The following is a 57671-nucleotide window of genomic DNA, read 5'->3' as shown; positions in this document are numbered from 1 at the left end:
CCAGCGCGCCCTGGTCGTGGTGCAGGTCGACGCCCTGGAGCTTGGCGTGGACGCCGTTGACCGTCAGGCCCAGTTCCGGGTCGACGCTGACGTAGCGGATGCCGAAGGTGGTGGGCAGGCTGTCCAGGGTCCTCCCGTCGACCTGCACCTCGGCCTCCAGACGGTAGAGGTGCGGCGACTCCAGGGACCACAGCAGGGGGTGGGCGACGGTCATCTCCAGCGTCGCGGTGCCCTGCCCGGCCGCGGCGAGGTCGAGTGGCGCGCTCCCCTGGGCCACCTGGCGGCCCTCGGGGTCGCGGACGGTGGCGACGACGGTGGCGTTGCGTGCCTGCGCCGTCTCGTTGACCGCGGTGATCTCCGCGCGGACGGTGGCGCGGCCGGCTCCGACGGTGTCCGCGAGGCCGGGGGTGGTCACGAAGGTGCCCCACCGGGCCAGGTGGACCGGGTCGGTGATGACCAGCCGGGCGTTGCGGTAGATCCCGCTGCCCGAGTACCAGCGGCTGCTGGGCAGCTGGTTGCGCACCTGGACGGCGATCACGTTCGGGGTGCGGCCGTCGGTGTGCAGCAGGTCGGTGAGGTCGAAGGCGAAACCGGTGTAGCCGTAGGGGTGGTTGCCGACCAGCGTGCCGTTGCAGTAGAGGTAGCTGTCCATGTAGACGCCGTCGAACTCCACCGACACCCGGCGTCCCGCGGCCGCCTGCGGCAGCGTGAAGGACGTGCGGTACCAGCCCAGGCCGCCGGGCAGGAAGCCGGTGCCGCCCGAGGTGCCCGAGTCGGTGGTGGGGGTCTGCTCGATGCTCCAGTCGTGCGGGACCGAGACCTCCCGCCAGCGGGAGTCGTCGTAGCCGGGCTCCGCGGCGTCGGCGTAGGCGCCGGTCGGGTCGGTGATGCCGGCCGGGTTGACCAGCGCGAAGCGCCATCCGTCGCTGAGGTCGACGGTCCTGGCGGGTGTACGACTGTGTGCGGCGTCGGGGCCGCCGCCCTGGGCGGTGGCGGCGGCGGCAGTGGGGACGAGCCCCGGCAGGGCGGGGACTGCGGCTCCCACGGCTCCGGTGACCAGGAACGATCTGCGATTGACCGGCACTGCGACCACTCCTCGGTGAGGCTGTACGCGACAGAGGCGTTGGTGATGTTCACGCTCACAATCGATCAGCAACAAACGGAATCCACCAACGCCAGACGGATTCTTGCAGTGCGGGACCCGCGGGGGTCAAGAGTCGTGCCGCATCTTCGTTGAGCGATACACCATCTCGGGTCGGCGCGCGGGGCCGGACCAGCCGTGCTGTCATGGAGCTGAAGACCGTTCCCCGCTCCCCCCGGGAGGTCCGGATGGCCACCTACCGTGCTGCACAAGTCCCCACCGCCGGCGGCGGGTTCGAGATCGTCGAACGCGAGCTGCGCGAACCCGGGCCAGGGCACGCCAGGATCGCCGTGGAGGCGTGCGGGATCTGCCACAGCGACGCGGGATTCGTCGAGGGCGCCTTCCCCGGCCTCAGCTTCCCGCTGGTCCCCGGGCACGAGATCGCCGGCCGCCTCGACGCGCTGGGCGACGGCGTGGCCGAGCGCGGCTGGCAGGTCGGCGACCGGGTGGTGGTGGGCTGGTTCGGCGGCAGCTGCGGCCACTGCAAGCAGTGCCGGCAGGGCGACTTCATCGTGTGCCAGAACCTCAAGGTCCCCGGCTGGGCCTACGACGGGGGCTTCGCCGAGTCCGTCGTCGCCCCCGCCGACGCGCTCGCCCGCATCCCCGACGACCTGTCGCCCGCCGACGCGGGACCGCTCGGCTGCGCGGGCGTGACCACGTACAACGGCCTGCGGCGCAGCTCCGCCCAGCCGGGCGACCTGGTGGCCGTCCTGGGCATCGGCGGCCTGGGCCACCTCGGCGTGCGGTACGCGGCCGCGATGGGCTACGAGACGGTGGCCATCGCCCGCGGCGCCGACAAGGCCGAGCTGGCCAAGGAGCTCGGCGCCCACCACTACGTCGACAGCACCGCGGGCACCCCGGTCGCCGAAGCCCTCCAGGCGCTGGGCGGCGCCGACGTCGTCCTCGCCACGGTCGGCAACTCCGAGGCCATCGGCGCGGTCGTCGACGGGCTCGCCCGGCGCGGCGAACTCGTCGTCATCGGCGCCACCGGCGACCCGATGGGCATCGCCCCGCTGCAGCTGATCCTGCAGGGCCGGGTCGTCCGCGGCCACCCCTCGGGCACCTCGCAGGACGTCGAGGACACGATGCGCTTCAGCGCGCTGCACGGCATCCGGCCGACCGTCGAGACGGCCCCGCTGGACGACGCGGAGGCCGCCTATCAGCGGATGATGTCCGGGGCCGCGCGGTTCCGCATGGTGCTCACCATGTGAGGACCCGCGCACGGCCAAGTGGATAGGCCGGGCTGCGACTTCGCCGTAGAGTCGGACATGTGTGCTGCCGGTCGCCGGCGCGCGGTTCCGGGACTGCATGTCCCCCGGGGGAGGGCAGAAGCCGCATGACCCGACGCTCCACGAGCGGTCCGATAGCCGTCTGGGCCGAGATGCAGCGCCAGCAGCAGCGGCAGCAGGACGCCCAGCAGCGGGCGCGGGCACAGCAGCAGCGGGAGCAGGAGCGGCGGCAGCGGGCGTACGAACGGGACATGGCCCGGCAGAACCGCGAACGCCAGGCCGCCTACCGGCAGCACCAGGAGGCCGAGGCACTGCGGCGCACCGAGGAACTCGACGCCCGCGTCGCGGCGCTGGGCGGGCTGCTCGCCACCGGGAGCCGCGCCCCCGCCTTCCGCGCGGCCGCGCTGCGCCGCCCCGAGCGGCTCCAGCCGTTCGCCCCGGGAGCACTCGCCCGCCCGCTGCCGATGCCCGACCCGCAGCGCTACCAGGCCCAGGCCGGCGGTTGGGGCCGGGCCAACCGCCGCGCGCAGGAGGAGGCGCAGGCCCGCTACGCCCGCGACCTGGCCGCCGCGCAGGCCGCCGAAGCCCAGCGGCAGCACCAACTGGCCGACTACCGGCGGCAGTACGACCGGTGGGCCGCCGACCAGCTCGCCGAGATCCGCCGGCACAACGCCGGGGTCGAGCAGTTGGCCGAGGGCCTGCGCGGCGGCGACCCCGACGCGGTCGCGCAGTACTTCTCCGCGGCCCTGTACGCCTCCACCGCCTGGCCTGAGGACCTGCCGCGCCAGGTGGACGCCGCGTACGACGCGGGCGCGCGGCAGCTCGTGCTGACCTGGGAGCTGCCCGGGTACGACGTCGTACCCGAGACGAAGGCGGTGCGGTACATGCCGAGCGCCGACCGCCTCAAGGACACCGCCCGCCCGGTGGCGCAGCGCCGCGCCCTGTACCGCGACCTGCTCGCCCAGTGCGTGCTGCTGGCGCTGCGCGACCTCTTCGCGGCCGACGGGTCCGGCGCGCTGGACTCCGTCGAGCTGAACGGCTTCGTGGACGACCACGACCCGGCGACCGGCCGCGAGGCGCGGATCTTCCTGGCCGCCGTGACGGCCGGCCGCGCCGCCTTCGACGCGCTCGACCTGGTGCGGCTGAGCGCGGTCGACTGCCTGGTCGACGTCTTCCACGGGCGGCTCTCGGCCCGCCCCGACCAGCGCACCGCCGTCCGCCCCGGGCGGCTCCCCGACGAGGTGGGCGCCCCCGCCGCCCCCGCGCCCGTCGCGCCGCCCGCCCCCGTGGACGACGACGGGGAGCCCGACCTGTTCGCGATGGACCCGCTGGTCTTCGAGGAACTGGTCGCCGCGCTCTTCCGCGCCATGGGCATGGAGGCGGTGACCACCCAGCGCTCGGGCGACGGCGGTGTCGACGTGGACGCCGTCGACCCGACCCCGATCCGCGGCGGCACGATCGTCGTCCAGGTCAAGCGCTACCGGCACACCGTGCAGCCCACCGCGGTCCGCGACCTCTACGGCACGGTGCAGCACACCGGCGCGAACAAGGGCGTGCTGGTCACCACGTCGCGCTTCGGCAACGGCTCGCACACCTTCGTCCGCGGCAAACCGCTGGAGCTGGTCTCCGGCGAGCAGCTGGTCGAGCTGCTCCACCAGCACGGCCTGCGCGGCCGCCTCGGCCCCGGCGACCGCCCGCCCGTGCCCGCGGCCCCGCCGACGCCCGACCACAACGTCCTGGGCGTGTCCTGGGCGGGCCGGGTCGCCCTCGACGTGTGCGCGCTGGTCTGCCGCGGCGGCACCGTGCTCGGCGACGACCACTTCGTCTTCTACAACAACCCGCGCACCCCCGACGGCACCGTCGCCGCGATCCCGGCGACCGCCCCCGACAAGGCGGCCCTGCGGGTGGCCTTCGACGCGCTGCCCGCCGCCGCCGACCGCCTCGTCCTGGCCACCGCGATCGACCCGACCGTCAACCCCGACGCCGACCTGTCCGGCTTCACCGACGCCGGCATCCGGCTGCTCGACGCGTCGGGCGCCGAGCAGGGCCGCCTCGACGTCTCCGACGGCCGCCCCGGCGAGACCGCCCTGGTCCTCGGCTCGTTCCGCCGCCGGGCGGGCGGCGACTGGGACTTCGTGATGGGCGGCAAGGGCTACACCGGCGGCCTGGAGGCGCTGATCCGCGACCACGGCATCGAGGTCTCCTAGCCGTCCCGCCGTCCCGGCCGGCCGTCGGGGCCGGCCGGGGCGGTCAGGCGGTCAGCCGAGGTCGACGTCCGCGGAGGAGGTCAGGCCGCCGGTGGCGACCGTCACCGTGACGCGGCCGGGGCGGACGGCGGTCAGGGTGGCGGTGCTCAGGTCGAGGACGGCCAGGGTGGAGGGGTGGCGGCGGGCGGCGGAGGCTGCGGCCGCGGTGGCCGCCACCGTCAGGCCGCGGCTGCCCGACCAGGTCACGCTGGCCGGGAAGCGCAGCGGGAAGCGCAGGCCGAACTCGCTGGTGACGCCGGTCGCCTCGACCGTGCCCGACGCGCCCACCGCGAGGCTGCCGGGTGCCGTCAGGTCGATGCGGTCGATCAGCGGGCGGCTCTCGGCCTGCAGCCACTCCCGGGTCTCCGGGCTCGGCCGGCCCGCCCTGATCCGCGCCGGGCGCGGGTCGACGGAGACGTGCATCCAGCCGAAGAAGCCGCCCTGGTCGGGGGAGCTGTAGGGGGTCTTGCCCACCGCGGGCGTGGTGACGTCGAGCACGCCGTCGGTGCGGGTGACCGACGCGGTGTGCGCGTGGCCGGTGAACAGCGCGACCGGCTTGCCCGACTGCTCGCGGAAGTCGGCCAGCCACCGCTGCAGCAGCCCGGCCTCCAACTGGTCGGACAGCTGGGAGGCCGCGGCCCCCGACGGGTCGTGCAGCGGGTGGTGGAAGGAGACCACCACCCCGGTCACCGACCTGTCCCCGGCGGCCTTCGCCAACTCGGCCTGGAGCAGCGGCACCTGGTCCCAGTCGGAGGTGCGCATGTCGCCGGTGTGCGAGTCCAGCAGGATGAAGCGGGTGCCCTTGTGGTCGAGAACCTGCTTGTTGGGCCGGCCCGTCACCGCCAGGAAGGTGTCCAGGCCGCCGGTCGCGGACAGTCCCGCCTCGTGGTTGCCCGGCGTCCAGTACACCGGCAGGCCGGCCGGTACGTGGTCGCGCAGCAGCCCGTCGGCGAGGTCGAAGTCGGCGGGGTTGTTGTTGTCGACGAAGTCGCCGTTGATGAGGATGAAGTCCGGCCGGGCCGCAACCACTTGGCCCAGTGCGGCGACCGCCTGCCGCCCGGAGAAGGAGTCGAGGCCGGCCGCGGCGCTGATGTGCAGGTCGGACAGGACGGCGAAGGTCCAGCGCCGGTCGGGCAGTTCGCCCTGCTCGACGACGTACGGGTCGGGCATCGGCGGCTCGGCCTGGTCCGGCTGCTGCCCCACCTGGGCGGCGAGCCCGTCGAAGTCCAGCTGTCCCGCGTTCTTGTTGGTCTGCGAGGTCTCCGCGATGTAGAGGCGCGACAGCGTGACGGGGTCGGAGAAGCCGGCCGGGATGTCGCCCACGACCCGCCGCCAGCCCGTCCAGTCCACGACGGTGGCGAAGGTGAACGGCACGTTGGTGGTGCCCTGCGAGGACAGCATCGCGCGCAGCCAGTGGCCCTTCCCGTCGCCGTTGACCCACAGCGCGAGCTTCCTGGTGCCCACCGGCAGCGTGATCGGGGCGGGCGAGGCGACGACGTAGGCCGCCGAGGTGCTGGGCTGCCCGGTGAAGTCGTACGTCAGCCGCAGCGCGTGGTTGCCCGCGGCCGCGCCCGGGCGGTCGGGCGCGTCGACCACCGCGACCGACGCCGTCCCGCGGGCGGCCAGCGCCGTCCAGGTCTCGCCGGGCTCGAACTCGCCCAGCGACACGTCGACCAGGCCCACCGACACCGGCAGCCTGACCGTCACGCCTTGCACCGTCGCGGTGAGCGCCGCCGACCGGCCGCCCGCGTCCGCCGCGCCGGTGATCGTCAGGGCGCCACCGGTGGCAGCCACGGTGATCACGGACCTGTCGTAGTCGAGGGTCACGTCGCGCGGCGCGACGGGCGCGTCGAAGCCGTCCGCGTCGTAGCCGACGAGGCCGACGCTCAGCGCCGCGCCCGGGTCGAGGGTGACCGCCCGCTGGGTGAACGCCAGCCGGTGCAGCTCGCCGAGCACCCGCAGCCCGTACTCGCCGTCGGCCCCGCCCGCGTGCGCCCGCAGCACCCCGGCGCCGGACCGCCTGGCCCGGAAGACGCCGTCGCTGACCTTGCCGAGCGAGCCCGGCTCCGCCGCCCACCCGACCTGGTGCCCCGCGGTCGCCGCAGGACCCCACGCCTCGTCGTAACCGGCGACCGAGACGTCCACCGTGAGCCCGGGGACCACCCGGTCGGCCTGCGGGCGCACGTCGAGCCCGCGCAACTGCCCCGAGCCGCGGCGGCCGAAGAGGCCGACGCCGTTGGGGACCGGGCGCTCGGCGCCGTCCGAGGGGGTGTTGACGACGCCGACGCCGGTGTCGCCGGGGCGCCGCGCGACGATCTCGGTCGAGCCGCCGCCGTCCAGCATGAAGGCCTCGTCCGCGCCGAGTCGGGCCATCAGCCTGGCCATGTCGTCGAAGCTGAGCCCGGTGGAGAAGTTCCCGCCGCCGTCGACCGCGACGAGCAGCAGCCGGTGCCCGCCGGCCGGCCAGCCCACCGCCGTACGCGGCTTGGGCGCGTCGTTGCCGGTGCTGGGCGGGAAGTCCACCGGGGTGCCGCCCCTGACCAGCACAGAACCGCTGCCGAGCGCCATCCGCAGCGCGCCGGGCGCGTCGCTCTGCGGCGCGAAGTCCACGCTGACGGCGTCGCCCACGCGGGTGCCGGCGAGCCGGCCCGCGGCGGCGCCGCGGCCCAGCACGACCAGGCCGTCCGCCGGCACGGGCGTGGCGGTGATCGCGCTGTTCACGACGGTCACCAGGCCGCCGGAGACGACCAGTTCGGTGTACGGCCCCGGGTCCAGCAAGAGCGTGCGGTCCGCGTTCCCCCACAGCGGGGTGAAGACGGCGACCCCGTCGGCGGGCGTGGACGCCGAGTTGAGCGCGGCCAGCGGCATGGCGGTGCCGGCCACCGCGACCGTCCCGGCGATCACCAGGTCGGCGAGCCGCGCCACCCGGTCGGCGCCGAACGCCACCACCGTCGAGGCCCGGTCGGTCCCCTTGCGCAGCTGCCCGCCCTGGATCTCGGGGCCTTCCGCGGCGAAGGTCTCGGTGATGTCGAAGTAGTCCCCGTTGACCGCGGCCACCGCGTGCTGCCCGTCCGTCGCGCCCTTGAGCGGCCGCGGGTCGCTGACCTTGTCCGCGACGAGGTCGACCGACACCGAGGAGTCCCCGAGGTCGGCGTTGAGCACGTGCGCCCGCAGCCACCCGGTGCGCCCGAAGACGTCGAAGGACGTCAGCGCGATACCCGGCGCCACCGGGTGGTCCACCCGGCTGCTCACCACCGACTCACCGTCGACGGCCAGCCGGTACACCGGCGGCCTGAACGCCCCCTGCGCGCCGCCGACCGGGCCGCCGTCCCCGCCCCCGCCCTTGACCGCACCCTGCTCGCCCTCCGCCGCCGCCGCGGTCCCCCCGGCCGCGGCGACCCCGGCGGCGGCGACGGCGCCCACGATGAGTCCCCGGCGCGTGATCTCGGCTCTGCCGCTGTGCTTCATGTCCATGGCGCCCGACGCTAGGCCTTCCGCACGCCACGAGGGTGGACGTCCGGGTGAACAGGTGTTGACCAGCGCCTCTTTCACCCGGCTCTGCGGTGATGTGCGGGGCCCGGCGCACGCAGCGGATGCGCGCGCGCTGGGGTGGCGAGAGGCTGGAAGGAGCAGTCCCGCGGCCTCCGGTCGCCGCGCGGCCCGTCAGGGGGTACCGCCGCATCGGCCGCCCGGGCACGGGGGAGGGGCCGGGCTGCACACGGCCGCGCCCCCGCGAGGAGATCGCCATGGACGCAACGACGCTGCAGGGGATACGGACCGCGCTACGGGGTCCGGTGATCACCGCCGAGGACCCGGGGTACGACGAGGCCCGCAAGGCCTACAACGCGATGATCGACCGGCGGCCGGCGGCCGTCGTCCGCTGCAAGGACGCCGGTGACGTCCGCGAGGCGGTCACCGCGGTCCGCGACCAGGGCCTGGAGATCGCGGTCCGCGGCGGCGCGCACAGCGGCCCCGGGCTGTGCCTGGTGGACGGCGCCGTCACCGTCGACCTGTCACCGATGAGCGGCGTGCGCGTCGACCCGGTGGCGCGGACCGCCCAGGTCGCCGCGGGCAGCCTGCTGGGCGACCTCGACCACGCCGCGGACGCCTTCGGCCTGGGCGTACCGGCCGGGATCGTGTCGACGACCGGCGTGTCAGGGCTGACGCTGGGCGGCGGGCACGGCCACCTCACCCGCAAGTACGGCCTGACCGTGGACAGCCTGACGTCCGCGGACGTCGTGCTCGCCGACGGGGAGTTCGTCACCGCGAGCGAGCGGGACCACCCGGACCTGTTCTGGGCGCTGCGCGGCGGCGGCGGCAACTTCGGCGTCGTCACCTCGTTCACCTTCGACCTGCACCCCGTGGGCACCGTCCTGCTCGGCATCACCCTGTGGTCCCTGGACCGCATCCGCGACGTGCTGCGCTGGTACCGCGAGTTCCTGCCGCAGGCGCCGACCGACCTGAACGGCTTCTTCCTGGAGCTGACCGTGCCGCCGGCCCCGCCCTTCCCCGAGGAGATCCACGGCCGGAAGATGTGCGGCGTCGTGTGGTGCTGGACGGGCGAGCCGGACGACGGCGAGAAGGCGCTCGCGGTCGTCGACGAGGCCGCGCCGCCGGACTTCCACTTCACGTCTCCGATGCCGTACCCGGTGGTGCAGTCGATGTTCGACGGCCTGCTGCCCTCGGGGCTGCAGTGGTACTGGCGGGGCGACTTCTTCGACGGCATCCCCGACGACGCCGTCGAGGTGCACGCGACGTACGCGGAGCGGCTCCCGACCGGCCTGTCGACCATGCACATGTACCCGATCGACGGCGCCGTGCACGACGTCGCCCCTGACGACACCGCGTGGGCCTACCGGGACGCCCTGTGGTCCGGCATCATCGCCGGCATCGACCCCGACCCGGCCAACGCCGACGCGATCAGGCAGTGGTGCGTGGACTACTGGGAGGCGCTGCACCCGCACTCGATGGGCGGCGGGTACGTCAACTTCATGGGCAGCGGCGAGAGCCAGGGCCGCGTCCGCGCCACCTACCGCGACCACTACGACCGCCTCGCGGACATCAAGCGGACCTACGACCCGGACAACTTCTTCCACGCGAACCAGAACATCGCACCGTCCGCACCCGCCGCCCGCTGAGCGGCGGGCCTGACCCCGTTCCCGTGATCACCGCGGCGCGACCGCATTTTCACCCCCGGCCGGAAGCGGAGTAATCCGTTCGGCAATGGCACGGCTGATTTCGTTGTCAGGACGAGGGAAAGCGGCACACCACCGCACGGGGCCGGTCAATGGCGAAAATTCTCGGTCGGGTCGGCTCCCTTCACGACTCGTGACGGCTGACACGCAGCCGGTGATCGGCGTCGAAAGGGAAGAGGGGGAGAGGGAATTCACAGGTTCGGCGTACAGGGTTACAAAAGCGTGATGTAGTGGCATTTCCGGGACTTCTCGCGCCAGAGAAAAGCCGCGGAGGGCCGGAAGCGTGGTGTAGCGTCTGCCCCCAGACGGAGCGTCCCCGAGGAATCGGCGGGTGCGGCAATCCGTTGTCGGGGGCGTTTGTGCCATTCTCCCGGGAATGGCGATTCAGGTGGCCCGGCGGAGGCCGAACGAGGTCGAATTCGGGCTTTCCGCCGCGCCCTCCAGGACGCGTCTCAGCAGGGAGCGGACAGGATGCCACACATGGCGGTGGTGCGGACCGGCCGGCGGCGTGCCGCACCGGGGCTGGCAACGGTCGTCGCGCTCGTGTTCGCCGCCGCACTGTGCTCGTTGCTGCTGGCCCCGCACGCGGTCGCGGACGCGCCGCCGATACCCGGGTCGCCGCTCGACGCGTACGACAAGCAGGTGCCCTACGACGTCGGGGCGCACAAGCTGGCCCGGCTGGCAGCGCTGATCGCGTACGTGCTGATGGTCGCCACCGTCGTGCTCGGGGTGGTCCTGCGGCTGCGGTTCATGCAGCGGGCGGTCAACCGGGCGACCTTCTACGGCGCCCACACGACGCTGGCGCTGTCCGCGATGATCTTCGGCGGCATCCACGGGCTGACCTTCGTCTACCAGCCGGTCTGGCAGATCGGCTGGACGCGGCTCGCGGTGCCGTTCACCGGCGGGGTGCAGCGGGTTCCGGTGGGCCTGGGCATCCTCGGCGTCGAACTGGCCGTCGCGGTGGCCTGCTCGGTCTGGCTGCAGCGCCGGCTCGGCTACCACCGCTGGCTGCGCGTGCACCAGTTGGCGTACGTCTCCTTCGGGCTGATCTGGCTGCACATCTTCCTGGTCCACCCCGAACCGCGGCACCTCAACCTGGTGTCGGTGGGCATCGCCGCGGGGGCGGGGACGATCCTGCTGGCCTTCCTGATCCGCGCTCTGCCGTCGCGCTCCCGGCTGCGAAGACGGGCCTTCCCCGGCGGCACGGGAGTGGTCGAATGACGTACCCGCCGGGCAACGTACCGGCCGTCGCCTACCCGGAGCAGGCCGTCGCCCACCCGCAGCAGCGGCCGTACCCGCCGCTGCCGCAGCAGCCGTACGTACCCGCCCACCCCCAACCGCAGGTGTACGCGCACCCGCAGCCGCCGCACACGGTCGAACTCCAGTCCACCGCACCGGCGATCCCGGCCGACTCCTTCGACCTGCCGCGGCCCGCGCTGGTGCCCGAGGACGAGCCGGTACGGATCAGCGTGGACAACAACCGCTGCCACATCTACGGCATCTGCCAGCAGGAGGCGCCCGAGGTCTTCCGGATCTCCGAGGGCGGCTCCCTGCACTACACCCGTGCGGTGCCCGCCGAGTTCGCCGCCAAGGCGCGGCAGGCGGTGCGCTGCTGCCCGATGCAGGCCGTCACGATCCGCGGCGGGGCGCCGGGTGCCGCGGCCCCGGGGGCCGGCGACCGGCAGCCGGTGCGGCCGCTGCGCAGCGGGACCGCGACCCGGGCCGGGCGGCGGCGGATCGTCGTGGCGGGCGCGGGACTTGCGGGGCTGAGCGCGGCGACCCGGCTGCGCGAGCGCGGCTTCGACGGGGAGCTGGTGCTGGTCGGCGAGGAGCCGCAACGCCCCTACAGCCGCCCGCCGTTGTCCAAGCAGTACCTGTCGGGTGCGCTGGGCGAGGAGCAGTTGGCCTTCAGGGCCGACGAGGCGCTCGACGCGCACTGGCTGCTCGACACCCGTATCACCGGGCTCGACGTCCACGGCTCCTCGCTCGAACTGCGCGGCGGGGAGCGGCTGCCCTTCGACGGCCTGGTCGTGGCGACCGGCGTGGACGCCAGACGGCTGCCCGAGGCACCGCTGTTCAGCGACCGGATACGCACGGTACGCACCCTGCGGGACGCGGCCGCAGTACAGCGGGCGATGCACGCGGCCAAGGCCCACCACGTGGTGATACTCGGCGGCGGTTTCATCGGCTGCGAACTGGCCTGCACCGCGCGGGAACACGGCATGGACGTCACCCTCGTGGTGCACAGCGCGCCGCTGCTGCGCCGGGTACTGGGCGAGAAGGTCGGCTCGGTCGTCGGCGGCATCCAGCGCAGGGCCGGCGTCGACGTCCGGCTCGGCACGCAGATCAGCGACTGGCAGGACCACGGCGACCTGCTGCGGCTCCGGCTGGCCGACGGCACGCTGCTGGACTGCGACTTCGTCGTCCTGGGGCTGGGCAGCGAACCGCGCACCGAGTGGCTGCGCGGCAGCGGGCTCGACGTCTCCGACGGGGTGCTGTGCGCGCCGACCTGCCACGCGGTCGACGAGTGGGGCCGCACGGTGCCGCACATCGTGGCCGCGGGCGACGTGGCGCGCTGGCCCAACCCGCGTTTCGACGCGCAGCCGCGCCGGGTCGAACACCTCATCCACGCGGTGGAGATGGGCCAGCACGCGGCCGACGCGCTGCTGCGCGGACCCGCCCGCGCGACCCGCTTCGCGCCGGTGCCGCGCTTCTGGTCCGAGCAGCACGGAACGCGTATCCAGGCGGCCGGGATTCCGGCGCTGGGTACGGAGGTCGAGGTCGTCGAGGGGTCGTTGCGCTCCGAGCGCTTCGTCGCCCGCTACTCCCGGCAGACGCCCTACGGCCCGCAGATCGTGGCCGCCGTCGCCTTCGACATGCCGCTCGAACTCCTCGACTACCGCGACCAGATCGGCCGCTCGCGGCCGCGCACCCGCGGCACGGGTTCGGGCGGCACGGGCGGTTCGGGAAGCAAGAGGAGGAGACGATGAGCCGAGGCGCAGGACGCCGCAGCCGCCGGGCCGGCCGTCCGCCCTCGGGCGGCCTGCTGCCGTGGGCGCTCGCCCTTCCGGCGCGCATGCACCTGCGCTGGCTGGTGATCCTGGTCGTGACGGCCGCGGCGATGGGCGCGTACGGGCACGTCCTGCTCACCGCCGCGCCCATGCCGCCGAGCCAGGCCCCGACGGCCGGCACCGCGCCCCCCGCGGGTACGCCGACGGCCACCCGCGCGGGTACGCACGCCGGCACTCCCGCGCGGACGCCCACCGCCTCCCGCGCGCCCGAGGTCGGCTGAGCCCGCGCTGCCTACGGCCGCGTGTCCGCCGTCCTCATGGACGCCACCGCGTCGGAGACGGTGCTGCGGTAGAGGCCCAGCTTCGGGCCGCGCACGAGCGCGCCCTTGCCCAGCGGGAAGTTCAGCGTCTGGGCGGTGGGCATGTGGTCGCCGTCGGGGAGGACGTTCAGCTCGTCGACGCCCGCGGCGGTGCCGGTCGACGCGCCGCTCGGGTCCAGGTCGACCACCGCGTACGCGGTCTGCCCGGCGTGCACCACGTAGGCGGGCGCGCCGCCGAGGCCGCCGGGCACCAGCGGCTTGACGGCCGTCGCGCCGTCCCCCGAGGCCGCGCCGTCCAGGTCGACCAGCGGGTAGTAGCTCAGGCCGCAGGCGTGCGCCCCGGTGTTGCGTACGGCGATCACCCGCTGCGTCGGGGCTCCGGCGCGGACGGTCACGTGGACCGAGAGGGCGCCGATGGCGCAGGGGTGCTTGAAGGCGTAGGTGTCGGAGTCGGTGCTCGCGGGAGCGGTGGCGCTCTTGCGGGTCGGTGCCGTGGTGAGCGGCGGCCGGGTCGACGCGGGGGCGGAGGTCGCGGCGGAGGCCGGCTGGGTGGTCGGCGACGCGGACGGCGTCCGGGACCCGGCCTGGGCCGAGGACGGGGAGGACGTGGTGGAGGACGACGGCCCGGCTGCCGTGCCGTCGGAGTCCGACTGGCACGCGGTCAGGGCGAGGGCGCCGACCAGGAGGACGGCGGCGGACGAGAGAGCGGATTTCACGGACACGGTGGCTTTGCCTTCGCTGGAGTCGGTGCTGATGCCGCCACCGTCCGCCCCCGGCGGGCCGAATGCCACAGTCTCGCGACAAAGGGGGACGCTGGAACGATTCCACCGCCCTGACCTGCGAAGATGGGGTGACCTGGAACGCCGGTCCGGGACGACGGGGGAAGCGGAATGGCCACGGGGATCGAGGACTTCGCAGCGCAGTTGCGCGAGCTGAAGGAGCGCTCGGGTCACAGCTACGGCATGCTCGCGACCCGGCTGCACGTCAGCACCTCCACGCTGCACCGCTACTGCAACGGCGCCGCCGTCCCCGGCGACTACGCCCCCGCCGAGCGCTTCGCGCGGCTGTGCGGCGCGACCGCGGAAGAGCTGGTGGCCCTGCACCGCCGGTGGCTGCTGGCCGACGCCGCCAAGCGCGTCCCGTCACTGCCCGCGCCGGTGGCGCCTGCTCCGATACCGGTCCCGGCCGCCGAGCCGGACGTGCCCGCGACGCCGCGCGTACGGCGCAGGCGCCGCGGGGCCGTGGCCGTGGCCGTGGCGGCTGCCGCCGCCGCGCTCGCCGTCGTCGCCGCGCCGGCGCTGCACTCCCGCCTCGCCGCCGACGCGCCCGCCGCCACCCTCCCGCATCCGACGCCGACACCCACGGCGAAGGCCGCTGCCGCGCCCCAGGCTCCGGCGCCCGTCAGCGTCTCCGTGCTGTCGGACAACTGGGACACGCAGTGCGACCAGTGGTTCCTGCTGGCACAGCAACCCGGAAAGGTGCCGCCGCCACCGTCGTTGGAGGAGACGAACGGCTGGGCCGCCGCGCTCGGGGGCACACCCGCGGGGAACCTGCGCCTTGAGGTGACCGCGCAGGGATCGCCGGGCCGCCCTGTGGTGCTGCACGGGCTGTACGTCAAGGAGCTGAGCAGCCGCCCGGCGCCCGCCGGCATCGGCTACACGACCGGTTCCGGCTGCGGGGGTGTGCTCACGCCCGCGTACTTCGACGTCGACCTCGACGCCGCCGCGCCGCGCGCGACCTCCGTGGACGGCTTCGCGGGGAACGACCAGCCGCCCGTCGTCGCCGACTTCCCCTTCCAGGTCTCCGGCTCCGAGTCGCAGGTGCTCGACGTGGCAGGGCACACCGTGGACCGGGACGTCAGCTGGTACCTGGAGATCCTCTGGAGCTGCGGCGACCGCCACGGCACCCTGCGCGTCGACGACCACGGCCGGCCGTTCCGCACGGTCGGGCTCAAGGGCGACCCCGGCTACTTCTACAACGGCCGGGCGTGGGAGCCGACGGACGTCCCCTAGCGAGCTACGGCGCCCGGAAGAGGCCGGGGAAGCCGGGGGCGAGCCACGGCTTGCGGCCCCAGGTGAGGATCTTGCCGCGGGACAGCGCGGAGACCGGGCCGCGCCGGCCCAGCGCGATCAGCAGGAAGGTGACCGGCTCCGCGACGATCGTGCAGTCCGCCCGCCGCGGCCGCCCTTCCTCGACCACGGCGGTGCCGCCGGTGAACGTCACGGTGAAGCCGCCGCCGCCGCGCAGCCGCAGGTCGTAGCAGGCGGTGTGCCCGGCGGCGGACGTCGCGTCGACCACCCGGGGCATCGCCAGCTTCACGAACGGCAGGGTCAGGGCCACGTTCGCCGCGCTCAGCATGTGGGGGCGGCGCAGGGCCACGGCGATGTCGTAGCCGTGCCCGAGCATGTGCGTGAGCAGGTACGCGCCCAGCGTGCCGAGGTCCATCGGCCCCATGGGGGTGACGACCGGTTCGCCGTCCGGGCGGGACGCGGCCGCCGCGGTGAAGGCCGTGGCGTGCTCCACGATGCCGTCCGCCAGGGCGGCGGCGCCGCGCTCGGTGAAGCCGGCCAGGCCCGCGGCGTTGGCCGCCGCCAGGCTCCCGGGGGTGCCGTCGCCGTAGGTCCGCGCCTGCCCCTTGGCGAGGTCGGCCATCAGCTGGTTGGCCAGCACGAGGTGGGCGGCGGCCTCACCGACCGTCCACTCGGCCCCGGGTATCCGGACCCCCATGTCCGCACCCGCGCGCACCAGCCCGGCGATCCGCTCCGCGACCAGGCCGGTCTCCCGTTCGAGCATGTCATCCATGCCGGCCCACCCTGTCCCCTCCACCCCTTCCTGTCCAGCCACCCCCTGCGGGGTGCTCGCCCCCTGCGCGGAGGATGACCGTTTTTCAGGGGCGCGGGGAACCGCGCGCGCAACCACAACGCACCGAAAGGTGCTGCCCCACCGCAAGGGGCAGGACCTGAAAGGGGCGCTGGGGGTACCCCAGGCGAAGCTCTGGGGGCGGAACCGCGCTCCCAGCCCCCGCCGGGCCGCGGGCGGCAGCCCCTCGCAAGGGCCACGACCTCAGGTCGTGAGGACGAGCTTCCCGAGGTGGTCGGCCCGGTCGAGGACGGTGTGCGCGGCAACCACCGCGTCCAGCGGATACGTGTCCGCGATGATCGCGCGGAACGCGCCGCCGCGCAGGCCCGCGGTGATGAAGGCCGCGGCCCGCCGCAACCGGTCGGGATCGGTGGTGGTCTCGAAGACCAGGTACGTCCGCATGGACACCGCGGGCATCCCGAGCTCGATGCCGGGGTACGGCGTCGGCTCGCCGCTGAGCGCACCGTAGATCAGCAGCGTGCCGCCGGGGGCGACGAGACCGGCGAGTTCGCGTACCCCGGGACCGGCGACGGCGTCGAGGACGATGTCGGCTCCGCGGCCGCCCGTCGCGGCCCGCACCGCCGCGGCGACGTCCTCCGTGTCGGTGGCGACCACCACCGCGGCGCCCTCCTTCAGCAGGGCGTCCCGCTTCGCGCCGGTGCGGGTCAGCGCGATCGGGGTGGCGCCGAGCCGCTCTGCGACGTGGATGGCGGCCAGGCCCACGCTGCTGGAGGCCGCGTTGATCAGCACGGTGTCGCCCGGCCGCAGCCCGCTCGTCTCGACCAGGGCGCCGTACGCCGTCAGGTACGGCATCCACACCGCGGCGCCCTCGACCGCGCCGAGGCCGGCCGGGCGGTGCAGGACCGCGGCCGCGGGCACGACGGCCTGCTCGGCGTAGACCCCGTAGTCGTTCTGCGAGAACGCCGGCACCGTGCTGACCGGGTCGCCCGCGGTGAAGCCGGTGACGCCGGGGCCGACCGCCTCGACCACCCCGGCGGCCTCGGCGCCGAGCCGGGCGGGGAAGCTCCTGACGGCCTCGATGTAGTTGCCGCTGCGGAAGAGCGCCTCGGCCCGGTTGACGCCGATCGCCTCGACCCTGATCCGCAGTTCGCCCGCGCCGGGCTCGGCGGCCGGCGTGTCCTCCAGGCGCAGCACCTCGGGGCCGCCGAGTTCGCGGAACAGCACCGTTCTGGACATGCGTTGGTCCCTTCGTACGGATTCGGGCGGGTGATCTCCCCGTCCCCACTGAACCCCGGAAGTACGATGGCCGTCAAGCTTTGACCAGTGTCGTACTATGGGCTCCATGAGGGCCACCGACACCGACCGCATCCCGCCGCACCCCGAGGTCGCGGCGGTCACGCTGCAGCAGGTGCTCGACGCGCTCGTCGACCCGGTGCGGCGCAGCATCGTCACGCAACTGGCCGACGCCACCGCCGACATCAGGTGCGGCGACTTCGACCTGCCGGTGAGCAAGTCCACCGCCACGCACCACTTCCGCATCCTGCGCGAGGCGGGGCTGATCCGGCAGCACTACGCCGGCACGTCGCGGATGAACACCCTGCGGCGGTCCGAGGTCGACGCGGTCTTCCCCGGCCTGCTCGACGCGCTGGTCAACGCCGACCGGGCGGCGGCCGTCAGCCGGTAGCCGCCGCTTCGCCCAGCAGCGGGACCGCGGGCGCCGCGGCGTGGACCGCGGCCAGGCCGCCGTCGAGGCCGGTGAGGGCCGGGGCGGGCGCGTCGACCAGGGTGGCGGACTCGGTGACCGCGACCCGCCCGCCGAGCCGCGGCTCGGCCAGCAGCCCGGTCTCGCCGCGCACCAGCAGGCGGACCGCGGCCCAGGGCAGGTTGACCCCGGTGAAGGCGGTCTGGAAGATCCCGGCGGAGGCCCGCGGGTTGGCCTCCAGCAGCACGGGGTGGCCGTCGCGGTACCGCAGTTGGACGTTGGACAGGTAGGCCAGGCCGAAGTGCTCGACCAACCGGCGGGCGATCACGGTGACTTCGGGGTCGTCGAGCAGCAGCCGGTAGCGGCCCTGCTTGGCCCGGGCTATCGCGGCCAGCACCCGGCCGCCGGGCGCGGACAGGCAGTCGACGCTGACTTCCGGACCCTGCAGGTACGGCATCACCAGGAACTCCGGCACCGTCTCGCCCTCGTCCGCGGCCCGCGCCAGCGCGTCGGCGACCGCGGCCACCGACGCCAGCGGCAGCGGCGGCGCGAGCAGGTCGGGCATCCGCAGCGGCCGGTCGTCCAGCAGGCGGAAGCCGAACGCCGAGTACTCGCCCGCAGGTTTGAGGCACACCCGCTCCCCGCCGGCCGCCAGCTCCGCGACCGCCGCCCGGAATCCGGCTGCGTCACGCACCGACCGCCACGGCGGCACCGGCACCCCGGCCGCCCGCGCGGCCTCGTACGTACGGGTCTTGCTGGTCAGCACCTCGACCGCAGCGGGCGGCGAGCACATCAACCGCGTCCCGACCGCGGCGAACTCGGCCCCGCGCCCGGCGAGCGCGGCCAGCCGCCTGGGCGGGACGAGCACGTCGACGCGGTGCCGCCGGCAGAAGTCCAGCGCGAAGGCGGCGTATTCGGCGTCACCGACATGCCGCGGCTCGACCTCGGCCACGTCGCACGCGGCCAGCGCCGGTGCGTCCCGTTCGACGTTCGTCCCGTAGATGCGGACGCCCACGGCGTCCGGGTTGTCACGGAGCATCCGCATCACCTGCGTGGACGCGACCCCCGCGCTGCTGAGCCATATCCGGAGCGCTATCGCCAAGCTCCTTGCCCCTCGAACCGATCATGCGTGAGCGGATCGTAGCTCCGGCCCATGACGCCGACGTTTCCAGCGTGTTGGCACCGGCTGTCAGTCCGGGCCGGCACCGATGCGGCGTCGCCCGCCAGGAGGGTACGCAGGGGCGCACTGCTGCACGCAGGTGTCGTAGGCGATGCCCCGGAGCGGCAGTTGCCGAAGCGCTGCGGCGGTGGCCTCACGGCCTGCGGTGTGTGCGGCGGCCAGTCGTGTCGCACGACCGGCCCTTCCGGGCGGTGATCCACAGAACGGATAGAACTTGCAGGATATAGCTCGTCGCGGACGACCGGTTCGACGAGCACCTCGACACACTGAACGGATGATAGGGAGCAGGTAGTCGAACGTGGCAGCGTGAGCAGGAGGAGAGGACTGATCATGCACAACTGGAAGGACAGCAAAGCCGAAGCCGACGCCATCCACGAGGCGCACGGCACGCAGGCCGGCGACGAGCGAAAGGCTGCGATTCGCGAGGCGCTCGAAGGCCGGGTCCGGGCGTACCGCCTCGCTGAGATCCGCGAGGAGCAGGCTCTGACGCAGACCGATGTCGCCAAGGCGATGGGCACGACCCAGTCGAACGTCTCCCGTTTCGAGCGGGGCGAGCTGGGGCGGTCGGAGCTGGCGACGATTGCCGCGTACGTGGAAGCGCTCGGCGGCACGCTTCGGCTCGTGGCGGATTTCGGCGACCGGCAGCTTCGCGTCAGCTGATTCGCGGACCGCCCCTCACACCGGCGCGCAGCCGGGGCCGACCGGGCCGGAGGGGAGGTAGCTGTGGCGTTCCTGGGGGGTGAGGTCGCGGTGGAGGGCGGTGCAGACGGCGGTGGCCGCGGTCGTGACGTCGGGGAGCCGGAGGTGGAAGAGGCGGGTGGTGCCGTCGAGGGTGGCGACGGCCAGGGTGTGGCCGTCGGGGGAGAAGGCGATCGAGACGGCGGGGGTGAAGCCGGCGGTCATGCTGTTGCGGGTCTGGTGGGTCGCCACGTCGTGCAGCCGCACGCTGCCGTCGGCGGCGCCGGTGGCGACGGTGCGGCCGTCCGGGCTGAACGCCAGTGACGTCACGGCCGTCGGGCCGCCCGGCAGGTCCGCGCGCAGGGCGCCGGTGGCCGGGTCCCACAGGAAGACGGTGCCGTTGCCCGCGGCGGTGGCCAGGGTGCGGCCGTCGGGGGAGAAGGCGAGGAGCGTGCCGCCCTGCTGCGCCCTGGGCGGCAGGTAGGTCTCGCCCGAGGTGAAGTGCCGCAGCGTCGCGCCCGTGGCGGCGTCCAGCAGGGTCGCGGCGCCCGTCGTGTCGTTGACGGCGACCTGCGTGCCGTCGGGGCTGACGGCCATCGTGGCGGGTGCGGCGGCCAGGGTGGTGTGCAGGACGTGCGGGGTGGCGGGGGCACCGGTCGCGGTGCTCCACCGCTCCAGGGTTCCGCCGGCGCCCGCGGTGATCAGGGTGCGGCCGTCGGGGCTGAGCGCGGCGGCGGTGCTGCGGCCGCCGACGAACCGCGCCTGGCCCGCCGCACCGGTCCACACCCGTACCGACCCGTCGTGCGCCAGCAGCGCGACCGTGTCGCCGTCGCGGTCGGCGAGCAGCCGCTGCGCGGGCAGGTCGGGTCCGTCGACGCCCGGGCCTGCCACGGGCGGCCCGGTGCGGGTGCGTACCCACTGCCCGGACGCCGTGCTCCACCGGTCGAGCCCGCCGTCTGACGTGCCCGTCAGCAGGCCGGCGCCGCCTTCGGTGAAGGCGAACCCGGTGGTGACGTAGGCCCGTTGCCCGGTCGGGGTGAGCCCGAGGGGGACGAGGCTGCCGCTGTCGGAGGGTGCCGCGCCGGGCCGGGTGAGCCGGCGCGGCAGCAGGACACCGGTGGTGTCGTAGAGGGCGACGACGCCGTTCGCCAGGCCGACCGCCAGCTTCCGCCCGTCGGCGCCGAGTGACAGCGCCGAGACCGCGGAGCCCAGCCCCTCCAGCGCGGCGGTGCGGCGGTCCTCGGCGATGTCGAAGACCCGTACGGCCGCGTCGTCGTAGCCGACGACCAGGCTGCGGCCGTCGGTGCCGAAGGTGAAGGCGGTGATCTTCTCGGTGATGTCGGAGGTGACCGCCAGCCGCCAGACCCGCAGTTGGTCCAGGTCCCACACGGTGACGCCGGGTGCCGCGTCGACCGCCACCCGCCGCCCGTCCGGGCTGAAGGCCGCGTCGGTGCACGCGCAGGCGTCGGGCAGCACCGCACGGCGGGTGCCGGTGGCGGTGTCCCAGACGCTGAACTGCTCCCCGTCGCGGGCGGCCAGGGTGCGGCCGTCGGGGCTCACGGCGAGCAGGACGTACGGCGCGGGCAGCATGGTGCGGGCGCGGCCGGTGGCGGTGTCGCGCACCATCACCCCGCCGCCGGGCGCGGTCGCGGCGACCAGCGCGCCGGTGCCGTCCAGGGCCGCGGCGGCCGCGGCGGGGGCCTGGGCGGACACCGTGCGCGGGGCGTCGGGCCCCGGCACCGCGGGGCCGGCGAACCGGCCGCCGGGCTGCTGCGTGGACCTGACCACGGCGTTCTGGTAGCCGCCGACGACCTTGCGGTCCCCGGGTGCGAAGGCCAGCGCCGCCACCGGCTGCGTGCCGGCCGCCGACAGCGGGGTCGTACGGCCGCCCGCCACCTCCGTGCGCAGCACACCGCCGTCGCCGACGCCCCACACCAGGCTGCTCCCGTCGTGGCTGAACGCCAGCGCGCCGACCGGACCCGCGGCGGCGCCCTCTGCCGGGGCGAGCCGCCGGTCCAGCGGTACGGCGGCGGCCCGCAGGAGGCTCGCGTAGGCGTCGGGCGTGGGGCTGGTCCGGTAGGCGCGGACCGCCAGCAGCATGCTCAACTCGGCGTCGGAGCCGTTGAGATGGTCGGCCTCGGAGGCGAGCCTGCGGGACAGCGACTCGCGCTGTGCGGCGTCCGCCCGCGTCCTGGCCGACTGCTCGGCGCGGTTCTGCTGCCAGCCGATGCCGGCGCAGACCGACGCCAACGCCAGCAGCAGGGCGAGCGCCGACGTCAGGGTCCGCATCCGGCGGGTGGTACGGGAGCTGGTGAGCGTCTCGTGGTCGTGCGCCCGGATGCTGGCGTCCAGGAAGGCGGTTTCGAGCCGGGTCAGCGACGCGCGCTCCCAGTGCGGGCGGAAGGCGGCCTCCGCGCTGCTGAGCCGCACCCCGCGGTAGAGCGCGCCGGTGTCCCGGTCCAACTCGTGCCAGGTGCGGGCGGCTTCGGTGAGCCTGCGGTGCAGGAACAGCCGCTCGCGGTCCTCCTCGATCCACCCGCGGTAGCGCGGCCAGGCGTTGAGCAGCGCCTCGTGCGCGAGCCGCAGGGTGTCGCCGTCGGCGGTCAGCAGCCGGGCGGCGACGAGCTGTTCGAGCACCTCGCCGGTGCCGCCGCCGGACGCGTCCAGCTCGGCCAGCTCGGCGCGGTCGACGGGACGCAGCGTGTCGGGGGCGCCCTCGCCGGGGGTGACCAGCCGCAGCAGGATGCGCCGGGCGACGCGCGCCTGGGCGGGGGTGAGGCGGGCGTGGACGCTCTCCGCGGTCGCCGCTATGGCGCCGTGCAGGCCGCCGGCGGCCTCGTACATCTCCTCGGTCAGCACCCGGCCGCGGCGCCGCCGCCAGGTCTCCAGCAGGGCGTGCGACATCAGCGGCAGGCCGCCCGGCTGCTCGCCGGCCTCGCGGACGATCCGCGCGGTCAGCGTGCGCTCGACGATCAGTCCCGCCGACGTCGCGGGACCCACCACGGCCTCGCGCAGCGCCGCGGGACCCATCGGCGCGACCAGGACGGTCGCGTCGCGCACCGCGTCGGCCAGGCCCGGGTGCTCGGCGACGCGGCCGAAGAAGTCGGCCCGCACGCCGATCACCACCCGCAGCCGGGCCGCCGGGTCCGCGGCGGCCAGCAGCCGCCCGACGAAGGCGGCGCGCTCCCCCGCGTCGGCGCCCAGCGTGAACAGCTCCTCGAACTGGTCGACGACCAGGACGGTGTCGCCGACCGGCCCGCCGTCCCCGCGCACCGCTTCGAGCAGGGCGTGGTGCGTGGTGGCCGGGCTCGGCCCCGGCGTGAGCACCCGGATCGCGGCCGGGCGCGGGCCGGGGCCGGGCGCGGTGCGCAGCGCCGGGATCAGACCGGCGCGCAGCAGCGAGGACTTGCCGCTGCCGGACGCGCCGACCACCGCGACCAGGCGGTGCGCGCGGACCCGGGCGGTGAGCTGCACGACGAGGTCGTCGCGCCCGAAGTACATGGCGCGATCGGCGGGTTCGTAGCGGGCCAGTCCGCGGTAGGGCGGTTCGGCCGGGCCGTTCGGCTCGGGCTGCTCGCCGGCCCGTCCGGCCGCCGCGCGCCAGCGCTCCTCCCACGGGGCCAGGTCGCCGCCGCACGAGCCGACGTAGGCGCGCAGCGTCGGCAGCGTCGGCAGCCGGTCGCCCGCGGCGGCCTGCGACAGGGTGCTGGCGCCGACACCCGAGCGGCGGGCCATCTCGCGGTACGTCGGGCTGCCCGCCTCCGCGCGGAGCTGCCGCAGCCCGGACGCCAGCTCGTTCAGCGCGCTGCCGTCGGGTTCCAGTACACGTTCGGGCCGTCCTGCCATGCCCCACCTCTTGTCCGCCCCCGGCCGTCCCCACGGCCCCCAGGGTGACGCTACGCAGCACCGGCGCACTCGGGCAAGCATGTTCACGTTCTGCCCCACGTGCCCCTTCCGTCGCGAGGCGACCGTTCACCCATTGATTCGCGCTGGGGAGAGGGCTGCTGAACAATTCCCGGCCTGGTGGGATCGTTTGTGCCAGGTCCGGACCCGGGGGGGGCGTACCGGATCCGCACAGTGGGTACGCGGCCCTGGCACCCGGCCCGCCGCGGCCCCGTATCCGCGGCGGGCCATCTCCTCCCCAGGGGCGTCACTTCCCCGGGGCGGCCGTGCTGGCGCGGACCACGAGGGTGGTCGCCATTTCGACGCGGGGCATCGCCGGCCGGACGTTGCGGCCGAGGTCGAGGACGAGGCGGGCGGCTGCTTCCGCCATGTCGACCAGGGGCTGGCGGACGGTGGTCAGCGGCGGCCCCATCCAGCCGGAGATCGGCAGGTCGTCGAAGCCGACGACGCTGAGGTCCTCGGGGATGCGCAGCCCGAGTTCGCGGGCCGCCTGGTAGACGCCCATGGCCTGCACGTCGTTGCCGGCGAAGAGCGCGGTGGGACGGTCGGGCATCGCCAGCAGCTCGCGGGCGATGCGGTGTCCTGCGTCGGTCTGGAAGGTGCCGTGCCGGACCAGGACGTCGTCGCAGACGACGCCGCCGGTCTCCAGGGCGGCCCGGTAGCCGTCGATCCGCGCCCGGCTGCACAGCACATCCGCGGGACCGCAGATGACGCCGATACGGCGGTGGCCGAGCTCCAGCAGATGCCGTGTCGCGGAGTAGCCGCCCTGCCAGTTGGTGGTGCCGATGGACGGCACGTCGTCCGCGGGGTAGCCGGCCGGGTCCATGACCACGAACGGCACGTCCCGGCCGGTCAGCAACTCCCGCTGCTCCGCGGTGAGGTCGGACATGATGAGGATGACGCCCGCCGGGTCCCGGGTGAGCACGCCGTCGACCCAGGACAGGCCCATCTCCTCGCGGCCCGCGGACTCCGACAGCACGAGCGTGAGCCCTTCCTGCCTGGCCACGTTTTCCGCGCCCCGGATAATCTCCGTCGCCCACAGGCTGATCAGCTCGTGAAAGACGAGTTCCAGCAATCCCGAGGGCCGCGCTCTGGCCGCACCCCGTTTACGGCGGTAACCGTGGTCGCGCAGCAGCACCTCGATTTTCTCCCTGGTCGCGGGTGCCACGTGGGCGCGCCCGTTGAGCACTTTCGAAACGGTGGGCGCGGAAACACCGGCCTGCCGGGCGATTTCCGCGAGCGTGGCGGTGCCCTGGGACGTCACATCGCTCCGTGCACTGCGGGTTTGCGGCTTTTTTGCTTTCGGCACGGTCACGTTCCCATGCTATGCGTCCCGTGTTACACGGCTGATTCGCCACCGCGGGCATGAAGGCGGCGCGGCAGTCAGGGAGGGCTGCCGCGCCGCCGGTCTTGCGTGTCGCACTACCGCCCGGTCATCCGGCCTGGCAGCTCAGGGTGAGGCTGGGGGCCGCGCCGCCGGTGCTCGCGGTGTAGCCGAAGGTGGTGCTGGCGCCCGCGCCCAACTGGCCGTTGTACGCGGCGTTCTTCGCCGTGGTCTGGCCACCGGAGGTGCCCTGGACGGCGTTCCACAGGCTGGTGATGGTGTCACCGGACGGCTGCGTCCACGACGCCGTCCAGCCGGAGATCGCCGAGGAGCCGGTGTTCTTGACCGTGACCTCGGCCTGGTAGCCGCCGGTCCAGGCGTTCACCGTGCGGTACGTCGCCGAGCAGCCGGAACCCGTACCACCCGTCGTGCCGGTCGAGGTACCCGTGGAGGTGCCGGTCGAGGTGCCGGTGGAAGTGCCCGTGGACGTTCCCGTCGAGGTGCCCGTCGAGGTGCCCGTCGAGGTGCCCGTGGAGGTGCCGCCCGAGGTGCCGCCTCCGCCGCCGAGGGCGGCGAGCACGGCGTTGTAGGACGCCTTCTTCTGGTAGTTGCCGTCGAGCAGGAGCGGGGTGTCGCTGCTGCGCCAGCTGTACTTGTCGGTGACGCCCCACACCGTGATGCCGGTGCAGCGGGTCACGGCGAGGCAGCCCTTGACGATGGTGGAGTAGTCGTTGGCCTGCGCGGTGCCCGAGCCCGCGACGTCGACCTCCGTCATCTGGACGTCCACGCCGAGGTCGGCGAAGCGCTGGAGGTTGGCCTGGTAGTCCGAGGGGACCGGGGACTGGGAGTTGAAGTGGCCCTGGAAGCCCACGCAGTCGATCGGGACGCCGCGGGCCTTGAAGTCCTTGACCATGTTGTAGACGGCGGTGCTCTTCGCGTTGACGCCGTCGGTGTTGTAGTCGTTGTAGCAGAGCTTGGCGTTCGGGTCGGCGGCCCGCGCGGTGCGGAAGGCCTCCTCGATGAAGCCGCTGCCCAGCTTGTCCTGGAAGGGCGAGCTGCGCCGGGCACCCGACGAGCCGTCCTGGAAGGCCTCGTTGACGACGTCCCAGGCGTAGATCTTGCCCTTGTAGTGGGTCATCACCTGGGTGATGTGGTTGTTCATCGCCGCTTCGAGCGCCGTGGCGCTCAGGCCCGACACCCAGCCGGGCAGCTGGGAGTGCCAGACCAGCGTGTGCCCGCGGATCTTCATGTTCTGGGCCTGGGCGTGCGCGACGATCTGGTCGCCGGGACCGAAGTTGAACGAGTTCTGGCTCGACTCGATCGTGTCCCACTTCATCTCGTTCTCGGGCGTGACCGCGCCGAACTCGGCGTCCAGGGCCGAGGAGTAGGCCGCCTCGCCCAGGTGGGCCGTGCTGACCGCGGCGCCGAAGTAACGGCCCTGCGCCGCCGCCGCGTTGCCCAGGGTGCCGACCGCGTGGGCGGTGCCGGCGGTGGCCATCAGGCCGATGGCCGCCACGGCGCCTGCCGTGCCCGCGGCGATCGCGATCCGCAGACCGGAACGCCGGCGTCTCCCGGACTCGCTGCGGTCTCGGGGGGTGTGACTGATCACTTCCAACCTCTTCTTCCTCTTCTGCTGGCAGTCCGGAGCAGCGCGTGTCGCACCGGCCCGAACGGGTGGGGGTCCATTCGCGAGGGTGTTGCAGCCACGGGAGTTGTGCCGCTGGCGCGGCGTGGCCGGGAGGAGGTGAATCGCTGGCCAGTGTGGACCCTGGGCTTCGAAACGTCAACGACTCCTTTCCGAAACAACCGGGCGGCAGGAAGCACCTTTTGACGGGGCGTCCGATACCGGTGTGACCCCTGCGTGCGGGCGGTTTTCCGGTGGCGGAGCCGGACAGCGGTCCGATCGTGCCGAAGGGGCACCACCCGGCCGGACGTCGCCGGATGTCTTGACTCAGGCACTTTGCAGCCCTATGGTGCCCGAAACATTCGCGCAAGGGTCGAAAACTTTCGCAAAGTCATCCGGGCGTCCGCGCCCGTACACCGCCCCGATCGGAGAGGGAGCCTCCACCAGGGCGGCAACGCCTCGAAAGGACATCGCCATGCCCCCCACACGAGCGCCGCGCGGCGCCGGCTCCCCGGCCGGTATCCGCACCGGCAGCGGCAGGAGGCGTCTCGCGACGCTGCTGACCGCGCTGCTCGCCGCGGTCGCCTCGATCCTGGCCGCGATCACCCTGTCGTCCGCCCAGAGCGCGTCGGCCGCCTCGCTCACCGAGGTCACCAACTTCGGCAGCAACCCCGGCAACCTGCGGATGTACGAGTACGTGCCGAACTCGGTGAAGGCCAACCCGGCGATCCTGGTCGCCGTCCACTACTGCACCGGCACCGGCCCCGCCTTCTACTCGGGCACCGAGTTCCACACGCTCGCCGACCAGTACGGCTTCATCGTCATCTACCCGGACGCCAACGTCAGCGGCCAGTGCTTCGACGTCTCCTCGGCCGGGGCGCTCACCCACAACGGCAGCAGCGACCCGGCGAGCATCGCCTCGATGGTGTCCTACGTCGAGCAGCACAACAGCGCGGACTCCAGCCGGGTCTACGTCACCGGCGCCTCGTCCGGCGCGATGATGACCGACGTCCTGCTCGGCGACTACCCGGACGTCTTCAAGGCCGGCGCGGCCTTCATGGGCGTCCCCTTCGCGTGCTTCGCCACCTCCGACCCGTCGGGGTGGAACAACGCGTGCGCCAACGGCCAGATCAGCCACACCCCGCAGGAGTGGGGCGACCTGGTGCGCGGCGCCTACCCCGGCTACACCGGCGCCCGGCCCCGGGTGCAGCTGTGGCACGGCACCGCCGACACCACGCTGAACTACAACAACTTCGGTGAAGAGATCAAGCAGTGGACCAACGTCCTCGGCGTCAGCCAGACCCCGGTCCTCACCGACAGCCCGCAGTCCGGCTGGACCCACACCCGCTACGGCACCAACTCGGCGCAGGCACCGGTCGAGGCCTTCAGCATCTCCGGTGTCGGCCACTCCCTGCCCACCAACGGCATGGCGGCGAAGGCGATCACCTTCTTCGGCCTCGACGGCACCGGCGGCACCACCGGCGGTACGTCGACCGGGACGAGCACGGGCACGTCCACCGGCACCTCGACCGGCACCAGCACGGGAACCTCGACCGGTACCTCCACGGGTACGTCGACGGGTACCTCCACCGGTACCACCGGTGGCACCCCGCCGCCGAGCGCGGGCTGCTCGGCGATGTACCGCACGGTGAACGCCTGGACCGGCGGCTACCAGGCCGAGGTCACGGTCAAGAACACCGGCTCCTCGGCGATCTCCGGCTGGACGGCGTCGTGGACGCAGCCGTCCGGTGACACCATCACCAGCCTGTGGAACGCCGTCCAGGGCACCTCCGGTGGCCAGACCACGGCGAAGAACGCCGCGTACAACGGCCAGTTGGGCGCCGGCGCCAGCACCACCTTCGGCTACACCGCGAGCACCAGCGGTGCCGCGCCCAACCTCACCATGAGCTGCCAAGCCGGCTGAACCCGCACGACAGGAGCACCGCCGTGACCACCACAGCAGAGGGACCGGCCGGCCGACTCGGCCGGACCGCGGCCGTCGTCGAGTCCACCCGCCGGGTCGGCTCGTACCTGGCGCTGACCTTCGACGACGGGCCGGACCCGGTCCACACCCCCCACCTGCTGTCCGTGCTCCGCGAGCACGGGGTCACGGCGGTCTTCTGCCTCTGGGGCGCGCACGCCCTGGCCCACCCGGAGATCGTCCGCGAGATCGTCGCCGACGGCCACACGCTGGGCAACCACGGCATGCACCACGACGACATGGCCGACTGGCCGGCCGACCGCGTCCGGGCCGACCTGGAGGCCACCACGGCGGCCATCCGCGCCGCCGTCCCCGACGCGCCGATCCCGTACTTCCGCGCCCCGTTCGGCAGCTGGGGCGGCACCCCCGAGGTCGCCCGCGGGCTCGGCATGGTCCCGCTGGGCTGGCGGGTCTCGGTCGAGGACTGGGAGCCGCCGGGCACCGCGGAGCTGGTCCGCCGGGTGGAGAGCCGGCTGACCCCCGGGGCGGTCGTGCTGCTGCACGACGGCGGCGGCGACCGCTCGCAGACCGTCGAGGCCGTCGCCTGCCTCCTGCCCCGCCTCACCGCCCGCGGCTGGCACTTCACCGGCCCCGCCCGGCGCGCCTGACCCCCTCGCACGCGGGCGAAAATCGCAGGTCAGAACCGCTTAAATCACCCGAATGGCCCCCAGTGGCTGTCGTGCCGCCCGCAACGGGCCGAGGGTGAAGGCATGCGACCGCACAGGGTCAAGCTGGTGTCGTCGCTTCTGTCGCTGGCCTTTCTGGGGGCCTGCTCGGTCCCTGATCATCCGGTGCAGAGGCCACGGCACACCCGCGCCGTCCTGCACCCCGCGGTGCTGCGGCCGGTGGTCATCGGGCGCACCGCCTGGCACGCCGACGAGTCCTCGGTACGCAAGGGCCTGGTCTACGACCACTCGGTCAAGGCGGTGTTCGTCCACCACACGGACAACCCCAACGACTACGACTGCAAGAAGGACGTCCCGGCGATGCTGCTCGCCCTCGAACAGCAGCACATCGCCATGGGCTGGGACGACCTCGGCTACAACTTCGTCGTCGACCGCTGCGGCGGCATCTACGAGGGCCGCTCGGGCAGCGCCGTCCGCGACGTGCGCGGCGCGCACACCGAGGGCTTCAACACCGACACCATCGGCATAGCCGCGCTCGGCAACTTCGGTGCGGGCCGCAAGGTCCCGCGGGCGATGCTCAAGGCCATCGCCCAGATAGCCGCCTGGAAGCTCGACCCGTCCGTCGACCCGCTCGGCAAGGTCCGGCTGGTCTCCAGCAACGACGGCAGCCGCTACCCCAAGGGCACCGCGGCCACCCTCAACGTCATCTCCGGCCACCGCGACGTCTACGAGACCACCTGCCCGGGCCAGGCCCTCTACGACGCCCTGCCCTGGATACGCAAGACCGTCGCGGCCCTGCGCCAGAAGGCGACCTATGCGGGCTGACCCCCCGGCCCGCTGCCATCCCTGACCCCCCTGCCCCCGTGACGCGCCGGGCCGGCCCGCATTCCGCGGACCGGCCCGGTGAGGGTGCGTACCCCGGCTACCTCAGGGCGATGGAGTAGAGCCCGCGGCCGTGCGTGGCCGCGTAGACCCGCCCGTCGGGGCCGGACTTGAGCTGGAGCACCGCGACCGCCGGCAGGTTGCCGACCCGGCTCCACGCGGTGCGGTGCGGGGCGCGGTAGACCACGCCGAGGTCGGTGGCCAGCGCCAGGCCGCCGCCGGGCAGCGCGAGCAGCGCGTCGGCGGGCACGTCCGGCAGGTTCGCCGAGATGTCCCGCCACGTGGTGCCGCCGTCACGGGACTCGAAGACGTGGCCGATGCCGGCGCCGGGTCCCTCGGTCCAGTGCCGGGAGAAGCCGTTGACCGCGAGGTAGACGTGGTCGGAGTCCGCCGGGTCGACGGCGAAGCCCGACAGGTACCGGTTCGGGACGGTGCCGTCGACCGGCAGGTCGACCTGGTGCCAGCCCGTCCCGTCGGCGTTGCCGACCGCGATGCCGCGGGTGAAGCCCTGGTTGTTGCAGGGGCCGCACCATGCCGCGTAGACCTTGCCGCCCTGGGCGGCCACCGCGGTGGCGGTGTGGCCCGCGCCGAGGTCGAAGGCGTCCGTCCACTCGTCGCCGCTGCGGATGGCGTAGCCGTGGGTCTGCACCCACACGTGCCGGCCGCCGGCGATCCAGGTGTCGGCGTTGCGGGTGTCGGTGCTCAGCGGGGCGATGAAGCGGGCCTCACCGGTCTCGTTGTCGGGCGGCGCCACGCCGTAGCTGGTGGCCTTCGCCGGGTCGTCCACCCACGCCCCGTCGTTGACGGCGCAGTTCTGGGTGACGTTGATCGCGAGGTAGACGTACTCCTGGGCGATGTTGCAGCCGTCGGCCGGGTCGGTGAGGGTGTCGCCGCCGTCGCCGCCGAAGTTCGAGCCCATCACCTTGTCGCCGGCGCGCAGCAGGGACTGGCCGTTGTCCTGCAGCCCGCCGTTGACCGCCAGGCCGTGGCCGGCCGGGTCGCGGCCGATGCCCACCGAGTAGTACTGCAGGGTGTCGATGGTGCCGTCGCTGGTGGACACCCAGTCGGTGCCGTGCCCCTGGGCGTCCTTGCTGCCGTTCAGCGGGCGCTTGTAGACGCCGCCGTCGTCGCCGACGTAGACGTACGGCTTGCCGTGGTAGCTGCCGACGGCCACCGCGTGCTGGTCGGCGTGCACGGTCTGGTGGCAGTCGCCGGTCTGCTTGGCCGGGTCGATGCTCCAGCAGTCGAAGCCGAAGTTCCAGTACGGGCCGACCGCCGACCAGTCGGCGCCGCCGTCCCCGGTCTCGAAGACCTCCTCGAGGCCGGCGTAGACGTGGTCGGGGTTCGTCGGGTCGACCTGGAGGAACTCGTTGTACCAGGCCTGGACGCCGGGCATGAAGCCCGGCTCGTCGAGTGCGGAGCCGGCGGCCGCGAGCGCCTCGGTGTCGGCGGTCTTGGTCCAACTGCCGAACGGGTCACCGTTCTTGGAGACGTAGATGCCGTCGAGGTTGCTGTCCGGGTCGGTGTTCAGCGCGGTCGGCGACTGGTTGATCAGGTAGTAGCGCGAGCCGTCGGCGGAGCGGGCGAAGGTGACGTTGCCGACGCCGCCGGCGTCCGTCGGGAGCTCGCCGAGCGAGCTGACCCGGGTCCAACTGCCGTTCACCTTGCGGTAGAAGCCGTTGTAGGTGTCACCGCTGCGCCAGCCCACCGCCAGCAGCACCTCGGACGGGTGCCGCGGGTCGATCGCCACGTCGTTGGCGATGTTCTTGTACGGCGCGCTCGGGTCGGAGGCCAGCGGACCGCCGGGCAGGTAGTCCGGGTTCGGCGCGAACTCCAGCTTCCACGGGCCGCGCAGGTCCATCGTGGAGTGGCTCCACACGCCCTTGCTGGTGGAGGCCCACACGGTGCTGCCGCCGAAGCGGAGCGTGTGGATGGTCGTGGAGTCCAGTTCGCTGCCGCCGACCCGGTCGCGTGCGGTGAAGGCGCCGCTGCGCGGGTGGGCGAGCACGTAGACGCCGCTGCCGAGGTAGGCGTCGGCGTTGGTGGTCGCCTCGCCGGTGCCGAGCCACAGCCGGCCGCCGCCGTCCAGCGCGAGGGCGCCGGTCGCCTGGGTCGGCAGCGCGTCGCTGATCGGCGTCCAGTGGCCGCCGCCGGTCGACGAGCGCCACACACCGCCGCCCGCGCTGCCCTCGTAGACGTAGCCGCCGCTGTCGGCCGCGAGCGCGGCGGCCCGGCCGGTCACCAGGCCTGCCCCGCCGCTGGAGTTGGAGTCGATGTCGCGGTAGCGCGGGTCGTCGGAGTTGTAGGGCAGCCCGGTCAGGTGCTGCCAGGTGCCGCCGGTGGACGGCAGGTTGGCCAACTGGTCCCAGGCCGCGGCGAAGGCGCCGGGCGCGATGGTGCCGGGCGAGGTCCTCGCCTCGGCGAACTGGTCCGCGCCCTCGGCGATCTCGTCGGCCTCACCGCCGCCGTCGTCGTCCCCGCCGCCGTCCCTGTCCTGCGCGGTGACGGCGGTGAAGGCGTGCGGCCTGGTGTTCGGGTGGCCGGGGGCGGCCCCGGCCGGCATGGCGACGAGTGCGGCGAGTGCGGTGACGGCTGAGATCGTCAGCCAGTGTCTCTTGCGGGTGGACACGTGCACGGAACCTCCGGGGACGAACCTGGATGGGGATCGCTCGGGGGTCAACCGATCATGCGAACGGCCGTACGGGAGCCGGTGGAGCGAAGTCTTGGCGAAGATTTTGACCAGCACCTGCCACCAATGGCCGAGGAGTCAGGTTCCCGCCGCCACGTAGTGCGACCAGATGGCCGCCGGGTAGCTGCTTCCGGTGTGCTCGCGGACCCGGCTGCCGGTGGTGCCGGTCAGCGGCTCCAGCTGCTGGGACTTCGGCTCGATACGGAACAGGGCCACGGCCGTCGACACCTTCGGGGTGTAACCGACGTACCAGGCCGAGGTGTTGTCGAGTGCGGTGCCCGCGGTGCCGGCCCGGCCGGGGGCGGTGGTCAGCGCCGCGGTCACGTCGCCGGCCACCTCGGCGGTGAAGGGGTGGGTGACGGCGGGGGACTGCAGGGGCATGCGCTCGCCGTCGCGGGTGACGCGCAGCACCGAGTAGGGGGCGGTGTGGACGCCGTCCGCCGCGAAGGTGGCGTAGGCGCCGGCCATCCTGATCGGGCTCGGGGTGGCGGTGCCGAGCGAGAAGTCCGGGGTCTGCGCGCCGAATCCGCTGTCCGGCAGCAGCCCCGCGTCGATCGAGGCGCGGCGCACCCGGTCCAGGCCGACGTCCATGCCGAGCTGCTCGATCGGCCCGTTGACGGACGACGCCACCGCCTCCCGCAGGGTGATCTGCCCGTACGAGCGGTGCCCGTCGTTGGCGGCCCGCACGATCTTGCCGTCCCGGCTCCAGTAGGGGCCCTCGGGGGTGGTGACGGCCGCCTTGTCGTCGCCGTCGTAGAGCGAGTCGGGGGTGACCGGGGTACGGGGTGCGTCGCGGTCGAGCAGCACGCCGTCGCGCAGTCCGGCCGCGTAGACGAGCGGCGCGAACGCCGTACCCACCGGCACGATCCCGATGTTGGCGTCGTCGAAGCCCTGCTTGACGTAGTCGGGTCCGCCGTAGAGGGCCAGGATGCGGCCGTCGGTGCCGACCGAGGCGGCGCCGACCCGCACGTCGCGGTCGGCGGCCCGCTGTGCCGGGTCCAGTGCCGCCAGTTGCTGCGTGACCGCGGTGGCCAGCGCCTGCACCCGGGGGCGCTCGAAGGTGGTGTAGATCTGGTAGCCGCCGCGGTCGAACTCCTCGTCGGAGATGCCGCTGTGCGCGGAGACGTACGCCCGGGCGGTGTCCACCAGGTAGCCGGTCTGCCCGCTGAGCCCAGCGGGCCGCGGCGGCGGCTTCGGCTCGGGGAAGACGGTGTAGGTGGCGCGTTCGGCGGCCGACATCCTGCCGATCGTCACCATCCGGTCCAGCACCCACTTCCAACGCGCCACCGCACGCCGGTGGTTGGCCGGGCTGACCGCGGGGTCGTAGAGCCCGGCGCCCTTGAGCAGGGTGGCGAGGAAGGCGCCCTCGCTCGCGTTCAGCTGCGAGACGTCCTTGCCGTAGTAGGCCTTGGCGGCGCGCTGCACCCCGTAGGCGCCGCGGCCGAACCAGCTGGTGTTGAGGTAGCCGTCGAGGATCTGCTGCTTGCTCATCCTGCGGTCCAGCTTGACCGCGATGAACATCTCGGTGACCTTGCGCGACAGCGTCCGGCTCTGGCTGAGGTAGACGTTCTTCACGTACTGCTGGGTGATGGTGGAGCCGCCCTGGGTGTCCCCGCCGGTGGCCATGTCGGTCACCGCCCGGGCGATGCCCTTGAGCGAGATGCCGGAGTCGGAGTAGAAGGAGGCGTTCTCGGCGGCGAGCACCGCCCACTGGACGTCCGTGGGGATGCGGTCCAGCGGCATCGACTGCCGGTCGACCGGGCCGACCCTGGCCATCTCGGTGCCGTCGGCCCAGTAGTAGACGTTGTCCTGCTGGGTGGCGAAGGCGTTGAGGTCGGCGGGGATCCTCGTGCGCTGGTAGCCGTAGCCGATCAGGCCGACGAGCAGGGCCAGCACCCAGCAGACCGCCAGCAGCGCCTGCCGTACCGACGGCACCCACCGCCGCACCCCGCGCCGCCCCGGGCGGGGGTAGCGGGGCCGCAGGACCCGCAGGCGCGCGGGCAGCCGTGCGCCGAGCCGGCCGCGGGCGGCACGCCACCACCGGCCGAAGGGGACTCCTCCGGCCGCACCCGCGTCCCCGCCCGGCGGCAGGTCGCTCGCGCCCCTGCCGGGCACCCGCCGGCGCAGTGCCATGTCCCCACCCCCCGGACGGTCTCGATACGGGCTCTCGCCCTGGCCGCCGCAACCGTAGGAGCGCGAATGGGGCGGGACTGGGATGGGATGGCGACAGCTCTGTAACAGCCGTGGCGTGAGGGGCAGTTGCGGTTCTGTGACACTTCGGTCCAGGGGCGGTCACGTACGGATCGCAGGGTCGGCCCCATGAGCGCTGCCCGGATACGACGCCTTCTGCCCGTGCGCGGCGGCGACGGCCGCAACCGTCGCAGGACCGCCCTGCTCTGCGGTGTGCTGTGCACCGGCCTGCTCGGTACGGCAGCGGCCGTGAGCCTCGGCGGCTCCGGCGGCCACGGCAGCGCGGCGCCCGCGCAGGAGCGTGCCGTCCTGGCGCCGCAGAAGAAGGCGCCGCAGAAGGCGTCCGTCACCCCGGAGTGGGACGGCAAGGTGCGGGTGATCGGCGACGGCTCGACCTCCGACACCGGGCCGCAGCCGAACCAGCCGACCCCGCACAAGCTCAAACCCGGCGAGAAGCCGCCGCAGTTCGTGGTCTTCTCCTGGGACGGCGCCCTGGAGAACGACGACCACCTGTTCTCCCGCTTCCGCAAGCTCGCCGCGCAGAACGACGCCCACATGACGTTCTTCCTCAGCGGCATCTACCTGCTGCCGGACGGCAAGCGCAGCCTGTACAAGCCGCCCCAGCACTCCCCCGGCACCTCCGCCATCGACTTCCCCACCGACGAGCACATCAGGTGGACGCTGTCGGAGCTGCGCCAGGCCTGGGAGGACGGCGACGAGATCGGCACCCACTTCAACGGGCACTTCTGCGCCCCCGACCCCGGCGGCGGCGGGAACTGGAGCACCGCCGACTGGGACAGCGAGATAGCGCAGGCCTACTCCTTCGTGGAGCACTGGAAGACCGACACCGGCTTCACCGACATCCCGCCGCTGCCCTTCGACTACTCCGAGGAACTCGCCGGCGGCCGCGCCCCCTGCCTGGAGGGCCAGAAGAACCTGCTCCCCGCCGAGAAGGCGAACGGCTGGCGCTACGACGCCAGCTCACCCGGCGACTTCCAGATCTGGCCGGTGAGGAAGGACGGGGTGTGGGACTTCCCGCTGCAGCTGATGCCGTTCCCGCAAAAGGACTTCCAGGTGCTGTCGATGGACTTCAACTTCCTCTACAACCAGTCCGGCGGCGACGTCACCGAGGGCGACCCGGCGAAGTACCCCGCCTGGGAGAAGCAGGCGCGGCAGGGCTACCTCAACGGCTTCGAGCGGGTCTACAACGGCAGCCGCGCCCCGCTCTTCATCGGCAACCACTTCGAGACCTGGAACGGCGGCATCTACATGCAGGCCGTCGAGGACGTCGTCAAGGACGTGTGCCACCGCAAGGACGTGCAGTGCGTGTCGTTCAAGGAGCTGAGCGACTGGCTCGACGTGCAGGACCCGGCCGTCCTGGCGAAGCTGCGGACCCTGGACCCGGCCGAGTCGCCGGACTGGTCGGCCTTCGTGAAGTGACACACACCGGGCACCCCACCGGGGTTTTGTGATCGTCCCGTAACAATTCCCAGGGTTTGGCCCCGGCATACGGATACTGAGGTCATGCCACGACTGCTGCTCATCGAGGACGACCGCGCGGTCCGCGAGGGCGTCGAGCTGGCACTGCGCAGGCAGGGCCACGACGTCGCCGCGGTCGCCACCGGCGAGGACGGGATGGACCGGCTGCGGTCCTTCCGGCCCGACGTGGTGGTGCTCGACCTGATGCTGCCGGGGATGACCGGGCTGGACGTGTGCCGCCGGATCAGGGCCGACAGCCAGGTGCCGATCATCATGGCCACCGCCAGGGGCGACGACGTCGACATCGTCGTGGGGCTGGAGGCCGGCGCCGACGACTACGTCGTCAAACCGGTGCAGGCCCGGGTGCTCGACGCGCGAATACGCGCGGTGCTGCGCCGGGTCGGCGGCCCCGACAGCGGCGACGGGATGCCGCAGCCCGAGACGCACGACGACCTCACCATCGACCGGGCGGGGCTGACCGTGGCCCGGCAGGGCGTACCGGTCCCGCTGGCGCCCTCGGAGCTGCGGCTGCTGCTGCTCCTGTCCGCCTCGCCCGGCCGGGTCTTCAGCCGCCAGCAGCTGCTCGAAGCGGTCTGGGAGCACAGCTACCACGGCGACTCGCGGCTGGTGGACGCCTGCGTCAAACGGCTGCGCACCAAACTGGGCGAGCCTCCCGGGCAGCCGCGCTTCATCCGCACGGTCCGCGGCTTCGGCTACCAGTTCAGCAGGTTCACGCAGCCGCCGCGGCCGGCCGCACGGTGAGGCGTCCGCTGCTGCGCGGCGGCCTGCGGATGCGGCTGGTGGTGGCCTTCGCGCTGGTCGCCGTCGTCGCCACCGTGACCACCGGCGCGCTGACCTTCCGCGCCGCCCGCACCGACCTGCTCCAGCAGGGCCAGGACACGGTGATCACCCAGTTCAGGGACGGCGTCGACAGCCTCGCCCCCAGCGTCGCCTTCCCGCCCAGCCGCACCGACCTGCTGAGCTTCGCGACCGGGGTGTCCCACACCCAGCGCACCGCCAACTGGCGGGTCATGGCCAGCTACGACGGCATGACCGCCACCTCCCGGCCCGGCGACACCTTCGCCGAGCTGACCCGGGAGATGCGCGAGTCGGTACGCACCAAGGCCGCCACCGTCTTCCAGCGGGTGTCCACCGACCACGGCCCCGCCCTCGTCGTCGGCATCCCGGTCCGCTTCGGCAGCACGCCCTTCGACGGCTCCGCGGACTCCTCCGGGCTCGCGGTCTTCCTGACCGTCTCGCAGGACAGCGAGCAGGGCTACGTCGACGCGCTGGTCGCCGCGGTCGAACGGGCCACCGTGCCCGCCCTGGTGGTCGCGGTGCTGCTGGCGCTGCTCGCCGCCCGCGGCGTCCTGCGGCCGGTACGCGCCCTGCGCCGGGCGACCCGGGACATCGCCGAGGGCCACCTGGAGACCCGTCTCGCCGTCAACGGCTCCGACGAGCTGGCCGACCTCTCGCACACCTTCAACGACACCGCCGCCGCGCTGGAGGAGTCCGTCGCGGAACTGCGCCGGATGGAGGCCCGCGCCCGCCGCTTCGCCGCCGACGTCTCGCACGAGCTGCGCACCCCGCTGGCCGCGATGGCCGCCGTCACCGACGTCCTCGACGAGGACGCGGCGCAGCTCGACCCCGACACGGCCACCGCGGTACGGCTGATCAGCCAGGAGACCGTGAAACTCGCCCGCCTCGTCGACGACCTGATGGAGATGTCCCGCTTCGACGCCGGCGCCGCCGACCTGCACCTGGACGAGGTCGACCTCGCCGAGTCGGTCCGCCGCTCGCTGGCCGCCCGCGGCTGGCAGGACACCCTCGCCACCCTGCTCCCGCCGCCCGACACCGCCCGCGGCCGGGTCGACCCGCGTCGGCTCGACGTGATCGTGGCCAACCTGGCGGGCAACGCCTTGCGGCACGGCGGAGAGCCGGTACGCCTCGCGATGTCCGTGCACGAGGCGCCCGGCGCCGGCCCGGTGGCCGTCATCGAGGTCGTCGACAGCGGCCCCGGCATACCCGACGACGTCCTGCCGCACGTCTTCGACCGCTTCTACAAGTCAGACACCTCCCGCACCAGGACCGAGGGCAGCGGCCTCGGCCTGTCCATCACCGCGGAGAACGTCCACCTGCACGGCGGCACCATCACCGCCGCCAACCACCCGGAAGGCGGCGCCGTCTTCACCGTCGCCCTGCCGCTGCGGCGGGACCGGTGAAGGCCCGCACCGCCCTCGGGCCGCTCGCGGGCCTGCTGCTCGCGGGCCTGCTGGCCGGCTGCGGCATCCCCACCACCGGCGTGGTCGAGGCCGGCGAACCGGCCGCGGGGGTGCACCAGGACGTGACCCTCTACTTCGTCCGCGCCGACGACGGGTCACTGGCCACCGTGCACCGCCCGGCCGACACGGAGGTCGACGCGGAGGCGGCCGTAGGCATGCTGTTCAAGGGCGCCGGCATGTTCGCGGAGAAGATGCTCGGCCTGACCACCGACCTGCCGCCGACCGCCGCGACCGTCCGCACCCGCGGCGGCACCGTGACCGTCGACCTGCCGGCCCCGGCCTCGGAGGTCACCAGGACCGCCGTCGACCAGATCGTCTGCACCGTCCTCGCCAACCCCGACCCCGGCCTGCCGGACGACGCCGGCCCCCCGGAGGTCACCGTGACCGCCCAGGGCGTCACCGTGTCCGGGCGGACCGGCGGCGACTCGTGCACCACCCTCACCGAGCCCTGGCCGTCGAAACCCGGCGGGGGGCCGACCTCGCCGCCCGGGTAGCGGCTCAGCGGCGGGTGAACAGGGAGATCATCAGCGACCGCTCCTCCTCGGTGAACGGCGGTTCCTGCGGCGGCTCCTGGCGCACCGGGTTGAGGACGGTCGCCAGCACGTCGGGCCGCAGCACCGCCGCCTGCCCGGCCGACAGGCTCAGCACGTCGACCAGCGCGTGCGAGGCGCCGCGCCGGTGGGTGGCGGCGTGCATCAGGCGGTCGGTGTAGCCGGTCATCAGCGCGCCCAGCGGTCCAGGGCTGCGGCCCTCGGCCCCCGGGTAGCGCAGGTCCTGCGTGCCGGCCAGCGCCCAGGCCGCGTCGGTGGCCCGGGCCGCGGCCCGCTGCACCCGCCGGGCCAGCCCGGGACCGGGGTTGCGCGCCACCTGCCCGCGCAGCAGCAGCGCGTGCCGGGCCGCGACCGACATCCCGTGCCCGTACAGCGGGTTGTACGTCGCCAGCGCGTCGCCCAGCACCACCAGACCCTCCGGCCAGACCCGCATCCGCTCGTAGCGGCGGCGCCGGTTGGCGGTGCTGTGCGAGACGGTCACCTCGGTCAGCGGGGTGGCCCGGGAGACCAGGTCGCCGATGACGGGGTGGCGCAGGCTCCGCGCGAAGTCCTCGAAGGCCGCCGCGTCCCCGCCGGGCCGGCCGCCCCTGGTACCGGACAGCGTCACCAGCCAGCGGCCGTCCTCGACCGGCAGGATCGTGCCGTTCAGTCCCGGCACGGGCTGCCGCGGGTCGGCCTGCACGTTGATCGCGGGGAAGTCGCCGAGGCCCGGGGGCGCGTGGAAGAGCCGGCTGGCGTACCCCAGCCCGGAGTCCACGACGTCGGTGCGCACCGCGGCCAGCCCCAGCCGGTCCAGCCAGCGCGGCATCGCCGAGGCCCGCCCGCTCGCGTCGACCACGAGGTCGGCCTCCACCGTCTCCTCACGCCGGCCGCCGCGCACCAGCGCCCCGGTGACCTGCGTCGTGGTGCCGCGCAGCCCCACCGCCGCATGCCCCGGCAGCGTCCGCACCCTGGCCTTCCTGCCCACCAGGTCCCGCACCACCCAGTCGACCAGGTCCCGGGTGCACGCCAGGAAGTACTGCCGCTCGGGGAAGCGGGTCAGCCAGCCGCCCGAGGTCAGCACGACGAGGTCCCGCGGAACGGCGATATGCCGTGCGCCGGCCGCGAGCAGCCGCTCCGTCGCACCCGGCACCAGCTCCTCGATCGCCCGCGCGCCGCCCGACCACAGCAGGTGCGCGTGCCGCGCCTGCGGCGCGCCCTGCCGCGGCAGCGGCCCGTGCGGCATCTCGTGGCGCTCGACGACGGTCACCTCCATCGTCTCGGCCAGCGCGGCCGCGGCGAGCATCCCGGTGAGGCTCCCGCCGATCACCAGCGCCTTCCTCCGCGGCCCGCGTTCCACCCCCATCCGACCTCCCCTTTCTCCCACCTCACGCCGGCCCCAACGTTCGCACCCCGGGCCGCGGGGCGGCAACCCCGGGGTGGCGCGGGGGGAGGCCGTCGGCCCCAAGGGGGGAGTGCCACTCCCAGGATCATCGGGGTACTGCCCCACGGGCCCGTGACGGGTGAAGCTGGAGGGTGTCCGGGGACGAGCCCGGGACACCACGAAAGGCATTTCCACATGACCGGCACGATTTCCGGCGGGGTGTTCACCCCCGCTCCCGGCCTGACGCTCAGCCGTATGGGATACGGCGCCATGCAGCTCGCGGGACCCGGGGTGTTCGGGCCGCCGAAGGACCGCGACGAGGCGCTCGCGGTGCTGCGTACGGCCGTCGACCTCGGCGTGACGCACATCGACACCAGCGACTTCTACGGCCCCCACGTCGTCAACGAGCTGATCAGGGAGGCGCTGCACCCGTACCCCGGGGACCTGCACATCGTCACCAAGGTCGGCGCGCGGCGCGACAGCAAGGGCGCGTGGCTGCCGGCGCTGGAGCCCGAGTCGCTGCGCCGGCAGGTCGAGGACAACCTGCGGCGGCTCGGCCTGGACGCGCTCGACGTGGTCAACCTGCGGGTCGGCGGCATCGAGGGTCCCGGCAGCGCACCGCTGGCCGAGGAGTTCGGGGTGCTCGCCGAGCTGCGCGAGCAGGGCCTGATCCGGCACCTGGGGCTGAGCAACGTCACCGGCGAGCAGCTCACCGAGGCGCAGGCCGTCGCCCCGGTGGTGACCGTGCAGAACCTCTACAACATCGCCAACCGCGCGGACGACGCGCTGCTCGACCGGTGCGCCGCCGAAGGCATCGCCTTCGCCGCGTTCTTCCCGCTGGGCGGCTTCACCCCGATCCAGTCGGCGACCCTGGAGTCCGTCGCCGCCCGCGTCGGCGCGACCCCCCAGCAGACGGCACTGGCCTGGCTGCTGCAGCGCTCCCCCGCGACGGTGCTGATCCCCGGTACGTCGTCGGTGGCGCACCTGCGGGAGAACATCGCCGCCGCCGACCTGGTCCTTCCGGCCGACGCGGTGGCCGAGTTGAACGCGGTCTGAGCCGCGCGCTCCGCGGGAGCCCCCCGGGGCGGGTCAGCTATACGCGATGTGTATAGTTCCTCGCGGTCCGCCAGGGCGGGCGATCCACCACGAGGAGGGGGAACTCCCGCATGCGGAGCACCAGTACCGCACGCCGTGTCCGCACCCTGGCCGCGCTGCTGGCCACCGGGCTCGCGGCCGCCGGCCTGGCCGGCTGCAACGGCTACGACGCGACGAGCCCGGCCAAGGCCCGCGACCACGTCGCGGCAAGCGGCGCCGCCGCCTTCGCCCCGGGTCCCGGCGGCGGCACGGTCGACTGCCGCAAGGCCAAGTGCGTGGCCCTGACCTTCGACGCGGGGCCGAGCGTCCGCACCCCGCAGATCCTGGACCTGCTGGACAAGTACCACATCCACGCCACCTTCTTCACGCTCGGCAAGAACCACGTGATGAAGCACCCCGAGATGGTCAGGGCGATGGCCGCGCAGGGCGACGAGGTCGAGACGCTCACCTGGTCGCACCGGATACTCACCAGGATCAGCAAGGCCGAGGTCCGCAAGGAGATCACCGAGGGCCGCGACGCCGTCGAGAAGGTGACCGGCGTCCGCCCGACGCTGCTGCGCCCGCCGCAGGGCCGCACCAGCGGCACGGTCACCGCGATCGCCAAGGACCTCGGCATGGCGGAGGTCGTCTGGAGCGCGGACGGCGCCGACTACAAGACCACCGACTCGCAGCTGATAGCCCAGCGGATACTCAAGAAGACCGGACGGGACGGCATCATCCTGCTGCACGACCTGGTCGACCCGACCGGCAAGGGCTACAACGGCACCGTCGCGGCCGTCCCCGCGATCATCTCCACGCTCCAGGCCCGCGGTTACACCTTCGTCACCGTCAAGCAGCTCCTGGCCCCGGGCACTCCGCAGCCCGGCGCCGTCTACAAGTAAAGGTCCAGCTAAGGACCACGGTCCGCGGTTCCCTCCGCCTTCGTGTGGCGTGCACACTACAGCCCGGTGACCATGCAGAACGGTCTCCGAACGGTCAAGTCCCGTACCGAGCCACACGTTGGAGTAGTCATCACCGACATACAAAAACCCCGTGCAGTGCGGGCCGCCGTGGTCGCGGCGGCCTCGCTCGCCATGGCGTCCGGCGCACTGCTGGCCGCAGGTCCCTCGCAGGCGGCCGCCGGCGCCGCGGCGCCGGCCGCGAAGACGATCGCCGGCAGCCACCCCGCATGGGCGACCCCGGCCGGCGACGCCGGCTCCGTGCCGGCCGGCACCGAGATCACCGGCACCGTCTACCTGGCAGGCCAGGACCCCGCGGGCCTGACCGCGTACGCCACCGCGGTCTCGGACCCGGCGAGCGCGAGCTACGGGCAGTTCCTCAGTCCTGCGCAGTACCAGGCGCGGTTCGGCGCCACGTCCGCGCAGATCCACGCGGTCACCGCCTGGGCGACCGGTGCGGGCCTGAAGGTGGTGGGCAGCACCGAGCACGCGATCACCGTGCGCGGCACCGACGCGGCCATCACCAAGGCCTTCGGCACCGCCATCCACCAGTACCGGGTGGGCGGGCAGCTGCGGCACGCGCCGGCCCGCGACGTCACCGTCCCCGCGTCGGTGTCGTCCGCGATCCTCGGCGTCAACGGCCTCAGCTCGGCGGGCACCCGGGCCAGGCCCGACTCGATCCGGGTCGACGACACGCCGGGCGCGGCCGCCAAGGGCACCCTGGTGCAGAAGTCCGGGGGCACCCTGCCGACCACCGCGACCTGCTCCGACTACTGGGGCCAGAAGTCCACCACGGCGGGTCCCGCGGGCTACTCCAAGGGCGCGACGCCCTTCGACCAGTGCTCGTTCTACCCCTCGCAGCTGCGCAAGGCGTACGGCATCACCGCGTCGGGGCTGACCGGCAAGGGCGCGACGATCGCGATCGTGGACGCGTACGGCAGCTCGACGATGCTCGCCGACGCCGACCAGTACGCGGTCAACCACGGTGACAAGGCGTTCAGGAACGGCCAGTACACCGAGCACGTCGACCCGTCGCAGTGGCGGGACCAGGACCTGTGCGGCGGACCCGAGGGCTGGGCGCCGGAGGAGGCGCTGGACGTCGAGATGGCGCACGGACTCGCGCCCGACGCCAAGGTCGTCTACGTGGGGGCCGACTCCTGCAACGACGACGACCTGTTGAGCGCGATCACCACGATCGTGGACCAGCACCTGGCGGATGTCGTCTCCAACTCGTGGGGCGAGATCATGCACACCACGGACAACCTCGACGTCTCCGCATCCGAGATCGCCGCGTACGAGCAGGTGTTCAAGCAGGCCGCGGCCGAGGGCATCGGCATCGGCTTCTCCGCGGGCGACTGCGGTGACAGCAGCCCGCTGGCCGCCGCGACCGGCGCCAACTGCCAGCCCGACACCGCCCGCGCGCAGGCCAACTGGCCCGACTCCGACCCGTGGGTGACCTCGGTCGGCGGTACCGCGCTGGGCATCGACAGCAAGTCGGGCAGCTACGGCTTCGAGACCGACATGGGCACCCTGCGCTCCAACCTGTCGGCGGACGGCACCAGTTGGGTCCCGGCGGTCCCCGCGCCGTTCTACTTCGGCGGTGGCGGCGGCACCAGCGAGGACTTCGCGCAGCCGGCGTACCAGCGCGGCTCGGTGCCCGACTCGCTGTCGCACACCCTGATGACGGGCGCGCACAGCCGTGCCGCCAAGCGCGTCACGCCCGACGTCTCGATGGTCGGCGACCTCTACACCTCGGTGCTGGTCGGCATATCCGACGGCGCCGACTACAGCGAGGGCGGCTACGGCGGCACCAGCGTGTCGTCCCCGGAGTTCGCCGCGGTCCAGGCGGACGCGCTCCAGGCCAGGCACCACGCCATCGGCTTCGCCAACCCGCTGCTGTACGCGCACCCCGGCCAGCTGCGCGACGTGGTGGACGAGAACGCGGCGCAGCACGCCAGGACCCCGCTGAGCAGCATCGTCGACTTCGGCGTGATCAACGGCTCCCTGACCGCGCGGCTCGTCGCCTTCGGCCAGGACACCTCGCTCAACGCGGTCCGCGGCTACGACAACGCCACGGGCCTGGGCACGCCGACCCTGTCGTACCTGACGGGCGGCCGCAGGTAACCCCTGCCCCGCAGCACCCCGGCCGGCCCGGCGGAGATCCCCTCTCCGCCGGGCCGGTCCGCGTCCTGGCCGGCTGAGGCGGCGGGGCCGCGGGTCAGCGCGGGGGGACGACGGCGTTGCGGGGCAGCCGCTGCTCCACCCAGATGATCTTGCCGGCCTTGGTGTAGCGGGTGCCCCAGCGCTCGCCGAGCTGGGCCACCAGGAAGAGGCCGCGGCCGCCTTCGTCGGTGGTGGCCGCGTACCGCAGGTGCGGTGAGGTGCTCGACGCGTCGGCGACCTCGCATATCAGGCTGCGGTCCAGCAGCAGGCGCACGTCGATCGGCCCGGTGGCGTAGCGGATCGCGTTGGTGATCAGCTCGCTGAGGACCAGCTCGGTGGTGAAGGCCAGGTCGTCCAGGCCCCAGGCGGCGAGCTGGCCGGCGGCGGCGTTGCGTACGGCGGCGACGGCCGAGGGGTCGGTGGGGACGTCCCAGCGGGCGATCCGGCTGTCGGGCAGCGCGCGGGTCTCGGCCACCAGCAGCGCGATGTCGTCCTTGGGGGCGGCCGGCATCATCGCGGTGATGACGGCGTCGCAGGTCTCCTCGGTCGTACGGCCGGCCGGCCCGGCCAGGGCGGTCAGCAGCCGGTCGAGGCCGACGTCGATGTCGGTGGTGCGGTCCTCGACCAGGCCGTCGGTGTAGAGGACCAGCCGGCTGCCCTCGGGCAGCCGGTGCTCGATGGCCTCGAAGGGCAGCCCGCCCAGGCCCAGCGGCGGCCCGGCCGGCACGTCGAGCAGTTCCACGCTGCCGTCGGGGTGGACCAGCGCGGGCGGCAGATGCCCGGCCCTGGCCAGCTGGCAGTACCGGGTGACCGGGTCGTAGATCGCGTACAGGCAGGTCGCGCCGGCGATCGGGGCGCCGGCGCCGGGCGGTCCGATCCCGCCGGGGGCCGCCTCGTCCTTGTCGATCCGGCCGACCAGGTCGTCCAGGTGCGCGAGCAGCTCGTCGGGCGGCATGTCGATCATCGAGAAGTTGAAGACGGCCGTCCGCAGCCGTCCCATGGTGGCCGCCGCGTGCATGCCGTGCCCGACGATGTCGCCGACCACGACCGCGACCCGGGCGCCGGCCAGCGGGATGACGTCGAACCAGTCGCCGCCGACGCCGGCCTGCGCGGGCAGGTAGCGGAAGGCGACGTCCAGCGCGTTCTGCTCGGGCGGGCCGTGCGGCAGCAGGCTCTGCTGCAGGTTGACCGCCATCGCCGTGTTGCCGGTGACGGCCGCGTCGATCTGTTCCTGGGTGGTGTATTTGACGTCGAAGAAGCCGGTGTTGCGGCCGACCCGCAGCACCGCCATCCGGTCGGCGACCGCCCGCACCTCCTCCATCTCGGGGCTGACCAGCAGCACTCCGAGGTGGTGGTCGCGCAGCCGCTGCACCAGTTCCAGCACCCGGGCGGCCTGGCGCGGGCCGAGGGCGGCGGTCGGCTCGTCGAGGATGATCAGGCGGGGCTCGCCGATCAGCGCGCGGGCGATGGCGACGCCCTGGCGCTGGGCGCCGGACAGCGAGGCGACCGGGACGCGCAGGCTCCCGATGGAGATCGACAGCGAGTCCAGCAGGGTGCGGGCGCGCTTCTCCATCTTGATCTCGCTGAGCATGCCCAGCGTGCGCAGCTCGCGCCCGAGGAAGAGGTTCTCGACGGTGTCGAGGTTGTCGCACAGCGACAGGTCCTGGTGGATGGTGGCGATGCCCAGCCGCAGGGCGTCCTGGGGCCGGCGCAGGTCGACCGGCCGGCCGCGCCACTCGATGACGCCCTCGTCGGCCTGTGTCACCCCCGAGATGACCTTGACCAGCGTGGACTTGCCCGCGCCGTTGCTGCCGACCAGGCCGACGGCCTCGCCCTCGTCGATCGTGAGGTCGACGTCGCTCAGGGCCTGCACCGCACCGAACCGCTTGGAGACGCCGCGCACGGTCAGCAGCGGACTGCCGCTCATGCCAACCACCTCCTGCCCCCGGGCCAGGCGCTGCCCCGGTTACCGAGTCTGCCGGGCGTACCCGTCCTGCGCGATATGGGGGACGGCCTCAGGCGGTCGGGTGCTGGTGGTCGTGCACGGCGGGCTGGCCGTACTGCGGCTGCTGGTGCGGCTGCTGCGCGCTGGCCTGCAGCTGCTCGGCCTGCTCCTTCGACAACTGCTGCGCGGCACCGCAGAACGTGCACTGGGTGACGTACTTGGTGTTGATCGGGAAAAGCGGCACGAAGAACAGCGAGAACTTGGTGACGCGCTTCTTGAGCGAGTGCGCGGCCGGGTTGCCGCAGCGTCCGCAGACCAGCGTGATCATGGCCAGGGTGTACAGATATCCCTTGGTGCCGAATATGATCATGTGAATTCCCCCCTCGAATCAGTGTGCTGTCCGAGGAGAGTGTGCCGCACCCGGACACCCCGGCGATATCCGGGGGCGGCACCGGATATCGCCGGGGCGGAAATCGCGGCGGGCACGCCGTGCCGCCGCTGACCGCTATTCCGTGCGCAGGCTCGTCGCGGTCGGCGTACGGGCCGACCACGTCGCCGGCAGCAGCGCCCCGGCCACCGCGATGACCAGCCCCGACAGGGCCAGCAGCAGCACCGGCAGCGGGTGGTAGACGTGCAGGTCGGCCGGCGGGATGCGGGTGCCGGCCGCGCTGCCCATCGCCGGGATGACGTAGCCGTGCAGGGCCATGCCCAGCGGCACCCCGATCAGGCCCGCGACCGCGCCGATGCCGGCGACCGAGGTGACGACCATCGCCACGGTCTGGCGCGGCGCCATGCCGAGCGCCTTCATCACGCCCAGGTCGTGGACCCGCTCGCGGGTGTCGAGCACCACCGTGTTGAGCACGCCGAGCCCGGCGACGGCGACCAGCATCACCGTCAGCATCGCGATCATCGTGTCCATCGCGATGATCGTGGAGCTGATCCGGTTGTCCTGCGCGCGGCCCTCGACGCCCAGCGGCTTCAGGGCGGTGTTGAGGTCCTGGAGGTAGCCGGCCCGGTCGGTGCCGGGCGCGAGGTGCACCTCGTAGGTGTCGGGCCGCAGGGTGCGGCCCAGCGCCGTGAAGGACCCGGTGTCGGCCGCCACGTGCATCCCGTCGTCGTCGACGGTCAGCGCCTCGCCGACGACACGGACCGCCACGCTGCGCCCGTCGCCTTCGAGGGTGACGCTGTCGCCGACGTGCTTGCCGGTCGCCTCCAGGAAGCGCCGGCCGACGACGATCTGCCGGGACCCGTCGAGCCAGTGGCCCGAGACCATCTGCAGGCCGCCCCAGGACGAGTCGCCCTGGTAGGCGGTGACGCGCACCGCGCCCGGGATGCCGGCGAAGGTCGCCTGCTGCTCGACGGTGCCGAAGGAGCCCGCGGTGCCCGGCTGCGCCGCGATCGTCCGGGCGACGGCCGCGGTGTCGGCGCTGACCGGCTCGGGCGGGGGCGGCGGGCCTGCGTCCGTGCCCGCGCCGGAGCCTGCATCGACGGGCGGCGGCGCGAAGGTGCTGACGGAGACCTGCCCCGGGTTGTGCCGGTTCACGCCGTCCTGGATCGCGGACAGCGACGAGCCGAGCCCGAAGGCGAAGGTCACGCCGACCGCGCCGAAGGCGACCGCGGCCCAGATGGTCGCCGAGCGGGCCGGCCGGGCGAAGGGTCCTGCCAGGCCCAGCGTCAGGGCGCGGGACAGCGGCAGCCGGGAGGCCGCCCGCGCCGCCAGCCGGCCCCTGCCGACCTGCGGGGTGCGGCCGGTCGCCAGCGCCTGGACCGTACGCAGCCGGGCCGCCCGCAGCGCGGGCGCCAGCGCGCTGGCCACGACCAGCGCGAGCACCCCGGCGGGCACCGCGAGGTCCAGCCACCAGGCGACGGTCAGCGGCGCGGCGCCGTACGCGTCGGAGGCCTGCGCGAGCAGCGGTACGGACGCGATGTTGCCGAGGACGACGCCCAGCACGGTGCCGGCCGACGCGGGGATCAGCGCCTGGCCGACGTAGGCCCTGCCGACCTGGCCCGGGGTCAGGCCGAGCGACTTGAGCACCCCGATCCGCCGGGTGCCCGCGCTGACCGCGCCGCTGACCACGATGCCGATGATCAGCACCGACATCGCCAGGCCCAGCACCCCGAAGGCCACGATGAAGGGCACGAAGGTCGCCGTCTCCCGGTCGGCGGCGTGCTTGGTGGTCAGGTACGACAGCGTCCCGCTGAGCGCGCCGGGCGGCACGGCGGCGGCCAGCGCGTTCTTGTCGCGGGCCATGCCGGCGCCGGTGCCCGCGTGCGCGAAGCGGTAGAGCATCTCGTACGCGGGTGCGGCGCCCGGCCTGGTCAGCGCGGCGATCTCGGCGGGTGCGACCCAGGCGTCCGCGGTCCTGCTGACCGAGCGCGCGTAGCCGACGATCGTCAGCGACGGCCTGCCCGGCAGCGCGGGGAAACTGAGGGTGCCGCCGACCTCGCCCATCCGGGGGCCGTCCTCCGGCACGGTCAGCACGATCTGGCCGGGACCTGTGACCCAGTGGCCCTTGGTGAGGGTGACGGCGTCGACCGGGCCGCCCGCGGCCGCGCGGCCGGCGATCGTCAGCGGCGCCTCGCCGATCATCATGACCAGCCCGCCCTCGCCGAACTGCGGGGTCGCGGTGACCACCGCGAAGGGGCCGGCCGCAGCGGTCACCGCGGGCAGGTGCGCGGTCGCGGCGACCTGCTCCGACGTCGCCTTGCCGCCGTCGAAGCGCCCGGTCAGGTGCGCGCCGCGCTGCTTGGCGAAGGCGTGGTCGAAGGGCGCCTGCGAGGCGACGACCAGGCCGCCGGCCATGATCGAGGCGGTGACCGCCAGCATCGTGGTCAGCACCATCACCACGGTCTGCACCCGGCGCCGCCCGACGCCGGCGCGTACGACCTTGCCGAGCGCGCTCATCGGGCCACCGCCGAGGAGCCGCCGGCCGCGGAACCGGCCGCGGAACCGCCTGCCGTGCCGCTCTGCAGGTCCGGTGCGCGGCCGCCGCTGCCGGTGTCGCGGACGATGCGCCCGTCGACCAGCTCGATGGTGCGGCTCGCGCACGCCGCGGCCAGCGCCAGGTCATGGGTGACCAGCAGGATCGTCTGGCCGTCGCTGTTCAGCTCGGTGAGCAGCGCGCGGACCTCGGCGCCCGAGGCGGTGTCCAGGGCGCCGGTCGGCTCGTCGGCGAGCAGCAGCGCGGGCCGGTTCATCAGCGCCCGCGCGACCGCGACCCGCTGCCGCTCACCGCCGGACAGCCGCCCCGGGTAGGCACGGGCGTGCCGGGCGATGCCGAGGTATTCCAGCAGCTCGGCGGCCCGCGCCCGGGCCTGCGCCCGCCCGGCGCCGACCAGTTGGGAGGGCAGCAGGACGTTGTCGGTCACCGTCAGGTCGTCCAGCAGGTTGAAGAACTGGAAGACCATGCCGATCCGCTCCCGCCGGAAGCGCGCGGAGCCGGTCTCGCCGAGGCCGTCCACCCGGACCCCGTCGACGGTGACGCTGCCCTCGGTCGGCTTGTCGAGGCCCGCGATCAGGTTCAGCAGCGTCGACTTGCCGCTGCCGGAGGGGCCGAGCACGGCCAGGGCCTCGCCCGCCCTGACGGTCAGTGACAGACCGTCGAGCGCGGCCGGGCCGTCGTCGTAGCTCTTCCGCACCTCGCGGATGTCGATGACGCTCGTGGTACTGCTCACGTGGTTCCTCCCCCGATCGGGCCTGTCGTGCGGTACGCCGACGCTAGGGTCGGCCCGGCGGGCGCCGCGTCGGCCGGCCTGTGGACACCGGGTACCGCAGTGGGCGGACGGGCACCGGCGTCATCCCAGGGGTGTACGCGCAAGTCGTACGCCGCCCGGCCCGCACCGGCCCACCGGGGGATGTACCAGGTCACGCCGGTTGGGCACACTGGGCCGGTGACCACCCCGCCCTTCGCCGCCCGGGTCAGGGCGGCCCTGGCACCGCTGCTGCGCCCGGCGCCGCCCGCGCCCGACGGCCCGCAGCGGCTGTCGCGCTGGGCGTGGGTGGCCGACGTGGTGCTGGCGGTCTTCCTCGCCGCGACCACCGTCTACGCCACCGCCCACGGTGCGGGCGGCGACGTCCCGATCGACGACCCCGCCAGGGGCGGCCCCTTCGGGCCGCAGGGACCGCCGGGGCCGCCCCCTCCGCCGGTGCCTCCGGTGCCGCGGCCCGGCTCGGTCAAATACCCCTACCTCGTCGCCCCCGACCACGGCACGCTGACCTCCGCACCCCTGTGGCTGCTGGCGCTGGCCGCGCTCACCGCGCTGCCGCTGGCGCTGCGCCGCCGCTACCCGGTCGCGGCCTACGCGTCGGTGATGGCCGCGACCCTGGTCTTCCACGCCGCCGAGCAGCACACCTGGCGGCTGCACGAGGCGGACACCCCGACCGTCTTCACCTTCGTGGCCTGCCTGATCGCCGCCTACAGCGCCGCCCTCTACAGCCCCTACCGGCGGCTGGCGATGGTCGCGCTGCTGGTCGGCGGGGTGCTGATGGGGACCTTCCACGACCTGAACGTGCCCGACATCGCACCGGGCTTCGTGCCCTTCGCGGTGCTGGTGCCGGTCGGGCTCGCCGCGAACACCGTGCACACCTGGCGGCAGCGGCTGCGCAGCATGGAGGCGGAGAAGGAGGCCGCGACCCGGCTGGCGGTGGACATGGAGCGTGCCAGGATCGCCCGCGAGCTGCACGACGTCGTCACCCACAACGTCAGCATGATGACCGTGCAGGCCGGGGCCGCCCGTACGGTGCTGGCCACGGAGCCGGAGCTGGCCCGGGAGGCGCTGCTCGCGGTGGAGTCCGCGGGCCGGGCCGCGATGGCCGAGCTGCGCCATGTGATGGGCCTGCTCGCCATGACGTCCGACCCGGCCGACGCGGAGAGCGCCGAGCTCGCCCCGCAGCCGGGCCTCGGGCAGGTCGGCGTGCTGGCCGAGCGGGTCCGCGGCACCGGCATCCCGGTCGAGCTGGCCGTCACCGGCGCCCCCGTCCCGCTGCCCGCGGGCGTCGACCTGGCCGCCTACCGGGTCGCGCAGGAGGCCCTCACCAACACCGTCAAGCACGCGTCGGGGGCCAGCGTCACCATCAGCGTCGACTACCTGCCGGGCGAGGTCCGCATCGAGGTCGCCGACACCGGCGGCACCCCCTCGCCGACCGCCGGCTCCGGCAACGGGCGCGGCCTGATGGGCCTGCGCGAACGCCTCGCCGTCTACGGCGGCACCCTCGACGCGGGGCGCCGCATCACCGGCGGCTACCGGGTACGGGCCGTCATACCGGTAGGAGACGCATGAACGCGCAGCCGCCCCTGCGGGTCGTCATCGCCGACGACCAGGGCCTGGTACGCACCGGCTTCCGGATGATCCTCACCGCCGCGGGCTTCGAGGTCGTCGCGGAGGCCTCGGACGGCGAGGAGGCCGTCGAGGCGGTCCGCCGCACCCGGCCCGACCTGGTGCTCATGGACATCCGCATGCCGGGCCTCGACGGCCTCGAAGCGACCCGCCGCATCCTCACCGGCCGCACCCCCGACGAGCCGCGGGTCGTCATCCTCACGACCTTCGATCTGGACCGCTACGTCTACGCGGCGCTGGCGGCGGGGGCGAGCGGATTCCTGCTCAAGGACGTGACGCCGGAGTACCTGGTCGCCGCGGTGCGCCTGGTCCGCGCCGGCGACGCGCTCCTCGCCCCGGCGATCACCCGGCGCCTGGTCGAGCGGTTCTCCGCCACGGGCGGCCGCTCCTCCGTCCACCGCGACCTCGCCGCGCTCACCCCGCGCGAGCTGGAGGTCCTCCGCCTGCTGGCGGGCGGCCTGAGCAACGCCGAGCTGGCCCGGGCGCTGGGGGTGAGCGAGGCGACGGTCAAGACGCACGTGACGCGCATCCTGTCGAAGCTCGGGTTGCGCGACCGCGCGCAGGCCGTCGTGGCGGCGTACGAGTCCGGCCTGATCACCCCGGGCGCGAGTTCCCCTGCCGGGGGCACGCCGCACTTCTGAGGGGTTGCCCGACGCGGTGCTCCGCGTCTCGGGCGCCGCTCGGGCCGGTCGCGCGGTTCCGCCTCCAGGGATTCGCCTGGGGGTACCCCCACACGCCCCTGGCCTGCGGGGGCGTGTGGGGGTGCGGTGGTCAGGCGGCGGTGGCGTGTTCCAGGGCCTGGAACTCCTCGTCGGTGAGCACCAGGCCCGCGGCCGCGGTGTTCTCCTCCAGGTGGGCCACCGAGGAGGTGCCGGGGATCGGCAGCACGACGGGGGAGCGGCGCAGCAGCCACGCCAGGGCCAGCTGGGAGGGCGCGGCCTTGCGGTCGGCGGCGATCCGGCCGATCGGGCTGTCGGGTCCCGCGAGGGAGCCGGTGGCCAGCGGGAACCACGGGATGAAGGCGATGCCGTGCGCCTCGGCGTAGTCCAGGACGTCCTCGGAGGCGCGGTCGGCGAGGTTGAAGCGGTTCTGCACGGAGGCGATGGTCGCGGTGGCGCCGGCCTCCTCGATCTCGGCGACGGTCACCTCGCTGAGCCCGATGTGCCGGATCTTGCCCTCGCGCTGCAGCGCGGCCAGCTCGCCGACCTGCTCGGCGACCGGCACCTTCGGGTCGATGCGGTGCAGCTGGAGCAGGTCGAGCCGCTCAAGGCCCAGGTTGCGCAGGCTCAGCTCGACCTGCTGGCGCAGGAACTCCGGCCGCCCGAGCGGCACCCACTGCCCGGGTCCGGTGCGGGCGAAGCCCGCCTTCGTGGCGATGACCAGGTCGTCGGCGTAGGGGCGCAGCGCCTTGCGCAGCAGCAGGTCCGCGGTGAAGGGGCCGTAGGCGTCGGCGGTGTCGATGAAGTTGATGCCCAGCTCCGCGGTGCGGCGCAGCACCCGCAGGGCCTCCTCGGGGTCCGCGGGGTCACCCCACACCCCGGGACCGGTCAGCTGCATCGTGCCGTACCCGAGGCGGGTGACGGGCAGGTCCCCGCCGAGCAGGAAACTTCCGGAGGCCAGGGCCGCTGCTGCGGCGGGGCCGGTGGTGGATTCGGACACGGGGTTGCTCCCTCGCGGAGGCGGACTGAGCTGACGAACACCAGACAACGTCCCCCGCCGCCCCTCGTATTTCCGCTCCCGGCCGCCCTATGCGCGCGGCTCGTCGAAATGCTGGGTGCGGTCGACGACCGAGACCAGGGCCACCCGCTGGCCCGGCGTGAGGTCGCCCGCGAGGTCGGAGTCGCGGATGTGGGCACGCAGCAGGAAGTCGTGGGAGTCGAGCATCGTGACGCCCGGGAGGGCGCGGACCAGTCCTGAGACGCGTATGCCCGCCGCGTCGGTGTCACCCGAGGCGGCCCGGCGCAGGACGCGGAAGAGCCCGATAGGGCCTTCCGCGGCGACCTCGCTGAGCACCAGCGCCCGCCGGTGGCCCGCCTCCGGATCGACGTCTTCCACCGGGTCCATCGGGTCCGCCACCGGTAGGCGCCGCGTTCCGAACCTCGTCATCGTCGCGCCTCCGCCCGTTTTGCCCGGCTTTCGTACCACGTCCGAGCGTACGCCCGCCCCCGGCGGCCGCAAACCGTCAAGGGCACGTCAATGGCCACGGCTCCCGCGCCAGGGAAGCGTTAACGAACGCGCCCGCACGCGTGTGCGGGGTGACCGTATGGAACGGGGCCGGACCTGGCCCGCTCCGCACATCACCACCTGGGGTGCCGCCGAAAATGTCCGATCTCGTGTTCATCGCCGTGACGATCGCGGTCTTCGCCGTGCTCGCGCTTGTGGTCAAGGGGGTCGAGAAGCTGTGAGCGCGGAGAACGTCGTCGGCCTCGTCGTGGCCTGCTGCCTGCTCGGCTATCTCGTGCTGGCCCTGATCTTCCCCGAGAGGTTCTAGTGAACGGCACTCTCGCGGGCTGGCTCCAGATCACCGTGCTGATCGCGGCCCTGGCCGCCACCTACCGCCCGCTGGGCGACTACATGGCCCGCATCCTCACCACGACCAAGCACCTCGCGGTGGAGAAGGGCCTGTACCGGCTCGGCGGCGTCGACGCGGAAGCCGACCAGCGCTGGCCGGTCTACCTGCGCAGCGTCCTGGCCTTCTCGGTCGTCTCGGTCCTCTTCCTCTACGGCTTCCAGCGGCTGCAGAACCACCTGCTGCTCTCCCTGGGCTTCGCCCCCGTCAAGGCGGACCAGGCCTTCAACACCGCGGCCTCCTTCGTCACCAACACCAACTGGCAGTCGTACTCGGGCGAGTCGACGATGGGCCACCTGGTCCAGATGGCCGGCCTGGCGGTGCAGAACTTCGTCTCCGCGGCGGTGGGTATCGCAGTGGTGGCGGCCCTGATCCGCGGGTTCACGCGCAAGCGCACCGACCGGGTCGGGAACTTCTGGGTGGACCTGACCCGGATCGTGGTGCGGCTGCTGGTGCCGCTGGCGTTCGTCTTCGCGATCGTGCTCGTCGCCGCCGGTGCGATCCAGAACTTCCACGGCATCCACGAGATCAGCACCCTGGTCGGTGACAAGCAGTCGCTGACCGGCGGCCCGGTCGCCTCGCAGGAGGCCATCAAGGAGCTGGGCACCAACGGCGGCGGCTTCTACAACGCCAACTCCGCGCACCCCTTCGAGAACCCCAACGGGTTCACGAACATCCTGGAGATCTACCTGCTGCTGGTGATCTCCTTCTCGCTGCCGCGGACCTTCGGAAAGATGGTCGGCGACCACCGGCAGGGCTACGCGATCCTGGCCGTGATGGGCCTGATCTGGGCCGCCTCGGTCGCCCTGATCACCGTCAACGAGCTGCACAGCGTCAGCAGCAGTGCCGGTCATGCGGCGGGCGGGATGCTGGAGGGCAAGGAGCAGCGCTTCGGGATCTGGGCCTCGGCGCTGTTCGCCGCGTCCACGACGCTGACCTCGACCGGCGCGGTGAACTCCTTCCACGACTCGTTCTCGCCCGGCGGCGGCGGGATGACGATCTTCAACATGATGCTCGGCGAGATCGCGCCCGGCGGCACCGGCTCGGGCCTCTACGGCATCCTGGTCCTGGCGATCATCGCGGTGTTCGTCGCCGGCCTGATGGTCGGCCGCACCCCGGAGTACCTGGGCAAGAAGCTCGGTGCGCGCGAGATGAAGTTCGCCTCCCTCTACATCCTGGCCACCCCCGCGGTCGTGCTGATCGGCACCGGAGCGGCGATGTCGCTCAAGGGCGAGCGCGCCTCGATGCTCAACTCCGGGCCGCACGGCTTCTCCGAAGTCCTCTACGCCTTCACCTCCGCCGCCAACAACAACGGCTCCGCGTTCGCCGGCATCGGCGTCAACACCCACTGGTACAACACCGCGCTGGGCCTGGCGATGCTGTTCGGCCGCTTCCTCCCGATGATCTTCGTCCTGGCGCTGGCCGGCTCCCTGGCCAGGCAGCAGCCGGTCCCGGTCACCGCGGGCACCCTGCCCACCCACCGGCCGCAGTTCGTCGGCCTGCTCACCGGCGTCATCGTGATCGTCGTCGGCCTCACCTACTTCCCGGCCCTCGCGCTGGGTCCGCTCGCGGAAGGTCTGCACTGATGTCCCTGACCACCGACCGGCCGCAGCCGGTCCCGTCCGGCGGCGAAGCCGCCCGCCACCCGGAACCGCACCGCGTCTCCGGCGGGCTGCTCGACCCGAAACAGCTGCTCACCTCCTTCCCCGAGGCGGTCAGGAAGCTCGACCCGCGGGTCATGGCCAAGAACCCGGTCATGTTCGTCGTCGAGGCCGGCGCCGTCCTCACCACCGTCTTCGCGATCAAGGACCCCAGCGTCTTCGCCTGGGTCATCACCGTGTGGCTGTGGCTGACCGTCGTGTTCGCCAACCTCGCCGAGGCCGTCGCGGAAGGCCGCGGCAAGGCGCAGGCCGAGACGCTGCGCAAGACCAGGACCGAGACCGTCGCACGCCGCCTGGTCGACTGGCGGCCGGGCACGACAGGTTCCGTGCGCGAGGAGTCCGTACCCGCCGCGGGCCTCAAGCTCGGCGACCACGTCGTGGTCGAGGCCGGGCAGATCGTCCCCGGCGACGGCGACGTCGTCGAGGGCATCGCCTCGGTCGACGAGTCGGCGATCACCGGCGAGTCCGCGCCGGTCATCCGCGAGTCCGGCGGTGACCGCTCGGCGGTCACCGGCGGTACGAGGGTGCTGTCCGACCGGATCGTCGTCAAGATCACCTCCAAGCCGGGCGAGACGTTCATCGACCGGATGATCGCCCTGGTCGAAGGCGCCTCCCGGCAGAAGACCCCCAACGAGATCGCGCTGAACATCCTGCTCGCCTCGCTGACCATCGTCTTCCTGCTGGCCGTCGTCACCCTGCAGCCCATGGCCATCTACGCGGGCGCCGAGCAGTCCATCGTCGTCCTGGTCGCCCTCGTGGTCGCGCTGATACCGACCACGATCGGCGCGCTGCTGTCCGCGATCGGCATCGCCGGCATGGACCGCCTCGTGCAGCGCAACGTCCTTGCCATGTCCGGCCGCGCGGTCGAGGCGGCCGGCGACGTCAACACCCTGCTGCTCGACAAGACCGGCACCATCACCCTCGGCAACCGCCAGGCCGCCGAGTTCCTGCCGGTCGGCAAGGTCACCCTCGACGAACTCGCCGACGCAGCCCAGCTTTCCTCGCTGTCCGACGAGACCCCCGAGGGCCGCTCCATCGTGGTGCTGGCCAAGGAGAAGTACGGGCTGCGCGGCCGGGAGCTGGGCAGCCAGGCCGAGTTCGTGCCCTTCACCGCGCAGAGCCGGATGAGCGGCGTCACCCTGACCGAGGACGGCGACCGGCGGGAGCTGCGCAAGGGCGCCGCCTCCGCGGTCATGCACTGGATCAGGGACAACGGCGGCCACCCCACCCAGGACGTCGGCCCGATGACCGACGCGATCGCCGCGGGCGGCGGCACCCCGCTGGTCGTCGGCGAGGTCGTGCACCGGGGCGGGACCACCACGGCGACCGTGCTCGGCGTCATCCACCTGAAGGACGTCGTCAAGGCCGGTATGCGGGAGCGGTTCGACGAGCTGCGCCGGATGGGCATCCGCACGGTGATGATCACCGGTGACAACCCGCTGACCGCGAAGGCCATCGCGGAGGAGGCAGGCGTCGACGACTTCCTCGCCGAGGCCACCCCCGAGGACAAGATGGCCCTCATCAAGCGCGAGCAGGCCGGCGGCAAG

The 57671-nt window shown here is 73.5% G+C and carries 42 protein-coding genes (1 of these 42 running past the window's edge); 24 read left to right on the top strand and 18 right to left on the bottom strand.

Annotated elements, in window-relative coordinates:
- Positions 1–1084, bottom strand: the beginning of a protein-coding gene (locus tag NFU81_RS32570; protein WP_251498262.1) for a glycoside hydrolase family 2 TIM barrel-domain containing protein. 2060 nt of this gene lie to the left of the window's left edge; the window shows 1084 of its 3144 coding nt (coding positions 1–1084); its start codon is at positions 1082–1084; its stop codon lies beyond the left edge, outside the window.
- A gap of 245 nt (positions 1085–1329) precedes the next feature.
- Here NFU81_RS32570 and NFU81_RS32565 point away from each other — a divergent pair, with 245 nt between their 5' ends.
- Entirely contained in the window at positions 1330–2352 is a 1023-nt protein-coding gene (locus NFU81_RS32565) for an alcohol dehydrogenase (RefSeq protein WP_251498260.1), read from the top strand.
- Positions 2353–2477: 125 nt separating this feature from the next.
- Complete coding sequence (locus tag NFU81_RS32560) at positions 2478–4577, top strand: restriction endonuclease (protein ID WP_251498256.1); 2100 nt, start codon at positions 2478–2480, stop codon at positions 4575–4577.
- 51 nt (positions 4578–4628) lie between these two features.
- Here the strand turns inward: NFU81_RS32560 and NFU81_RS32555 are convergent, their stop codons facing one another.
- Complete coding sequence (locus NFU81_RS32555) at positions 4629–8090, bottom strand: phosphodiester glycosidase family protein (RefSeq protein WP_251498253.1); 3462 nt, start codon at positions 8088–8090, stop codon at positions 4629–4631.
- A gap of 272 nt (positions 8091–8362) precedes the next feature.
- On the opposite strand from NFU81_RS32555, the gene NFU81_RS32550 reads away from it, so the two are divergent.
- The 4 genes from NFU81_RS32550 to NFU81_RS32535 all read left to right on the top strand — a co-directional run bounded on the left by NFU81_RS32550 (position 8363) and on the right by NFU81_RS32535 (position 13103).
- Positions 8363–9754 carry an FAD-binding oxidoreductase gene (locus NFU81_RS32550; protein ID WP_251498250.1) on the top strand — a complete coding sequence of 464 codons (1392 nt, stop codon included), beginning with the start codon at positions 8363–8365 and terminating at the stop codon, positions 9752–9754.
- A 528-nt stretch (positions 9755–10282) separates the two neighbouring features.
- Positions 10283–11032 (top strand): ferric reductase-like transmembrane domain-containing protein, encoded by a 750-nt coding sequence (locus tag NFU81_RS32545; protein ID WP_251498246.1) that lies wholly within the window; start codon positions 10283–10285, stop codon positions 11030–11032.
- Positions 11029–12801 (top strand): FAD-dependent oxidoreductase, encoded by a 1773-nt coding sequence (locus tag NFU81_RS32540; protein WP_251498232.1) that lies wholly within the window; start codon positions 11029–11031, stop codon positions 12799–12801. The genes NFU81_RS32545 and NFU81_RS32540 overlap by 4 nt, the downstream gene beginning before the upstream one ends.
- Complete coding sequence (locus NFU81_RS32535) at positions 12798–13103, top strand: hypothetical protein (protein ID WP_251498216.1); 306 nt, start codon at positions 12798–12800, stop codon at positions 13101–13103. Before NFU81_RS32540 ends, NFU81_RS32535 begins: the two co-directional genes overlap by 4 nt.
- 11 nt (positions 13104–13114) lie before the next feature.
- Here the strand turns inward: NFU81_RS32535 and NFU81_RS32530 are convergent, their stop codons facing one another.
- Positions 13115–13858 carry a DUF4232 domain-containing protein gene (locus NFU81_RS32530; RefSeq protein ID WP_251498214.1) on the bottom strand — a complete coding sequence of 248 codons (744 nt, stop codon included), beginning with the start codon at positions 13856–13858 and terminating at the stop codon, positions 13115–13117.
- 174 nt (positions 13859–14032) lie between these two features.
- Here NFU81_RS32530 and NFU81_RS32525 point away from each other — a divergent pair, with 174 nt between their 5' ends.
- Entirely contained in the window at positions 14033–15154 is a 1122-nt protein-coding gene (locus NFU81_RS32525) for a helix-turn-helix domain-containing protein (protein ID WP_251498211.1), read from the top strand.
- 4 nt (positions 15155–15158) lie between these two features.
- Here the strand turns inward: NFU81_RS32525 and NFU81_RS32520 are convergent, their stop codons facing one another.
- Positions 15159–15944 (bottom strand): maleylpyruvate isomerase family mycothiol-dependent enzyme, encoded by a 786-nt coding sequence (locus tag NFU81_RS32520; protein WP_251498208.1) that lies wholly within the window; start codon positions 15942–15944, stop codon positions 15159–15161.
- 261 nt (positions 15945–16205) lie between these two features.
- Positions 16206–17198, bottom strand: coding sequence for a zinc-dependent alcohol dehydrogenase family protein (locus NFU81_RS32515; protein WP_251498205.1), 993 nt, complete (start codon positions 17196–17198; stop codon positions 16206–16208).
- A gap of 97 nt (positions 17199–17295) precedes the next feature.
- Between NFU81_RS32515 and NFU81_RS32510 the strand changes: the two genes are divergently transcribed.
- Positions 17296–17646 (top strand): ArsR/SmtB family transcription factor, encoded by a 351-nt coding sequence (locus tag NFU81_RS32510; protein WP_422665346.1) that lies wholly within the window; start codon positions 17296–17298, stop codon positions 17644–17646.
- Here NFU81_RS32510 and NFU81_RS32505 read toward each other — a convergent pair.
- A complete protein-coding gene (locus NFU81_RS32505) occupies positions 17636–18766 on the bottom strand; it encodes an ATP-grasp domain-containing protein (protein ID WP_251498199.1) in 1131 nt (376 codons plus the stop codon). The two genes, NFU81_RS32510 and NFU81_RS32505, sit on opposite strands and share 11 nt — an antisense overlap.
- Before the next feature lie 408 nt (positions 18767–19174).
- Here NFU81_RS32505 and NFU81_RS32500 point away from each other — a divergent pair, with 408 nt between their 5' ends.
- Positions 19175–19504: a helix-turn-helix domain-containing protein gene (locus NFU81_RS32500; RefSeq protein ID WP_251498196.1), complete on the top strand. Its 330-nt coding sequence runs from the start codon at positions 19175–19177 to the stop codon at positions 19502–19504.
- A gap of 15 nt (positions 19505–19519) precedes the next feature.
- Here NFU81_RS32500 and NFU81_RS32495 read toward each other — a convergent pair whose 3' ends face one another.
- The 3 genes from NFU81_RS32495 to NFU81_RS32485 all read right to left on the bottom strand — a co-directional run bounded on the left by NFU81_RS32495 (position 19520) and on the right by NFU81_RS32485 (position 26247).
- The gene (locus NFU81_RS32495; protein ID WP_251498193.1) at positions 19520–23368 is read right to left on the bottom strand and encodes an nSTAND1 domain-containing NTPase; all 3849 of its coding nucleotides are present in this window, start codon (positions 23366–23368) and stop codon (positions 19520–19522) included.
- Positions 23369–23672: 304 nt separating this feature from the next.
- Positions 23673–24740: a LacI family DNA-binding transcriptional regulator gene (locus tag NFU81_RS32490; protein ID WP_251498190.1), complete on the bottom strand. Its 1068-nt coding sequence runs from the start codon at positions 24738–24740 to the stop codon at positions 23673–23675.
- A 118-nt stretch (positions 24741–24858) separates the two neighbouring features.
- Positions 24859–26247 (bottom strand): glycoside hydrolase family 10 protein, encoded by a 1389-nt coding sequence (locus NFU81_RS32485; RefSeq protein WP_251498753.1) that lies wholly within the window; start codon positions 26245–26247, stop codon positions 24859–24861.
- Between the two features lie 601 nt (positions 26248–26848).
- Between NFU81_RS32485 and NFU81_RS32480 the strand changes: the two genes are divergently transcribed.
- The 3 genes from NFU81_RS32480 to NFU81_RS32470 all read left to right on the top strand — a co-directional run bounded on the left by NFU81_RS32480 (position 26849) and on the right by NFU81_RS32470 (position 29805).
- Positions 26849–28297, top strand: a complete 1449-nt coding sequence (locus tag NFU81_RS32480) for an extracellular catalytic domain type 1 short-chain-length polyhydroxyalkanoate depolymerase (RefSeq protein ID WP_251498187.1) — start codon at positions 26849–26851, stop codon at positions 28295–28297.
- Positions 28298–28320: 23 nt separating this feature from the next.
- Positions 28321–28962 (top strand): polysaccharide deacetylase family protein, encoded by a 642-nt coding sequence (locus tag NFU81_RS32475; protein ID WP_251498184.1) that lies wholly within the window; start codon positions 28321–28323, stop codon positions 28960–28962.
- 102 nt (positions 28963–29064) lie between these two features.
- Entirely contained in the window at positions 29065–29805 is a 741-nt protein-coding gene (locus NFU81_RS32470; protein ID WP_251498181.1) for an N-acetylmuramoyl-L-alanine amidase, read from the top strand.
- A gap of 97 nt (positions 29806–29902) precedes the next feature.
- Here the strand turns inward: NFU81_RS32470 and NFU81_RS32465 are convergent, their stop codons facing one another.
- Both NFU81_RS32465 and NFU81_RS32460 read right to left on the bottom strand, forming a co-directional pair.
- Positions 29903–32497 (bottom strand): WD40/YVTN/BNR-like repeat-containing protein, encoded by a 2595-nt coding sequence (locus NFU81_RS32465; RefSeq protein WP_251498178.1) that lies wholly within the window; start codon positions 32495–32497, stop codon positions 29903–29905.
- A 132-nt stretch (positions 32498–32629) separates the two neighbouring features.
- Positions 32630–34684 (bottom strand): transglycosylase domain-containing protein, encoded by a 2055-nt coding sequence (locus NFU81_RS32460; protein ID WP_251498175.1) that lies wholly within the window; start codon positions 34682–34684, stop codon positions 32630–32632.
- Positions 34685–34870: 186 nt separating this feature from the next.
- Between NFU81_RS32460 and NFU81_RS32455 the strand changes: the two genes are divergently transcribed.
- The 4 genes from NFU81_RS32455 to NFU81_RS32440 all read left to right on the top strand — a co-directional run bounded on the left by NFU81_RS32455 (position 34871) and on the right by NFU81_RS32440 (position 38996).
- On the top strand, positions 34871–36181 hold the full coding sequence (locus tag NFU81_RS32455; RefSeq protein ID WP_251498171.1) for a polysaccharide deacetylase family protein: 1311 nt from the start codon (positions 34871–34873) through the stop codon (positions 36179–36181).
- An 84-nt stretch (positions 36182–36265) separates the two neighbouring features.
- Positions 36266–36982: a response regulator transcription factor gene (locus tag NFU81_RS32450; RefSeq protein ID WP_251498168.1), complete on the top strand. Its 717-nt coding sequence runs from the start codon at positions 36266–36268 to the stop codon at positions 36980–36982.
- Between the two features lie 29 nt (positions 36983–37011).
- Positions 37012–38442 (top strand): sensor histidine kinase, encoded by a 1431-nt coding sequence (locus NFU81_RS32445; protein WP_251498750.1) that lies wholly within the window; start codon positions 37012–37014, stop codon positions 38440–38442.
- Positions 38439–38996, top strand: coding sequence for a GerMN domain-containing protein (locus NFU81_RS32440; RefSeq protein ID WP_251498165.1), 558 nt, complete (start codon positions 38439–38441; stop codon positions 38994–38996). The genes NFU81_RS32445 and NFU81_RS32440 overlap by 4 nt, the downstream gene beginning before the upstream one ends.
- Before the next feature lie 4 nt (positions 38997–39000).
- Here the strand turns inward: NFU81_RS32440 and NFU81_RS32435 are convergent, their stop codons facing one another.
- Positions 39001–40398: an FAD-dependent oxidoreductase gene (locus NFU81_RS32435; protein ID WP_251498163.1), complete on the bottom strand. Its 1398-nt coding sequence runs from the start codon at positions 40396–40398 to the stop codon at positions 39001–39003.
- A gap of 213 nt (positions 40399–40611) precedes the next feature.
- On the opposite strand from NFU81_RS32435, the gene NFU81_RS32430 reads away from it, so the two are divergent.
- The 3 genes from NFU81_RS32430 (at position 40612) to NFU81_RS32420 (ending at position 44573) form a co-directional block, all read left to right on the top strand.
- The gene (locus tag NFU81_RS32430; protein ID WP_251498160.1) at positions 40612–41472 is read left to right on the top strand and encodes an oxidoreductase; all 861 of its coding nucleotides are present in this window, start codon (positions 40612–40614) and stop codon (positions 41470–41472) included.
- 110 nt (positions 41473–41582) lie between these two features.
- Positions 41583–42392, top strand: a complete 810-nt coding sequence (locus NFU81_RS32425) for a polysaccharide deacetylase family protein (protein WP_251498157.1) — start codon at positions 41583–41585, stop codon at positions 42390–42392.
- A 156-nt stretch (positions 42393–42548) separates the two neighbouring features.
- Complete coding sequence (locus NFU81_RS32420) at positions 42549–44573, top strand: S53 family peptidase (protein ID WP_251498154.1); 2025 nt, start codon at positions 42549–42551, stop codon at positions 44571–44573.
- 94 nt (positions 44574–44667) lie between these two features.
- On the opposite strand, the gene NFU81_RS41435 is transcribed toward NFU81_RS32420, so the two are convergent.
- From NFU81_RS41435 to NFU81_RS32395, 4 genes are all read right to left on the bottom strand, one after another.
- Positions 44668–46539 (bottom strand): SpoIIE family protein phosphatase, encoded by a 1872-nt coding sequence (locus NFU81_RS41435; protein WP_422665345.1) that lies wholly within the window; start codon positions 46537–46539, stop codon positions 44668–44670.
- Between the two features lie 88 nt (positions 46540–46627).
- A complete protein-coding gene (locus NFU81_RS32405) occupies positions 46628–46927 on the bottom strand; it encodes a zinc-ribbon domain-containing protein (protein ID WP_251498151.1) in 300 nt (99 codons plus the stop codon).
- Positions 46928–47062: 135 nt separating this feature from the next.
- Complete coding sequence (locus NFU81_RS32400; protein WP_251498146.1) at positions 47063–49462, bottom strand: ABC transporter permease; 2400 nt, start codon at positions 49460–49462, stop codon at positions 47063–47065.
- The gene (locus tag NFU81_RS32395) at positions 49459–50232 is read right to left on the bottom strand and encodes an ABC transporter ATP-binding protein (protein ID WP_251498143.1); all 774 of its coding nucleotides are present in this window, start codon (positions 50230–50232) and stop codon (positions 49459–49461) included. Before NFU81_RS32395 ends, NFU81_RS32400 begins: the two co-directional genes overlap by 4 nt.
- A gap of 216 nt (positions 50233–50448) precedes the next feature.
- On the opposite strand from NFU81_RS32395, the gene NFU81_RS40885 reads away from it, so the two are divergent.
- Entirely contained in the window at positions 50449–51837 is a 1389-nt protein-coding gene (locus tag NFU81_RS40885; protein WP_274036847.1) for a sensor histidine kinase, read from the top strand.
- The gene (locus NFU81_RS32385; RefSeq protein ID WP_251498140.1) at positions 51834–52535 is read left to right on the top strand and encodes a response regulator; all 702 of its coding nucleotides are present in this window, start codon (positions 51834–51836) and stop codon (positions 52533–52535) included. Before NFU81_RS40885 ends, NFU81_RS32385 begins: the two co-directional genes overlap by 4 nt.
- A gap of 130 nt (positions 52536–52665) precedes the next feature.
- On the opposite strand, the gene NFU81_RS32380 is transcribed toward NFU81_RS32385, so the two are convergent.
- Positions 52666–53553 carry an aldo/keto reductase gene (locus NFU81_RS32380; RefSeq protein ID WP_251498137.1) on the bottom strand — a complete coding sequence of 296 codons (888 nt, stop codon included), beginning with the start codon at positions 53551–53553 and terminating at the stop codon, positions 52666–52668.
- Between the two features lie 87 nt (positions 53554–53640).
- Positions 53641–54000 carry a hypothetical protein gene (locus tag NFU81_RS32375; protein ID WP_251498134.1) on the bottom strand — a complete coding sequence of 120 codons (360 nt, stop codon included), beginning with the start codon at positions 53998–54000 and terminating at the stop codon, positions 53641–53643.
- A 295-nt stretch (positions 54001–54295) separates the two neighbouring features.
- Here NFU81_RS32375 and kdpF point away from each other — a divergent pair, with 295 nt between their 5' ends.
- The 3 genes from kdpF to kdpB all read left to right on the top strand — a co-directional run.
- Positions 54296–54385 carry a K(+)-transporting ATPase subunit F gene (kdpF, locus tag NFU81_RS32370; protein ID WP_251498132.1) on the top strand — a complete coding sequence of 30 codons (90 nt, stop codon included), beginning with the start codon at positions 54296–54298 and terminating at the stop codon, positions 54383–54385.
- Positions 54385–56049 carry a potassium-transporting ATPase subunit KdpA gene (gene kdpA, locus NFU81_RS32365; RefSeq protein ID WP_251498129.1) on the top strand — a complete coding sequence of 555 codons (1665 nt, stop codon included), beginning with the start codon at positions 54385–54387 and terminating at the stop codon, positions 56047–56049. The genes kdpF and kdpA overlap by 1 nt, the downstream gene beginning before the upstream one ends.
- A partial coding sequence (kdpB, locus tag NFU81_RS32360; RefSeq protein ID WP_251498125.1) for a potassium-transporting ATPase subunit KdpB occupies positions 56049–57671 on the top strand: 1623 nt, incomplete at its 3' end. The genes kdpA and kdpB, both read left to right, overlap by 1 nt.

The organism is Actinacidiphila cocklensis, assembly GCF_907177275.1.
In the GTDB taxonomy this organism is placed as follows: Bacteria; Actinomycetota; Actinomycetes; order Streptomycetales; family Streptomycetaceae; genus Actinacidiphila; species Actinacidiphila cocklensis.
Note: the sequence above shows the minus strand (reverse complement) of the source record. Positions and strands in the feature narration are given on the sequence as shown.

What these genes read in the sequence shown, in the direction of transcription:
- NFU81_RS32565 (WP_251498260.1), top strand. Translation starts at nt 1,330, where the DNA reads ATGGCCACCTACCGTGCTGCACAAGTCCCCACCGCCGGCGGCGGGTTC.
- NFU81_RS32560 (WP_251498256.1), top strand. Translation starts at nt 2,478, where the DNA reads ATGACCCGACGCTCCACGAGCGGTCCGATAGCCGTCTGGGCCGAGATG.
- NFU81_RS32555 (WP_251498253.1), bottom strand. Translation starts at nt 8,090, where the DNA reads ATGGACATGAAGCACAGCGGCAGAGCCGAGATCACGCGCCGGGGACTC.
- NFU81_RS32550 (WP_251498250.1), top strand. Translation starts at nt 8,363, where the DNA reads ATGGACGCAACGACGCTGCAGGGGATACGGACCGCGCTACGGGGTCCG.
- NFU81_RS32545 (WP_251498246.1), top strand. Translation starts at nt 10,283, where the DNA reads ATGCCACACATGGCGGTGGTGCGGACCGGCCGGCGGCGTGCCGCACCG.
- NFU81_RS32540 (WP_251498232.1), top strand. Translation starts at nt 11,029, where the DNA reads ATGACGTACCCGCCGGGCAACGTACCGGCCGTCGCCTACCCGGAGCAG.
- NFU81_RS32535 (WP_251498216.1), top strand. Translation starts at nt 12,798, where the DNA reads ATGAGCCGAGGCGCAGGACGCCGCAGCCGCCGGGCCGGCCGTCCGCCC.
- NFU81_RS32525 (WP_251498211.1), top strand. Translation starts at nt 14,033, where the DNA reads ATGGCCACGGGGATCGAGGACTTCGCAGCGCAGTTGCGCGAGCTGAAG.
- NFU81_RS32520 (WP_251498208.1), bottom strand. Translation starts at nt 15,944, where the DNA reads ATGGATGACATGCTCGAACGGGAGACCGGCCTGGTCGCGGAGCGGATC.
- NFU81_RS32515 (WP_251498205.1), bottom strand. Translation starts at nt 17,198, where the DNA reads ATGTCCAGAACGGTGCTGTTCCGCGAACTCGGCGGCCCCGAGGTGCTG.
- NFU81_RS32510 (WP_422665346.1), top strand. Translation starts at nt 17,296, where the DNA reads ATGGGCTCCATGAGGGCCACCGACACCGACCGCATCCCGCCGCACCCC.
- NFU81_RS32500 (WP_251498196.1), top strand. Translation starts at nt 19,175, where the DNA reads ATGCACAACTGGAAGGACAGCAAAGCCGAAGCCGACGCCATCCACGAG.
- NFU81_RS32495 (WP_251498193.1), bottom strand. Translation starts at nt 23,368, where the DNA reads ATGGCAGGACGGCCCGAACGTGTACTGGAACCCGACGGCAGCGCGCTG.
- NFU81_RS32485 (WP_251498753.1), bottom strand. Translation starts at nt 26,247, where the DNA reads ATGGCCACCGCCGGCACCGCCCACGCGGTCGGCACCCTGGGCAACGCG.
- NFU81_RS32480 (WP_251498187.1), top strand. Translation starts at nt 26,849, where the DNA reads ATGCCCCCCACACGAGCGCCGCGCGGCGCCGGCTCCCCGGCCGGTATC.
- NFU81_RS32470 (WP_251498181.1), top strand. Translation starts at nt 29,065, where the DNA reads ATGCGACCGCACAGGGTCAAGCTGGTGTCGTCGCTTCTGTCGCTGGCC.
- NFU81_RS32460 (WP_251498175.1), bottom strand. Translation starts at nt 34,684, where the DNA reads ATGGCACTGCGCCGGCGGGTGCCCGGCAGGGGCGCGAGCGACCTGCCG.
- NFU81_RS32455 (WP_251498171.1), top strand. Translation starts at nt 34,871, where the DNA reads ATGAGCGCTGCCCGGATACGACGCCTTCTGCCCGTGCGCGGCGGCGAC.
- NFU81_RS32450 (WP_251498168.1), top strand. Translation starts at nt 36,266, where the DNA reads ATGCCACGACTGCTGCTCATCGAGGACGACCGCGCGGTCCGCGAGGGC.
- NFU81_RS32445 (WP_251498750.1), top strand. Translation starts at nt 37,012, where the DNA reads ATGCGGCTGGTGGTGGCCTTCGCGCTGGTCGCCGTCGTCGCCACCGTG.
- NFU81_RS32435 (WP_251498163.1), bottom strand. Translation starts at nt 40,398, where the DNA reads ATGGGGGTGGAACGCGGGCCGCGGAGGAAGGCGCTGGTGATCGGCGGG.
- NFU81_RS32430 (WP_251498160.1), top strand. Translation starts at nt 40,612, where the DNA reads ATGACCGGCACGATTTCCGGCGGGGTGTTCACCCCCGCTCCCGGCCTG.
- NFU81_RS32425 (WP_251498157.1), top strand. Translation starts at nt 41,583, where the DNA reads ATGCGGAGCACCAGTACCGCACGCCGTGTCCGCACCCTGGCCGCGCTG.
- NFU81_RS41435 (WP_422665345.1), bottom strand. Translation starts at nt 46,539, where the DNA reads ATGAGCGGCAGTCCGCTGCTGACCGTGCGCGGCGTCTCCAAGCGGTTC.
- NFU81_RS32405 (WP_251498151.1), bottom strand. Translation starts at nt 46,927, where the DNA reads ATGATCATATTCGGCACCAAGGGATATCTGTACACCCTGGCCATGATC.
- NFU81_RS32400 (WP_251498146.1), bottom strand. Translation starts at nt 49,462, where the DNA reads ATGAGCGCGCTCGGCAAGGTCGTACGCGCCGGCGTCGGGCGGCGCCGG.
- NFU81_RS32385 (WP_251498140.1), top strand. Translation starts at nt 51,834, where the DNA reads ATGAACGCGCAGCCGCCCCTGCGGGTCGTCATCGCCGACGACCAGGGC.
- NFU81_RS32375 (WP_251498134.1), bottom strand. Translation starts at nt 54,000, where the DNA reads ATGACGAGGTTCGGAACGCGGCGCCTACCGGTGGCGGACCCGATGGAC.